Origin of the sequence: Streptomyces sulfonofaciens (assembly GCF_014656295.1) — a bacterium.
GTDB classification, from domain to species: Bacteria; Actinomycetota; Actinomycetes; order Streptomycetales; family Streptomycetaceae; genus Streptomyces; species Streptomyces sulfonofaciens.
The window spans coordinates 57,672-115,342 of record NZ_BNCD01000008.1; the positions used below are offsets into that span (position 1 = coordinate 57,672).

A 57,671-nucleotide genomic window follows, 5' to 3' on the forward strand; every position below is an offset into this window, starting at 1 on the left:
GCTCCTCGCCGGCCAGCCAGACGCGGGCGGGCCGCAGCCGCTCGTCGAGCGCGACCAGGTCGGCGCGGAGCCCGGGGCGCAGCGCGCCGCGGTCGGTCAGACCGAGCAGGGCGGCCGGCGTGGTCGCCGCCATCAGGACGGCGTCCGGCACCGGGATGCCGACGTCGAGGACCGCCCTGCGGAACGCCGCAGCCACGAAGAGCGTCGACCCGGCCAGCGTGTCGGTGCCGCGCAGCCGGGCCACCCCGTCGGTGACGGTGACCTCCCGGTCGGCGAACCGGTAGTCGCCGTCCGCCATGCCCGCCGCGGGCATCGCGTCGCTCACCAGCAGCAGCCGTTCGGGACCGGCCAGACGGTAGGCGAGGCGGGCGGTGTCGACGGCCAGGTGGTGGCCGTCCAGGATCAGTTCGCAGCGCAGCCGGGCGTCGAGCAGGGCGGCTGCCACCGGGCCGGGCTCCCGGTGGTGCAGCGGCGGCATGGCGTTGAAGAGGTGGGTGACCGCGCGGGCCCCGAGGTCCGTGGCCTCGGCGAAGGCGCCGGCCGAGGCGTCGGTGTGGCCCAGGCAGCACACCAGGTCGCCCGCGTGGCCCCGGATCAGATCGAGGGCACCGGGCAGTTCCGGCGCGAGCGTCATCGACACCGCGTGCCCCTCCGCCGCGTCGAGCAGCCGCCGCAGGACGCCCTCGTCCGGGGCCCGCAGCGCGGTGCGGGTCTGGGCGCCGCGGCGGTCGGGGGAGAGGAAGGGGCCCTCCAGGTGGATGCCGGCGACGGTGGGCGCGGTGCCGTCGGCGATGACGGCGGCGATGGCGCGCACCGCCGCCGTCATGGCCCGGGGCGCGACGGTGGCCACCGAGGCCAGCATCGTGGTGGTGCCGCGTGCCAGGTGGCCCGCGGCGGCCGCGCGTACGTCGTCCCGGTCCCCGGTGTACACGGAGTGGCCCGCACCGCCGTGGCAGTGCGCGTCCACGAACCCCGGGGTGAGCAGTCGGCCCCCGAGGTCCACGACCTCACGGGTGCCGCGCCCGCCCGGCGCACCCGCCCCAGGCGCACCCGTGCCGCCGGACGCGCCCAGCCCCCCGGGCGCGCCCGGACCCGCCCCCGAGCGTTCGTACGCGCCGTCGGCCGCGGCCGGCGGCCGGCCCTCGCCGAGGGCCGCGATCAGGCCGTCCCGGACGAGCAGCCACCCCGGCCCCGTCACCCGGCCCGGGGTGACCAGGCGGGCGTTGGCCAGGAGGCGGTCGCCCCCCGGGGCGGGGCGCGCGGGGCTCACGCCTTCGCCAGCAGGGCGCGCAGCGCGGCCTGGGTGCAGACGCGGGACGAGCCGAAGGTGCGCACCCAGCCGCGGAAGCCGCCGAAGTCGTCACCGGGCACGCCCATGTCCACCACGACGCAGTTCGGGTAGCGGCGCAGCAGCTCGTCGAGGACGGGCCGCTGCCAGGCGAAGCGGTGCGGGCTGCGGACCTGGAGCACGACGTCCGCGTCGGCTCCGAACTCGTCGAGGAACAGCCCGATCTCGGCCTTGACCATGCCCGCGGCGTTGTAGGTGTCGCCGGAGACGGCCAGCGACTCCACCGTCAGGCCCGCCGCGCGCAGCGGTTCCTCCACGCCCCAGGCGGCCCCGCCCTGCGCGGGCGAGTGGGTCGGGTCGAGCCTGACGACCAGGGCGCGCTCGCCGCGCAGCACCGGGTTCCCGTGCACCTCGGCGACGTCCTGCGCGAGCCGGGCGCCCACCGAGTCGTCGCGCTCGGCGCCGTCGGCCCTGGGCCGGGTGCCCAGGTGTGCGATGCGCTCGTTGGCCTCGCGCAGCCTCGCCTCCGGCAGGGTGCCGTCCCGCACGGCGCCGACCAGGGCCGCGGCGGCCGCGTCGACGTCGTCACCGAACGCCCAGGCGCCCAGGCAGAGCGCGTCGGCGCCCGCGCCGATGGCCCGTACGGCGGCGTCCGGCAGGCTCGCCACGTCGCTGATGCCGTGCATCTCCAGCGCGTCCGTGATCACCACGCCGTCGTAGCCCAGCTCGCCGCGGAGCAGCCCGGTCAGCACGGCGGGGCTGATGGTCGCGGGCACGGAGTCCAGTTGGGTGAGCTGGACGTGCGACACCATGATGCTGTCCACGCCCGCCGCGATCGCGGCACGGAACGGGTCCAGGTAGTGCTTCACCAGCTCCTCGCGCGACAGGTCCACGGTGGGGGTGCCCAGGTGCGCGTCGGTGGAGCTCAGGCCGTGTCCGGGGAAGTGCTTGGCGCAGGCGCTCACGCCCGCCGCCTGGAGGCCCTCCACCCATGCCTCGGCGTGCACGGCCACCCGGGCCCGGTCGGGGCCGAAGCAGCGGATGCCGTTCGGGCTGAGCGGGTTGACGGCCGTGTCCACCGCCGGCGCCAGGTTCCAGTCGACCCCGGCCGCCACCAGCGACAGGCCGATCTGGTACGCCGCGGCACGGGTGAGGTCGGGCCGGTCGAGGCGCCCGAGCGCGTGGTTGCCGGGCACCGAGGTCCCGCCGTACGGCTCCAGGCGGTTGACGTCGCCGCCTTCCTCGTCGATGGCGAGCAGTACGTGCTCGCGCAGGTCGTGCAGCGCGGTCGTGAGCTCCTCGACCTGCTCGGCGGAGGCGAGGTCCTTGCCGAACAGGACGAAGCCGCCCAGCCCCTTCGCGACCCGGGAGCGTGCCCACTTGGGCACGGTCTGCCTGCCCAGCGCGGGGAACAGCACACCGTGGGCCAGCCGTGACAGCTCGGCGGTCTCGGCAGTCATCGTTCGATCCTCATCTTTCGGATGTGTCTTTCGGGTGTGTCTTTCGGATGCACGGGAGTGCGGGGGGTGCGTGGGGTGGCGGGTGCGGCGCGCACCGCGCGCCGGGGCCGGGGCCGGGGCCGACCGGCGGGCGCGGCCCCCGGCCGGCCCCCGGGCGTTCATCCCTTGACCGCGCCGCTGGTCATACCGCCCACCAGACGGCGCTGGACCAGCAGGAAGAAGACGAGGACGGGGATCGAGAAGATCGTGGACGCGGCGATCATGGCGCCGTAGTCCACGCTCTCCGCCGTCTTGAACGACACCAGCCAGACCGGCAGCGTGTAGTTGGCCTGCGACTTCATGATCACGTAAGCGAAGAGGTAGTCGTCCCAGGCGTTGACGAAGGCGAAGATCGAGGTGGCGACGATGCCGGGCATCAGCAGCGGCAGCAGCACCCGGACGTACATCTGGAGGCGTCCGCAGCCGTCCACGAGCGCCGCCTCCTCCAGCTCCACCGGCACGCCCTCCACGAAGCCGCGCAGCGTCCAGATCGTGAACGGCAGCACGAACGTCATATAGGTGAGGACCAGACCGGGGAGGTAGTCCAGCGCGTTGATGGACCGCAGCATCAGGTAGACCGGGATGACCATCGCGGACATCGGCACCATCTGCACCAGCACCAGCACCGCCATCAGCGCCCGGCGGCCGTGGAAGCGGAAGCGGGCGATGGCGATCGCCGCGAAGAGCGCGATCACCAGGGAGAGCACCACCGAGGAAAGCGTCACCGTCAGGGAGTTGCCCACGAACACCCAGAAGTGCGGCTTGCCCAGTGCCCGCCGGAAGTTCTCCAGGCTGATCGGCCAGGGGAAGAACTGCGGCACCGCGCTGAGGATGTGGCCGCGCTGCTTGAACGCGGTCGCCAGCATCCAGTACACCGGGAAGATCATCACCGCGGAGACCACCACGGCGATCCCGTTGTTGGCCGCGCGCCGCCGCCGCGCCGGGGTCATCGAGGGGCTCATGCCGTGCCTCCCTGCTCCGCCTGGTCGGAGATCCTGCGGACGTAGAAGACGGAGAAGACCGCGAGGATCAGCACCGTCACCACCGCGATGGACGCGCCGGAGCCGTAGTCGTTGCGGCTGAAGGCGGTGAGGTAGGCGAGGACGCCGAGCGTGGTGGTCCGGCCGTCCGGGCCGCCCTGCGTGAGCACCCAGATCGGGGTGAACGAGTTCATCGACCAGATGACCTCCAGCACGGTGAGGATCGCCAGCACCGGCCGCAGGATCGGCACGGTGATGTGCCGGAACGTCTGGAGGGTGCCCGCGCCGTCCAGCCGCGCCGCTTCGTAGAGCGACTCGGATATCTGGCCGCGCGCGGCGAACAGCGTCAGCGCCACGAACGGCAGGCCCTTCCACACCGTCAGCAGGATGATCAGGCCGAGCGCCTGGTTCGGGTGGGAGAACCAGTCGTACGCGGAGAGGTCACCGAAGATCCGCAGCTTGGTCAGCAGCCAGTTCGCCACGCCGTACTGCGGCTGGTACATCCACTGCCACACCAGTGTCGCGGCCACCATGGGCATGGCCCACACCAGCACCAGGCAGACGGTGGTCATCACCCGCGCCCACGGTGCCACGCCGGTGAGCAGGTGCGAGAGCAGGAACCCCAGCACCATCAGCAGCGCCACGCACAGCACCGTGAAGACCACCGTGCGCACCAGCACGGCCCGGAAGTCGGGGTCCCCGAAGACCTCGGTGAAGTTGCCGAGGCCGACGAAGTCCGCCTGGCCGGTGAAGAGCGAGCGCGGGCCGAAGTCCTGGGTGGACAGCACCAGCAGCCGCACCAGGGGGTAGCCCTGGATCAGCAGCAGTGCCACCACCGCCGGGGCGATCATGGCCCAGGGCAGCAGCCGTTGCCGGGAGGGCCGGGCCCGCCTCCCGGGCGGCCCCGGCCGGGGCCGGGGGGCCGCCGGTCGGGCCGTGCTCCGCTTGTCAGTCATTGCCATGGATGGCCCCAGGAACTACTAGTCGCCGAGTGAGTTGAAGGCTTTGGTGGCGTGCTTGTCGTAGGCCGCGGAAGCCGTGGCGATGTCGGCGCCGCCCGCGATCTTCGAGAAGAACTGCTCGTTGTAGCGCTCGGTCTCCAGCGTGGCCTCGCCCGGGCTGTTGGGCAGCGGCTGGCTGATCTTGCTGGCCTCGGAGGCGACGGTCAGTTGCTCGGGCACGCCGGGCGGGGTGAAGGCCGGCGAGATCGGCAGCAGGTTGAGCTTCTTGGCCATGCTCTGCTGGAAGTCCTTGCCGGCGATGATCCGCAGCCAGTCGGTGGCGGCCTTCTTGTCCGGGCTGTTCGCGGCGACGCCGATGGTGGATCCGGAGACGATCACCGGCATGGTTCTGTCCGCGGTGTAGCCCGGCAGCGCGAAGAACCCGATCCGGTCCTTGAGCCCCGGGTTCTTCTCCAGGACGGTGGCCGGCTCCCATGCCTTGACGTACTCCATCGCGGCCTTGCCGTCCGCGAAGAGCTGGTCCTGGTCGGGGCTGTCGGTGTTGACGCCCACCGACGACTTGGTGGAGCAGGTGTTCTGGAAGGTGCGCCACGCCTTGAGTCCGGCCTGGTTCGCGGGCGAACTCATCTCGGCCCGCCACTTGCCGCCCTTCTCGGTGGCGACGGTGCCGCCCTTGGCGAAGGCGAAGGGTATGCCGTTGAACCAGTACTGGCCCGGCATGTAGAAGCCGGAGAAGTTGGCCGTGCCGCTGTTGGCCTTGGCCAGGGTGCCGCAGTCCCGCTGAAGCTCGCCGATGGTCTTCGGCAACTGCTTGATGCCCGCGTCCGCGAACATCTTCTTGTTGTACATGACGACCTTGGTGCCGCCGTAGAGCGGCACGGCGTACAGCTTGCCGTCGTAGGTGGAGGGCCCCGAAAGCCCGCTGAGCCAGCCGGCCGAGCCCTCGAAGGACTTCTTGGCGGCGGTCAGGTCGGCCAGGCCGCCCGAGTAGGTCTGCAGCGGGGTCTGGGTGTTGCCCATCTCGACGATGTCCGGCGGGTTGCTGGTCGCCAGCGCGGTGGTGATCTTGGTGGCCACCCCGTCCCACTGCTGGACCTGGACGTCCACCTTCATGCCCGGGTACTTCTTGCCGTACTTCTTGGCGAACTCGGCGTTGACGTCCTTGATGAGGGGGCTGTCGCCGGGGCCGCCCGTCATCATCCAGACCGTCAGCTTGTTGTCGGAGTCCGCCTTGTCGCCGCCGCTGCCTCCGCAGCCGGTCAGCGCGAGCGCCATGACCGGCAGTGCCGCGATGGCATACCGCCACCGTGCTGTGTGCATCGTTCTCACCTTGTGGACCTTTCCGCCTGCTGGCCGTTGAGCGTCGTGCTGGTTGTGGGGCATGTGGCGAGCCGCTCGATGACGAGGTCGCGGTCGACCTCGATGGCGGCCCGGTGGGTTGCGCTGACGCCGAGGGCGTCGTAGAGCCGGCCTAGCGAGGAGGCCATCGCGCCGAGCAGGCCCGCGGAGTCGCCGAGGTCGGACTTCCTGACGACGCTGTGCACCCCGACGGTCTGCGCGACCTGTTCGCTGATCTCGGACAGCCGCCCGGTGGCGAACGACTCGGAGAAGCCGCCGGTGAGGACGACGGTGCCGGGCTCGTAGGCGAGCGCCACGATCGTCACCAGGTGGGTGAGCGCGTCGTGGACCTCTTCGAGCAGCGGCCCGTACCGCTCGGGATCCAGGAAGAGCGCCTGGGCCTTGGGCACCTCCACGCCCTTGCTGCGGGCGTACGCCACCAGGTCGGCGCCGGAGAGCAGGTCGCGCAGCCGCTGCCCGCGCCCCGGCAGCGGCAGCCGGCCGAACTCGCCGAGCAGCCCGGTGCGCCCGACCAGCACCTGGCCGTCCAGGGAGACGGCGGTACCGAGGCCGGTGCCCATGGCGAGCAGCACCGCGGTCTGCTGGTCGGGAAGCGCCCCGTACCGCAACTCGCCGACCAGGGCGAGGTTGGAGTCGTTGCCGACGACCGTGGGGACCCCGAGCAGTTCGGAGATGGTCTCTATGAACTCGGTGCCCTTGATCTGACCGAGGTTGTGGGAGTTGACGACGGTGCTGCCGTCGCCGGTCACCACGCCGGGCAGGCCGATGGTGACGGTGTGCAGGGGGATGCCGTCGCCGTGCTCGGCGACCAGGTCGCGGACCCGTCCGACCACCCAGGCGGCCAGTTCGGCGGCCGTGGAGTCGCGCGGGGTGGCGTCCCGGCTCCTGATCAGGGCCCGCCCCAGCGCGTCCGCCACCACGACCCGGCAGTTGGTGCCGCCCAGGTCGATGCCGCAGACGAGGGCGGAGCTGCCGTTGAAGCCGACGGACGTGGACTGTCGCCCGGGGCCTTCGCGCAGCCGCCGACCGGCCTCACGCACCAGGTCGTCGGCCATCAGGTCGTCGACGATGCGGAACACGGTCGCCCGGCTGAGGCCCGTGTCGGCGATCAGTTGCTGGCGGTCCATCTCGGCGCCGGACAGCAGTGCCGACAGGACGGCACTGCGGTTGGACGCACGGGGGAGCGGGGAAGACGCGTTACTGGGCACAATTCCTCTCACGTTGAGATTAATTGGTGGAGCCACACTGTAGTCACGTCCCGGCGCGTGAAACCAGTCCGGTGGGTTACGTTCCGGTAAAAGCGTGTGCGTCCGGGGGCAGGTGTGTTCCACGGTGCGCGCCCCACCCTTTCGGGTGATCTGCCCCGCGGTGGTGGCCAAGGCCGGGGGTGCGGCCTACCGTGACGCTGTGGACGTCCCCTCGAACAGCGCGCCGGCACCACGGGTCATCGTCGTCGGCGCGGGGTTCGGCGGTGTCGCCGCCGCGGCCGAGCTGCTGCGGCACGGCTTCGAGGACGTCACCCTCCTCGAAGCGGCCGCGGAACTCGGCGGCACCTGGCAGCACAACCGCTACCCGGGAGCCGCGTGCGACGTCCCCAGCCACCTGTACTCGTACTCGTTCGCCCAACGCGCCGAATGGTCCCGGGTGTTCTCGCCGGGCGCCGAGATCCTGGAGTACCTGCGCGGCACCGCGGCCGCGCTCGGCGTCGCGCGCCGCGTCGTCACCGGTACCCAGGTGACCGCCTGCGCCTGGGACGACACCACCCGCCGGTGGACGGTGCACAGCCGGGGCCCTGACGGCCGCGAGGAGCGCCGTACCGCCGACGCGCTCGTGGTCGCCACCGGCCAGCTCAACCACCCCGCGCTGCCCCGTACACAGGGGCGTTCCACCTTCGCCGGCCACAGCTTCCACTCGGCCCGCTGGGACCACGGCTACGACGTGCGCGGCAAACGCGTGGCCGTGCTCGGCACCGGCGCGAGCGCCGCCCAGTTCGTCCCCGAGCTGGCCGCCCAGGTGCAGAGCCTGGTGGTCTTCCAGCGCACGCCGAACTGGTTCCTGCCGCGCCGCACCGGTCCCTACCCCGCCCCCGGGCGCTGGCTGCTCAGGCATGTGCCGTTCGCCCGCCGGCTGTGGCGCAGCACCGTCTTCCACGCCCTCGAAGTGCTCACGCTCGCCATCCGCCACCCGCGGACGCTGGGGCGTCTCGCGCAGTTGGTCTCCGGGGCCTTCATGCGCCGGCAGTTACCCGACCGCGAGGTGCGCCGCAAGGTGTGGCCCGACTACCCGTTCGGCTGCAAGCGGGTGCTGCTCAGCTCCGACTTCCTGCCGGCCCTCCAGCGGCCGAACGTCCGGCTGGTGACGGAGCCCGTGGTGCGCATCACCCCCGGGGGACCCGAGACGGCGGACGGCCGCAGGTACGAGGTCGACTGCATCGTCTACGGCACCGGATTCAGGACGAACACGTTCATGTTCCCCATGGACGTCACCGGAGCCGGCGGCCGCTCCCTGAAGGACGAGTGGGCCGAGGGCGGCGGCGGCCCCGCGGCCCACCTCGGGATCACCGTGTCCGGTTTCCCCTCGATGTTCCTGATGTACGGTCCGGGTACCAACACCTCGGGCGGCTCGATCATCTTCTTCCTGGAGGCCCAGGCCAGGTACGTGCGCAAGGCCCTCCAGTGGACCCGCCGGCAGGGCGCCGCGGCGCTCGACGTACGGCCCGAGGTGCAGGAGGCCGGCCGGCGCGCGCTCCAGGCGCGGTTCGCCGGGACGGCCTGGGCGCAGTGCGCCTCCTGGTACCGCACGGCAGACGGCCGGCACATCGCCAACTGGCCCGGCTACATGCGGGAGTACGCCCGCCGCACCGGCCGGCTCGACCCCGATGAGTACGTGCTGATCCCCCGGCCCGACTCCGCGACCGCCGCGGCCGCCGCGCCGGGCCCTTGCGGGCCGGGGCCGGGCACGGAGCGCGCCGGGCGGCCGGTGGGGGAGCGGCCGGGTGCGGAAGGGGCCGCGGACCGGGCCTGAGCCCGGCCCGCGCACCGGTCCGGCGGGCCCGCCGCCGTCAGCGGAACCTGCCGGGGAACGGACGCCCGCGGGCCGGTCCTGTCAGCCCCGGCCGTGCACCTCCAGCGCCGCGCGGACCGCCGATTCGAGCGCTCCCTCGATCCATGCGGGCTTGAGGGAGGTGTGGTCGCCGGCGAAGTGCAGCGGGCCCTCGGGGGTGGGGATGTCGGGGAAGATCTCCGTGTGCTGGCCGGGCAGGAGCACGGAGGCCTCGCCGTAGGCGTACGGGTCGCGCAGCCAGCTCTGGGTCCTTCCCACCCCGGTGTAGAACACCTCGATGCGCTGGCCGTAGACCTGCTCCAGACCGCGCAGCGCGTGCGGGTAGCGGGCGTCGTCGTCCAGGCAGTCCCAGCGCACCGCGTCGTCCGCCCAACTGTAGGAGGCCAGGACCACTCCGCCCGCACTGCCCCGGACGGGGTGCGAGGGGTGGTACATGAAGCGGTTGGAGTTGTCGCTGACGGAGCCGCCGCCGAAGACGTGCACCGCCTCCGGCTGGTTGCGGCCGGCCCACCTGGTCGCGGCGTAGTGCGCCCGCTGCGCCTCGCCGATGTGGCCGGCGGGCACCGACCGGTGGGCGCCGAGCAGCGTGCCGTCGTCCGGGGTCCTGCCCAGCCGGTAGTCGTCGTACAGGCCCGGGTCGACGGTGGCCAGCTCGCGCTTCCAGTCCGCCTCGGTGAACTCCCACCAGCGGCGGCTGAACTCCAGCAACACCTTGGTGGCCGCGTCGTAGTGCAGCTCGATCAGGGCCCGGCGCTTGGGGTAGGACGGCGGCGGGGTGATCTGCACCTGGCGCAGACCGGAGAAGGGCACCGTGACGATCGCGAGGTCCGCGGTGAACTGCTCGCGCACCACCGGGCCGTCCCGCCCCTCGGAGACCGTGTCGACCCAGACGTGCGGCCCGCCCTCGGAGACGTGCGTGGCGTCGCGGTGGCCCCGGCGGTCCGGGTCGCTCGCGTCCAGGTACTCGATGCGGGTGACCCGCCGGTCGAAGCGCACGTCTTCGCGCACCCGCTCCAGCAGGGCGTCGGCGAAGGTGGCGGTGCCGCCCGCCAGCTCGTAGAAGGCGGTGTCCGGGCTGATCAGGGTCGCGCCGAGGAAGTTGTGCAGGAAGGAGAGCGGCAACCGGGAGGTGAGGTTCTTGACGGTGCCGATCAGGTCGACGGTGCGCTCGTCGAGCCCGGCGTGCTCGGTGAGGAAGCGGAACATCGAGTGGTCGCCGAACTTCTCGATGATCCGGGTCCAGCCCTCCAGTGCCTCGGCCGGGGGCTTGTTCCTCCGCTTGCCGTCCGGGCCGACCGTGCTGACCTCGTCGCGGATCGGGTCGAGGACGCCGTCGAGGATCGCCCCCGCCGGCACGTCCAGGTACTTGTCGGGGACACCGAAGGAGCGGTTCACGGCACGCGGGGACTTCGCGTAGTCGGCGCTGCGGATGAGCCTGCCGTTCGCCTGGATCCAGGCACGGTCGGTGCGCCGGCCCCGGCCGTCCTCCGCGACCAGCAGGAACGGCCGCTTCTGGAGGCCGAACTGCTCGATCAGGGCCATCACCAGCGGATGGCTCCCGGGCAGCCGCATCGCGCCCGCCTCCGCGTACTGGTGCGGGTCGGCGAAGGGCCGTGCGGCCTGTTCGTGGCCGCCCGCGCGGAACGTCTTGATCCGGCCGCCCGCGCGGTTGCCGTTGGCCTCCAGGACCGTCACCCGGTGCCCGGCCTGCTTCAGCAGGTGTGCGGCGAGCATGCCGGACGGTCCCGCGCCGATGACGAGGACGCGCTTGGCGCCGGAGCCCGAGCGGGGCAGACCCTCCTTGAGCACCCGCAGGTACTCGGGCGTGAGCACCTTCTCGTGCTCGTCCATGACCAGGACGGCACGCGCCACGGCCCGGCTGCGCGCCCGTTCGGCGGCGGGCGTGCCGCGCTGCCCGGGGACGGAGGGAACACGGGCGGGCTCAGCGGGCGCTGCGGCCGCCGCCGGGCCGGTCAGCAGGCTCGCTCCGGTGAGGGCGGCGGCGGAGGCGGAGAAGGCGGAGAAGGCGCGCCGGTCGATGCTGCTGGACCCCGTAGGGGCCTGAGGATTCGTCACAATAACAATTTGTTAGCACCATAGGACCGTGCGTCATACGGCTCGCCCGCGTTGCCCCGCCTTCGGATGAACGGGCGTACCGGAGTTGACGGCCGGCTCCCGCGGGCTGCCCCGCCCCTCGCCTCCCACGTGAACCACGAGTGGCCTTCGGGGTGTGTCGTCGCCCCAACTGGCCTTTGACGCACCGCTGTTGACGATCCGGCGCGCGTGGAAGGCGCCTCGCGTCGCGCGTATTGACGTCATTCGATCGCGAGGACTTTCATCGAGGCAGGCCGCTCACTCGCGGCGCACGGCACAGCACCCCCTGCATTCTGCGGCGGCTTTACGAGAGGAAGTCGAAGTGCGCAGATTCACCTGTGTCAATGTCATGTCCATGCTTGGAATTCTGCTGGCCACCCTGGTGGGCGCGGTCTTCGCGCTGCCGGGCACCGCGGCGGTCGCCGCGGTGCCCGGTGAGTCGAACGGCGGGGTCCGCATCATGCCGCTCGGCGACTCCATCACCGACGGCTTCACCCCCTATCCCGGTGGCTACCGCGTCAACCTCTGGCAGCGGCTGGCCGCGGGCGGGTACCGCGTGGACTTCGTCGGATCGCTGACCAACGGCCCGGCGGCCCTCGGGGACCACGACCACGAGGGGCACTCGGGCTGGCGCATCGACCAGCTCGACGCCAACATCGTCAACTGGCTGAACGCCACCGACCCCCGCACCGTCCTGCTGCACATCGGCACCAACGACATCAACCAGAACTACGACGTCGCGCACGCCCCGGACCGGCTCTCGGCGCTGATCGACCACATCCTCGGCACCAAGCCGGGAGTCGAGCTCTTCGTCGCGCAGATCATCACCGAGCAGGGCGAACCGCACGCCTCGATGGTGAACACCTACAACGCCGCGATTGCCGGCGTCGTCCGGAGCAAGGGCTCCCACGTCCACCTCGTCGACATGCACTCCGCCCTGACGGCGGCGGACCTCGCCGACGGTGTGCACCCGTCCAAGGCGGGCTACGACAAGATGGCCCCCGTCTGGTACGACGCGCTGCGCTCCGTACCGGCCAGCCTGCGACCGCTGCGTGCGTCATCCGCGGCGAACGGTTAAGCCCCTCGCCTCGGCCCGCTCGGCCCGCGGCCGGTCCGCGCCCGCCCGCCGGGCCGGGCCGGCCGCTTTGGACGCGGGCCGTGCGGCGTGGGTCCGGCTAGTGCCGCAGATGGGGCCGGTGCAGGTTGAGGAAGGGGCGGCGCCTGGTCGTGTAGGACGTGCTGCCCTCCTCGTGCGGAGCACCGGTCTCCGGGAGGCGGCGAGCCATCGCGTCCCGCTCGGCGGTCGCCTGCCGGGCGTGGCGGCGGTAGCCGAGCCGCTGTCCCCTGTGCCGCCGCATCAGCGAGGCACCGGCCATCATGATCCCCAGGCCGAGCCCGAAGAGCAGTGTCAGGCAGATGCCTCCCACGAACGCGCCCAGCGTGTTGATCGTGAAGGGCGTGTTGCCGAGCAGGGTCACCGTGTAGTCCGGTCCCCCGCCGGTGTTGAACGAGATCAGCAGCCCCGCGAAGGCGGCCGTACAGGCCGCCAGCAGGAGACCCAGCAAGAGCATGTCCTCACCTCATCATCCCGTGGTCGTACGCACACCGGGTTTCCCTCTGCGCTCACGATAAATCACCTCATAGCAGAAAAATGCCTCATCTCTGTGTGGGGGTGCAGGTGGGCGTGGGTGTGCGGGCGTGCGGGCGGGCGTGCGTCTGGGTGTGGGCGTAGGTGTGCGTGCGGGCGCGGGCGCGGGCGCGGGCGTGGGTGTGCGTGCGGGCGCGGGCGTGGAGGCGGGTGCGGGTGTGCAGACGGGTGCGGGTGCGGGTGCGGGTGCGGGTGTGCGGTGAGTGGGTGGTGCGTTGCGGGGCGCGTTCTGGGGGCGCCGGCAGGTCCCGGGACGCGCGATCCGGGCACCGGGCCCGGACTTGGGCGCTCCGGTCCCCGGGTGGTTACCCAACTGCCCCCGACGTGGCAGTGTTCGGACCGTGTCACGGCACGGGGGAACCACGGGGGAGGGTGACACGGCATGAACGGCTTGGGACTGCGTCCGCTCGGTGGCGACGACCCGCGGCAGCTCGGCGCGTACCGGCTGCTGCACCGGATCGCTTCGGGCGGCATGGGACGGGTCTATCTGGCGAGGTCGGCCCGGGACGGCTCGCTCGCCGCGGTCAAGACGCTGCTCGCCGAGGGAGCCGCCGGCGGGACCGACCGCCGCAGGTTCGCCCGCGAGGTGGCGCTGGCCCGGCGGATCGACAGCGCCCACACGGCCCGGGTGAGGGAGGCGGACCCGGACGCCGAGCCGCCCTGGATGGCCATCGAGTACATACCCGCGCCCGCGCTGTCCGAGCTGGTGCGCACTGCCGGACGGGTGCCGGGCTCCGCGGTCCGCTGGATCGCCGCGGGCACCGCGCAGGCGCTGGTGGCGCTGCACACTGAGGGCATCGTCCACCGGGACGTCAAACCTCAGAACGTCCTTCTTCCACTGGCCGGGCCCCGGCTCATCGACTTCGGCATCTCGCACGCCGCCGACATCACCCGGACGTCACTGACGCTGGGCACCATCGCCTTCACCTCGCCGGAGCAGGCCCGCGCGGAACCGTCCACCACGGCCTCCGACGTGTACTCGCTGGGCGCCACGCTCTTCCACCTCGCCGTCGGACGCCCGCCGTACGAGGACACCGGAGACACCATCCGGCTGCTCACCCGTGTCCAGCGCGCCGAACTGGACCTGACGGGCCTGCCCAAGGAACTGGCCGGGCTGATCCGCCCGTGCCTGGCCGCGGAGCCCGGCGACCGGCCGGCCCCCGGCGACGTCCTGCGGTCCTTCCTGGAGGAGCTGGACCGGATGCCCACCTCGCGCCGCGGTGAGCGCTGGCTGCCGCCGCGGTGGACGGCACTGATCCAGCAGTACGAGGCCCAGGGCCGCGCCCTGCTCGCCGGCACGGGAGCACCCGTTACGGGCGCATCCGGCGCTGATGCGCCTGGCGCGGTGGACCCCCGCACGGTCGACCAGCGGACCCGACGGGTGCCGCCGCCGTCCCCCACGCGCGTCTACACCGACGTCCGGCCGGTGGGCGGTGGCGCCGTCGCGGACGGCCCGCACCGCGGTGGGGAGACCGGCGACCGCGCGGCGGCGGAGGTCAGGCAGCGGCTGGCGAACGCGTTCGAGGCGGAACGGCGGCGGCGCGAGCGTGCGGGTCGGGAGGCGAGCGGGAAGGCGGCCACGCCGGGTGCGTCGGCCGGACCGGGTGCGGCGGGGCGGCGTGCACATGCCTCGTCGGCGCCGGGCGGCACCGCGGCGCCCGGGCCCCGGACCACCTCCGGCGCCAGGTCCGCGCCCGGTGCAAAGGCCGTGGGGGGCGCCAGGCCGGCGGCGGGCGCCGGGGCCGGGGCCGGGGCCGGGGCCGGTGCCGGCGGCGGGGCGGCGGGTGCTGCCGCACCGGGTGCGCAGGCGTCCGGGAAGGACTCCGGCAGCAGTGGCTGCTTCTGGCTGGTGGTCGCCGTCGTCGCGTTCACGGTCTTCGTCTGGCACCCGTGGACCGCCGACGACGGCGGGACCGGCTCGGCCGGCACCTCCGCGGGCGGCTCGTCCAGTGGGTCGTCCACCGGCTCGTCCGGTGGTTCGTCCACCGGCGGGACCGACTCCGGCGGCAGCTCCGGGGCGGGCGGGTCCGGTGACGGCGGCGGGAGCGGCGTCCTTACCGACGGCGCGTCCGGCGCGTCCGGTGACGAGCCGGGTCAGGGCGCCGCCACGCCGGCCACCGACCCCACCGAGGAGGCCTTCCAGCGGGTCCCGGCCGGTGCGTGCCTCCCGGTCTGGGACACCGGCTACGGCGGCGACACCACGGTCAGGTGGAGCTCTGCGACCCCACCGGACCCGGTGCCCTGCGGTGGCGGGTCCGCGCTGGTGCGGGTCACCGGTACCGGTGCCGTCTGCCCCACCGGGGCGGGCAAGGCGTCCTGGAGCTACCGGTCCGCGGTCACCGGCAGAACCACGAGGCTCTGCCTCAGCCGCGTCTACCACGTGGACTACTGCCTGCTCGGCGAGCAGTCGGGCAACAGCATCTCGCTGGGCTCGATGACGGCCGTGGACTGCGAGCGGCAGAAGGTGCCCGTGCCCTACAACCAGATCATGCACATCACCGGCGTCTACCGGGCCCCTCCGGGCGGCGGCGCCGACAACTGCAGGCGCTCCGCCGGCGACCGGACCCCCTACTGGTCGATGCGGGTGGACGACGGCAGAACCCTGCTGTGCACGACCGTTCACACCGGCCGCTGACCCGCGGCCTGCTGGGCGACCGCCTCCAGGGGCGCGTCGGTGCCCAGGCGCCCGAAGACGTCCTCGGCGGCCGCCAGCAGCAGCTCGTAATGGCGCAGTGCATCGGGCGCGCAGTCCACCGGCGCGCAGTCCATCGGCGCGCAGGGCTCGGCGGGTCCGGGCCGGGCGTTGGCCATGGCCGTACCGCAGCCAGGGAGCGGACAAGGTGTCCATTTCTTCCTGGCAGCCGGAGGGAGTGTCCGCATGTTCGCGGCTGCGAACCGGGTACCGTGTCCGGTCGATGTGCGGTCCGCTCGGCGCCCGGGGCGCCGGCGCCGCGGTCCGCACGACCGATCCCGACGCCGCGGCCGCCGGCAGGGCGCTCGCCGCGGCCGAACCCGCCCGGACCGTCACCCGGCGCCTGGCCCGGACACCGGACCGGCGCCCCGCCGGCGCCCGACCGGCCGGGCGGTCAGGGCCGGCCGGCGAGTGCGTTGACCTCGGCGCTGGTGAGCAGGCGCGGTTCCCGGCCGTCCTGCCTGGCCAGCGCGAGCATGGCGCGGCCCAGCGCCTCGGTGGTGGTCGTGTGCCGCGGCATCAGCCGGCGCAGCACCGGGTAGAGCCACGACGTCGCGGCGTACATCAGGCGGTAGCTCCGGGTCCTGGACCGCGCCCCCCGCACGGGCCGGATGTAGCCGGGCCGTACGACGTGGGTGCGCAGGGGCAGCTCGTGCAGGGCGTCCTCGGTGGTGCCCTTGACCCTCGCCCACATCGTCCTGCTCGCACGGTCCGCGCCCTCGCCCGAGACGTAGACGAAGACCGGCGCCGGCCGCACCGGCAGCAGCGCCTCGGCGGCGGCGAGCGCGTAGTCGCGGGTGATGCGCGTGTACTCGGCCTCGGTGCGGCCGGCCGAGGAGGTGCCCAGGCAGAAGAAGCAGGCGCCGGTGCCCGCGAAGTCGTCCGCCAGCCCGGTCAGATCCGTGAAGTCGTCGTGCACGACCTCGCGGAGCTTGGGGTGGGTGAGGCCCAGCGGGCGGCGGACGACCGCGACGACCTCCGTCACGCCGGGGTTGTCGAGACAGGCCGCGAGGGCGCCGTGCCCGACCATGCCGCTCGCGCCGAAGAGGACCACCTTCACCTGTACCGCCTCCTTGGGCGGGCCGCCGGCCCGCGCCGTCCGCACCCCGGCCGGGTGCCCACCGGACCGGAGACTTCTCCGGTTCGTGTCGACGGTACCGGAGGGCTCTCCGGTACGCCAACCGGGGCCGACCCGGTCAGAAGTGCGTCCGGATGCCGAACACCCGCCGCAGGTGGGCCATGTCCAGCCGGTCCCGGGCGGTGGGCTCGTACCCCTGATGGAAGTGGTCCTGCTGGGCGGCGGAGATGCAGGGGACGGCGGCCCCGCCGACGGTGCCGGCCGTGAAGCAGGCTGCGGGGTAGGCGAACGGGTGCTCCGGGTCGTGCGACGCCTGGAGTGCGGAACCGTCCGGGGCGAAGACCAAGGGGTGCAGGTCCAGTTGGCGGCCGTCGGGCGCGTCGAGGACGAAGCGGACCGGACGCAGGTCGAGGCTCTCGGTGAAACCGGCCGCGAAGAGCGCCGCAAGCACGGCGGGCTCCTGCTCCCCGCGGTGCAGCAGGTCCAGGTCGCAGTGCTCCCTTGTCTGCTCGCCCACCAGTGCGTCCACACCCCATCCGCCGGCGATCCAGACGTCGGTGCCCGCGTCGCGCAGCAGGCCCAGCACGGACACCACGTCCCGAGCGGTCATCACGCGGGGAGGGTAGCGGCGCGGGCGGTGGGGCGGCGAATGGTTTCCCGCGGTGCCCGGCACGAGCCGGGGCCCGTCCGGCGATTCGGACGGGCCCCGGGCGGGAAGGGCGGCGCGGTCGGCCGCGAGGAGGCGCGAGGAGGGCCGGGAGCCGTCCCCGGCGCGAGCGGGCGGTCCCGGTCGGATCCGGTGGGCGGCCCCCCGCGCCCTCGGGCGGCGGTGCGGTACCCGCGGTCCACCGTGTGCGGTCTACCGGGTCACGGCGACGTCCGCCGAGTCGACCTGCGCGTAGCGGTGGTTGAACTGGATCGTGTAGTACGTCCTGGCGCCCTTCACCACGGTTCCGTCGGAGGCGAAGAAGTCGTCGGACGGCACGGCCGGCTGGTCGGCGACGTACGCCTGCCCTGCCGGGATGCGGTAGTTGGCCGCGGTCAGCGGCGCCTGCGTGGACGGCGCGTACCCGGTGGGGTACTCCGAGGCGTCCGGGTAGGCGGTGCCGTAGAGCGGGGCCGCGGTCCCGCCGGCGGCCCTGACGATGCGGACGCCGGGCGCGGGGATCGTGTTGCTGCCGCCGGGATTGGGGATCCAGCCCTTCTGGCCGTCGAACCAGATCGCCGTCCAGTCGCCCTTCCGGTCGGCCACCACGAACTGCTGGCCGTCCTGGACGGTGTCGCTCCAGTCGTTGATCCGGTCCGTGCCCGCGGTGCCGTCCGGGTGCACGACCGTGTCGAGCAGCAGTGGCGCGTCGGCGCTCGGGGCGCTGCGCACGAAGAGGGAGTTGGAGGGTGCGGTCACCTTCGTGCACTCGGTGGTGGCGCCGGTCGGGTCGTCCTCGGGGCAGATGGTGTTGGTCTGCTCGTTGCCGCCGAAACCGGGGGCGATGGTCACCGCGGAGCCGACGCGGCCGAAGCCGTGCGGCCCGATATCGGTCGGCGCGCCCAGCAGGCGCATGAAACGGGACCAGTCCCAGGCGGTGCCGGGGTCCCAGTGCTGCGCCGCGATCCCCTTGTCCGACGGCGCGGGCACGTCGTCGTGTCCGACGATGTGCTGGCGGTCGAGCGGGATGCCGTAGCGGGCGGCGAGGTAGCGCACCAGTTTGGCCGTCTGCTGGTAGGCGGCGTCCGTGTACCACTCGGCGCCGCGTGCCGAGTAGCCCTCGTGCTCGATCTGCACCGAGTGGAGGTTGCTCCAGTAGTTGCCGTCGCCGAACGCGATGTCCTTGTCCGCCACCATCTGCGTGATCGCGCCGTCGGACGCGCGCATCACGTACTGCGCGGAGGAGCCTCCGGGCGTCTGGAAGGTGGTGATGGTGTTGTCGTAGGACGTCTCCGTGGTGTGGAGGACGATCTCGGTGATCTTGATGCCGTTGGCCGGGCGGTTGGACACCTGTCCGTTGGACGGGTCGGCCGGGACGAACCGGCAGTTCATGTCGGGCGGGCACTCGGCCTGCGGCGAGGCGGTGTCCGCCAGCTTGAGGCTGTCCACCTGGGCGTCGGCGGGCCGGGCCGCCGGGTCGGCGGACAGGTGCACGCTCTGGTCGCCGGTGACCTTCTGCCTGCCGCCGGATCTTATGGTCCCGAAGACGTCGTCGGCGAAGCCCGCGGCGGCCTTCTTGTCGGACATCTGGCTGTACCTGGCGACCGCGCCCGTCCAGTCGGACGGCCTGGTGCTGAGCTTGCCGTTCAGCTCCTTCTGGTACGCGGCCAGCAGCGCGGCGCCGCCGCGGATGTTGCTGGCGGTGTCGTGCCGCAGGTCGTCGGCGGATATCCCGGTGAGCTGCGCGGCCTTCTGCAGCGTGTGCGACTGGGGCCGGTTCGCCAGGGCCTGCACGTCCCCGCGGCCCGCGGCGCCCGCGTCACCGGTGGCCAGCATGTCCTTGGTGACGTCCGTCAGGTTCATCAGACCCCAGCCACCGCTGGTGCTGTAGCCCTTGTGCAGCCGCCAGCCGGACTCCTCGTGCGCCACTCCCAGCAGCACCGGCAGCGGCACCCGGTACTCGGTGGCGGCCAGCTCGAACTGCCGCTGGACGTCCGTCTGCTGCCCCTGGTCGTCGGTGGCCTGGGCCAGCTCGGGCAGGAACACGAAAGCCCCCGCCGCCACCGCCCCGCCCGCAACGGTCGCCGTAAGCCACCGCAGCGTTCTCTTGCGCCTGTGCACTGGTTCCCTTTCACCGCAACTGCACGTCATGCGTTTCCGTCGTGGCGCGGGAGTCCCTCTTCGAAAGCACAACGGCCTTCACCCCGCCCGGCGCGGTACGCACCATGGATTCCATCGCGTCAACAGGTACGCGCATGCGAATTGATATCAGACAGCCGGGGTCACAAAAGCGAAGACTCCATGGTGTCTACCGAACGAATTGGTCACGGCGCGCCCGTTCCGTCCGGGATTGTGGGGCTGTTTCCGGCCAGACGGAGAGGCCGGCGCTGTGCGGCGGGGCGTGCTGGTCTCGTGCGGCGGGGCGTGTTGTCTCGTGCGGCGACGTCATGGAATCGCGGGGCGGAACGGGTCGCGGTCGTGCGGGCGGTACGGGGCGGAGTCGTGCGGCGGTACGGGATGGACTCGTGCGGCGGTACGGGATGGACTCGTGCGGCGGTACGGGATGGACTCGCGCGAAGGGGCGGCAGAGCGTCAGGGGACGACGAGTTCCTCCTGCTCGGTGGGAGGTGTTCCGCCGTGCCAGGGCAGGACCTCACCGAAGCGGATCAGTTCGCCGTACCGCGCCGGGTCGACCTCGGGCGCGAGCACCACGTCGAGCACGGGACCGGCCGCCTCGGACGGGGACTGCGCGCCGCCGTGGTCGCCGAACCACGGCCGGGACGCCCGGGTGTCGACCATGCCGGGGCAGACCGAGGCGATCAGCGTGCCGGAGGCCAGGTCGCGCGCGCGGCGCTCGGCGGCCACCGCGCGGACCGCGGCCACCTGTGCCACCTTCGAGGGCACGTTCACCCACAGCGGCCAGCCCGCCTCCTGCGCCGTCCCCGCGTGGATGGCCCGCCGCCAGGACTCGACGGCCGACTCCACCTGGTTCAGGTCCGCGCCGTCGAACAGCGGGCGGAGCCGCGCGGGAAGGCGGCCCAGAGTGCCCAGCGAGCTGGCCACCACGATCAGCCGGCCGCCGGGGCGCAGCACCGGCCCGAACGACCGCAGCACCGCGTGCGTACCGCCGTTGGCCACGTCGATGAACTCGTCGGCCTGCTCGGCCTGCGAACGCTCCGGGACGAGCCCGGCGACGGCGTTGGAGACGACGATGTCCACCCCGCCGTACCGCTCCGCCAACTCGCCCGCGCACGCGGCCACCGCGCCTGCGTCGCCGACGTCGAGCACCCGGCCCGCCACCCGGCTGCGGGTGCCGGGTGCCTGCGCGACCTGACGGGCCGCGGTGTCGACACGACCGGCGTCGCGGCCGGTGAGCAGGACCAGGTCCGCGGGGCGGAGACGGGCGGCGAGCCCTTCGGCAAGGGCCCGCCCGAGTCCTTGGTTCGCCCCGGTGACCAGGGCGGTGCGTACAGCGCTCATACCGGCAACGGTAGGAACGGCCCGAGTATGCGTCCAACGAAACTCACGCATATGTGCTATGCGTGAACGTCATGGACTTCCGAGATGTCTCGCTGACCTCGCTCCGTGTCTTCCGCGCGGTCGCCGAGCAGGGCACCTTCACCGCCGCGGCGGCCGAACTCGGCTACACCCAGTCGGCGGTCTCCCGGCAGATCGCCTCCATCGAGCGGGCGGCCGGCGCGGAACTGCTGGAACGGCGCCGCGACGGCGCCCGGGTGACCACCGCGGGACGGATCGTCCTCCAGCGGGCCACCACCGTGCTCGACGAGATCGACGCCGCCGCGCGCGAGCTGACCGGGCTGCCCGCCCGGGCCGGGACCGTACGGGTCGGCTGGTTCCCGATCGCGGGCGCCGTGCTGGGGCCGCGGGCGCTCACCGCACTGCGCCGCAGCGATCCCGCGCTGACCGTCGTCACCCGCGAGGCCGGCACCCCGGCGCTGGTCCGCGCCCTGCGGGCGGGCAGCCTGGACCTGGCGGTGCTCGCCCTCGCCCCGCCCTTCAGGCCGCCCGACGCCGAGTCACCGGCGCTCGTCCTGCGCACCCTCACCGAGCGCAGCCTCTGTGTCGCGGTGCCCGCAGCGGATCCGCTCGCCCGCGGCTCGTTCGTCGACGTCGCCGATCTGCGCGGGCGGCGCTGGATCGCCGGGTCCGCCACGGCCGGCGACGGCCTCATGGGGGTCTGGCCCGGTCTCGACGAGAAGCCCGAGATCGCCCACACGGCCCGCGACTGGCTGAGCAAGCTGCACCTCGTCGCCGCCGGCTGCGGCCTGACCACCGTGCCCGCGGTGCTCGCCACCGTAGCTCCGGCGGGCGTGCGGGTCCTGCCGGTGCGCGGCGGCCCCCGGGAGCAGCGCCGCGTGCTCCTCGCCCGGCTCCCGCAGCCGCTGCCCGAGGCCGCCGCCCGGGTCGCGGCGGCCCTGCACAGGGCGGCGCTCGACACGGACGTGGCGCTGTGACCGGGAGGGGCCGGCCGGTGGACGAGCGGCCCCGCGGTGGCCGGGCGGTCTCACCTGTGACCGGGTGATGTCGCCGGTGGCCGGGTGGCCGGGTGGCCGCCAGTGTCCCTGCCGGGCCGCGGGTGAAGCCCGGCTCGGCTCAGGGCGGCTCGGCTCAGGGCGGGGCGGGCGCCGGGCGGCCGGTCGTCGCGGCGCCGGCGGCGAGGGCGACGGCGGCCAGCAGGATCAGGGCGACGATCAGGACGGGCACCGTGCCCCGGTGGACCTGGAGTGCGCCCCCGGTGAGCGCACCGCAGACCAGCACGGTCACCGACACCGCCCGGCGCACCCGGGACGGCCCCGGCGGGTCGGCCACGAGACCCGTCAGGGTGCGGGTGAGGACCGTCGTCGTCAGGTCGGGCAGGCCGAGCCGGTGCACCATGGCGTTCTGCAGGCCCATGCCCACCGCGAGCAGCACGATGAGCACGTACGACACCGTCCCCGCGGCGCCCGCGGCGAGCGCCCCGGCCACCAGGACGGCCTGCGCGGCGACGAGCGGGGCGAACATCCGCTCGGGCGTGCCGAACCGCGGCGCCCACCGCCCCGCGGCCAGCACCCCGGTCACGAAGCAGGCCACGGCCAGCAGCGAGGCCGACGCGGACAGTTCGGGCGCACCGGCCAGCGCGAACGCCAAAAAGACCATGTTGCCCGTCATGTTGGCGACGAAGACGTGGTCCAGACCGAGAAAGCTGACAGCGTCCACCAGCCCGCTCACGAAGGTGAGCACCACCAGCAGCGGGGGCAGCACGCCGTGGTGGTCGCGCCGGCCGGGGAAGAGCAGGGCCGCGGTCCGGTCGAGCAGGCCGAGGAGGAAGTCCATACTCACTGTCTCGGCAGCCGGGCGGGGCACCGCGAGGACGGCGCACACCCGCCGTCCTGCCGGGGCGGCGGCACACCGCGGCAGGACGGCAGGCGTCGCGACCTCGGCAACCGCCCGAGGCCACCCGCGCCCGTCCATGGCCACCCGCGGCCTCTCGCGCTCGCCCGCGGCCTTTCGCGCCCGCGGCCACCCGCAACCGCCCGCGGCCGGCCGGCGCCGACCCGGCGGCGGCCGTCGTGTGCTCACGCCCGCAGCGAACCGCTCTCCCGATGGCGGGTCCGCCCCTAGCGTTGCCGCCATGGGATCCGTGACGACGGCGGCGTACGACGCGTACGCCGACTGGTACGAGGAGTTCATGTCCGCCGCCTCCGGCGACTACATCGCGCGCGTGCACACCGCGATCGAGGACCTGCTGGGCGCCGGCGAGGGCGTCTGCCTGGACGTCTGCTGCGGCACGGGCGCCCACGCGCCGGCGCTGGCCGCGTTGGGGTGGACGCCGGTGGGCGTGGACCTGTCGCGCGGTCAGCTTCGCCACGCGGTGCGGCGGCTGCCCGTGGCCGTCGCCGACGCCTCGGCCCTCCCGCTGGCCGACGCCTCGGTACCGGCCGCGGCCTGTGTGCTGGCGAGCACCGACGTCCCGGACTACGCAGCGGTGCTGCGGGAGACCGCCCGGGTGCTCCGCCCCGGCGGACGGTTCCTGCACCTGGGGGTGCACCCGTGCTTCGTCGGAGCCTTCGCCGACTGGAGCGACCGGCCGAGGATCGTGGTCGACGCGCGGTACTCCGACCGCTCCCGCAGTTTCGACGCGTGGAGTCCGGCCGGTGTCCGGGCCAGGGTCGGCGCCTGGCACCTCCCGCTCGCGGACCTGCTCAACCACGCCGTTGCGGCAGGTCTGCGCCTGGTCCGCACCGTGGAGGCGGGCCCGGGCGGCGTGCCGGACCTGCTGGGGTTCCTCGCGGTGAAGGAGCGGTAGCGGGTCGGCGGCCCCGAACGGCTCGCCCCCGGGCCGTGGGCGCCCGTGCACGCGGCCGGGGGCGGCGGGTGGGCGCCCCGCTGGTGCCGGAACGCGGGCGCGTGTTCCGGGGTCGCCGGGAGGGCGGGCGTCTGGCCCCGGGGTCGCCGGGAGGGCGGGCGTTGATCCGGGGACGCGGGAACGGTGGGCGTCTGTCTGAGAACGCGGGCAAGGCATGTGTCCGAAACGCGGGCAAAAGGTGCAAGCCCTAGAATGGAGGCGCAGGGTCGGGAAGGTGGGGCAGGAGAGCCGCGCCGCTGACCGGCCCGTGTGAAGGCCGGGTGCAGCCGCGACGGCCGGGTGCGGCAGGGGACCGAGAAGGATCCGGGCCGCGAGGAAGGCGTCGGGATGCGCGAGCGGAGCAGCGACCCGGTGGTGTCCGTCGAGGGACTCGGATGCGCCGACCTGGTGGATGCGATGGGCCGTTTCCACGGGCACCGGGCGCACATCCTCGACCTGGTCAGCCCCGCTCCGCGGCGGACCCTGTTCGGACCCGCCACCACGATCGCCTACCTCCCCTACCGCGACGACCGCACGGAGACGAACGCGCCGGGCTTCGCGGGCTGGTTCTACCGCGCGGTCGGCGACGCGCCGCGCGGGGCGGTGCTCGTCCTCTCCAGCGGCGGTCACCCGGACGCCTCGCACGGCGGCGCCACCAAGATGTCCCGCCTCCAGAACCACGGCCTGGCGGGCGTGCTCACGGACGGCAGGCTCCGCGACTTCGGCGAGCTGGCCGCCTACGACTTCTCGACGTGGTGCGCGGGCGAGGCCACCCGCTGGGGCGGCGACACCGTGACACCTGCCGCGGCGAACGTCCCCGTCGAGGTCGGCGGCGTCTGCGTCGTCCCGGGCGACTACGTCTACGCCGACAGCGCAGGAGCCGTCGTCATTCCGGCGCACAGCCTGTCCGACGTGGTGGCCGAGGCCCACCGGATGGCGGCCGAGGACCAGGACTATCTGACGCGGATCCGTGCCGAGGATCCCGCGGCCCTGCGCGCCGGGGAGCAGGGCGGCACAGAGCGGTGAGCCCGGTCAGGCCCCCGGCCGGTCGCGCGTGAAGGAGAGGGCGACGGTTCCGCGGAGGTCCAGCCACAGCCGGTCGGGGGTGGGGACGAGGCGGAGGATGACGCGGTCGCAGTCGGGGCAGCGGCCGACGTAGCCGGGCGCGCGGGCGTACACGCGCAGCCGGGCGAGGGGCCAGTCGGTGCCGCAGCCGGTGCACCGGCCGACCGCGGTGGTCGGTTCGAGGGCCAGGATCTCCGACAGCGGACCGGCCAGCGCGTTGCCGTCCTCGTATTCGTACTCGTACTCGTACTCGTACTCGTATTCGTGCTCGTATGGGGCCGCCGGGTCCGTGGGCGGGTCTGCGGGCGGGTCTGCGGACGGGACCGGGTCCGTGGGCGGGTCTGCGGGTGGGGTCGGGGTCGCGTGGCGGGTCGAAGCCGCGTACGGGCGGCGGTGCGCGTCGTCCTGACGGGCGTCTGCCCGGCGCGGCGGTGTGCCGGACGCGTCCTCTGGCTGCTGCATGTCATCCTCCACTGGGACCGAACCGCTCGGTGCGGATGCGTTCGGGAGCGTGGCCCAGGTCCACCAGCAGATCGGCGGCCGTCTCGACGAAGCCGGTGGGTCCGCAGACGTAGCACAGGGGGGCGGACCGCGGCGGCCACCCCGCCTCGGACAGGTCCCGCGCCGCCAGCCGTCCCGCCGGCCTGGGCCAGCCCGCCGGGGCGCCGCGGGTGTAGATGCACACGGTCTCAAGGCCCGGCTCGCTGCCGTCCAGTTCGGAGACGTACAGCCGGTCCTCGGGCGAGCGGACGGAGTACAGCAGCCTGAAGGGCGCTTTGCTGCCGGCCGCTCGGCGGGTGCGGACCATCGCCATGAGCGGCACCAGCCCCGAGCCGCCGGCGACCAGCAGCACCGGCTCGGTCTGCTCGGGCCGCCAGACGAACCAGCCGCCCACCGGCCCGCGCACCTCCACCAGGTCTCCGACGTCCAGGACGTCCGCGAGGTACGGCGACACCTCGCCGTCCCGGACACGCTGCACGGTCAGCTCGATGCGGTCGGCGTCAGGAGCCGACGCCAGGGAGTAGCTGCGCTGGGTGCTGTAGCCGTCCTCCGCCGTGAGGCGCACGTCGACGTGCTGGCCCGCCAGGTGCCCGGGCCAACCGGGAACGTCGAAGGCCAGGGTGTGCGCGAGGGCGGACTCGGCGCGGCGGCCGGTCAGCTCGGCGGGCCGCCAGCGCAGCCGTTCGCCTAGTCGCCCTGGTACCGCTGCTCGCGCCATGGGTCTCCGTAGTCGTGGTATCCGGCGGTCTCCCAGAAGCCGCGCTCGTCCTCCGTGAGCAGTTGGATCTCGTGCACCCATTTGGCGGACTTCCACAGGTACAGATGGGGGACCAGCAGCCTGGCCGGGCCGCCGTGCTCGGGGGCCAGGTCCGCGTCGTCATAGCGGTAGGCGATCCATGCCCGCCCGTCGAGGAGGTCCTCCAGGGGGAGGTTGGTGGTGTAGCCGCCGTAGGCGTGGACCAGCGCGAAGCGGGCGGACGTCGTCACGTCCCGCATCAGCACGTCCAGGGAGACGCCCTCCCACCGGGTGCCGAACTTGGACCACTTGGTGACGCAGTGCAGGTCCACGGTGGGCGTCTCGCTGGGCAAGGCCGTGAACCCCGCCCAGTCCCAACTGTGCTGCTCGCCGGTCTCGGTGCGGATCGTGAACTGCCACGCCTCGCGGTCGACGCGCGGCGTGGGCCCCGCCGACAGCACCGGGAAGTCGGTGGTCTCGTACTGGCCGGGGGGCAGTGTGTGGCGGGAGTCCCGGGCCCGCCCGCGGAACCCGCGCGAAATGATGACCATGCCGTGCAGCCGCCCTTCGAAGATATGTTATCCATTGTCCATCTTTGTCTGTCATGATGCAGGCTGTGCGCGCGACTGGGTGGTGGTCTCCGACTGGGTGGTTCGGGCGGTCCGGGTGGTCACGACTGGGTGGTCCGGGTGGTCCCCGACTGGTGGTCCGGGGGGTTCGGGCGGTCTCGACTGAGTGGTGACCGGTGGTGCCGGTGCCGACCGGGCGGCCGGGGGTCGCGTCATTCGGGTGGTCGGGGGTCGCGCCGTTCGGGTGGTCGGGGTTCGCACCGTTCGGGTGGTCAGGGGGTCTCGGCCGTCAGGTCCGAGCCCACAGGGAGGCGGTGGCCACCCGCCGACGGGTGGGGGAGGGGCGGTACGGGAACGTGTCGCTGCCGCCCCTCCCCTCCGCTGCTTGGGGCTGACGTAGCCGATCCGGAGTGGTCAGGGCGGCATCGGCTCGTCCGGTGTTCGAGCACGAGCGCGATGGATGACGGGGGCCCGTTCGGCGTCGGGGACGTATCCGAGAGGTGAGGGGAAAGCCGGTTCGGCGTTCGAGGGCGAGCGGAGCGAACACGGCCGGTCCGGAGCGTGCGGACCGGCGAAGCGAACGCTCCGGTCGGATTTCTGAGCGTGCCACGGAACGGCGAGAGGGGGCCGGGGGCGCAGCCCCGGGGCCCGTGGACGCCTAACCGCGACGCGTCACCGGTGCCCGCCACATCCCCACGATCGCATCGACCAGCCCGGTAGCGGTGTCATGCCAACTGGCCCGGGGAGTAGGAGTGCTCTCCGCCAACGCACGCTCCCGCTCCGCGCAGGTGTGCACGATCAACTGCCGTGCCATGGCGCCGCGTTCCGACCGCACCTCGGCCGGCAGGTCGGGCATGCTCCCGTGCAGCCTCCGTACGATGCACCGCAGGGCGGGGGAGGCGAGCGACTCCTCGGTCATGATGTCGTGCAGCGCCGGATCGGTCATCACCTGGGCGCAGAACCGTGCGTACCAGGTGGGGCTGCCCAGGGCCGCCAGATGCTCGGTGACCGGGCGCACAAGGCAGCCCACCCAGTCGCGCATGTCGTTGGAGTCGCCCGCCTCGTCCAGTACTCGCACCCGCACCTGCTCGATGCGCCCGCCGTGCTTGCGTGCGATCGCCCGCACCAGGTCGGCCTTCGTGCCGAAGTGGTAGCCGACCGCGGCGTTGTTGCCCTGGCCGGCGGCCTCGCTGATCCTGCGGTTGGAGACCGCGTACACGCCCCGTTCGGCGAACAGCCGCTCCGCCGCCGTCAGGATCAGCTCTCGTGTGGCGCTGACCTGATCAGCCCGTACCGACTTGCCCGCCATGGTCACCACCATAACCAGGCGCTACGGGCCCCTGGTGGAGACCCGTGCGCCACCCCGCCGCCCAGACGGCCCCCCTCGGCCACGCGCCCGGCGGCCACGCCCTCCTCGCCTGCCGGGCTCCCGGGCCACGCCGCCGTCATACGCGGGAGCTGACCGTTGCCGTACACGTGAACGAGCCGTCGACTAACCTGAGCCGAGCGACCTAAGTCAAGCGACTGATTTAATTGCGGCCGCCCGGACCACACCGGCGGCCCGATGCTGTCACGTCGTCACGTCGTCACGTCGTCACGTCGTCACGTCGTCACGCCGTCACGCCGCTGAGGTGTGGCAGATCGGGGCGCTGTTCGACGTCGTCATGGCGGCCCGCGCCGTCCTGCGTTGACACGCGCCCTCGCGTGTTGCCGCACTGCCGTACCCCCGCTCGCGCTCCACCAGCCCAGACGGAGGCCCCGACCATGTCCGATGCCCTCGCGCGACCCGCCACCGGGTCGACCGCCGCACCACGGGCGAACCCCGTCGTGGTGGTGCTCGCCCTGGCAGGGATCGTGGTGTCGCTGATGCAGACACTGGTCATCCCACTGATTCCCGAACTCCCCTCCCTCCTGCACGCCTCCACCTCCGACACCACCTGGGCGGTGACCGCCACCCTGCTCGCGGGCGCCGTCTCCACACCGGTGATGGGGCGGCTCGGGGACATGTACGGCAAGCGGCGCATGCTGCTGGTCAGCCTGGTCCTGCTGGTGGCGGGTTCCTCCGTCGCCGCGCTCAGCGGCTCCCTGGCGCCCATGGTGGTGGGACGGGCCCTGCAGGGCATGGCGGCCGGGGTGATCCCACTCGGCATCAGCATCATGCGCGATGAACTGCCGCCGGACCGGCTCGCCGCGGCGACCGCGCTGATGAGCGCCTCGCTCGGGGTGGGCGGCGCGCTCGGCCTGCCCGCGGCCGCGTTCCTGGCCGAACGCGCCGACTGGCACGTGCTGTTCTGGACCTCGGCCGCACTCGGTGCTGTCGTGACCGTGCTGGTGCTCCGACTGGTGCCGGAGTCCGCCGTGCGCACCGGCGGCCGTTTCGACCTGGTGGGCGCGGTGGGGCTGTCGGCCGCGCTGGTCTGCCTGCTACTGGCGATCTCCAAGGGCGGCGACTGGGGCTGGACCGACGGACGCACCGATGGTCTCTTCGGCGCCGCGGCGCTGGTGCTGGTGGTGTGGGGCTGGTGGGAACTGCGCGTCCCTCGGCCACTGGTGGACCTGCGCACCACGGCCCGCCGCCAGGTGCTGTTCACCAATCTCGCCTCGATGGTGTTCGGCTTCTCGATGTTCGCGATGGCGCTGCTGCTTCCACAACTGCTCCAGATGCCGAAGGCCACCGGGTACGGCCTCGGGCAGTCGATGCTGGCCGTCGGCCTGGTCATGGCGCCCAACGGCCTGGTGATGATGGCGATGGCACCGCTGTCCGCACGTCTCTCCCGCTCCCGCGGACCGAAGGTGACCCTGATGGTCGGCGCGGTCGTCGTGGCCGCGGGGTACGGGCTCAACATCGTGCTGATGTCCGCCGTCTGGCAGCTCGTACTGGTCTCCAGCATCGTGGGCGCCGGCATCGGACTCGCCTACGGTGCCATGCCCGCGCTCGTCATGGCCGCCGTGCCCGTGTCCGAGACCGCTGCCGCCAACAGCCTCAACACGCTGATGCGGTCCATCGGCACCTCCGTCTCCAGTGCGGTCGCCGGTGTCGTACTGGCCCAGATGGTCACCGCCTTCGGTCCTGCCGTCCTGCCCTCGCAGAACGCGTTCCGGGTGGTCATGGCCATCGGTGCCGGTGCCGCCCTGATCGCCCTCGGCTTCGCCTCGTTCCTCCCGGCCCGGCGCCCGCCCAGCACCGCGCCGACGGCACCCGCGTCGGCACGGACGTCGCCGGCCGTGCAGGGGTGAGGCATTGGCGGCCCCGGCCGACCGGGGCCGTCGAGGGCGCCCCGGCACGGTGGGGCCGCAGCGCTGCCCGACCCGGCGCCGCGCGACCCGCCACCGTCCCGCGCCGATCCGGTACCGCCACACACCGATCAGGCACTGCCTCATCGACCTGCCACTGCCCGCGCACCGACCTGCCGCCGTCCCGCACCGACCCGCTACTGCCTCGCATCGACCAGCCACTGCACCGCACCAGCCCGCCGCCGCGTCCCGGGCCCAGCCCTACCCGGTCCAGCCCAATCCGGTCCAACCTGGTCCCACCCGGTCCAGTCCGGCCGTGCGCCGCCAGGGCCGTGCGCCGCCCGGCCGTGGCGGTACCGCGTGGGCGCCGCAGGGGTGTCGTACCGGCCGGCTCGGGCGCCGGGCGCAGCCCCCACCGGCCGCCCCCTACGTCTTCCGGCCATGATCCCAGCGTCTTCCGGCCGCGTGCCGTACGACCAGGGGGCCGTATGAACGGGCACCGCGTTGACATCCAGGGCCACACTCGTTCATATTTTCCGCATGTTTGCCAGCCATGCTTCGCATCGCACCGCCATTGAGCTCACGCTCATCGGCGTCTGCGCGCTGAGCGTGGCCGATATTCACTGTCGCTGAACCGTTCCCCTCCGACGAGCGCGACGCTCTGCCACGGGAGGGCTGCCCGCGGGCCGCGCCCGACCGGGGTGCACCTGCACCACGCCGTTCTCCGCAGCTCCCACCCTCCGCGCTCCCGGTGCCGCACCACCCCGTCCCGGCACCTCAGGGACCCTGGCCGCCGCGGCCCGTTCAGTACCGCCCGTACCGCCCGGCCCCGTGCCCGCACGGAGCCGAACCCCGGACCCGCGCCACACGCGTCACCACGCCACAGCCGACCGCACCGAAACGGTTCCGTCCCGGATCCGATGGCCGACACCCCCGAGAGGCCCCCATGCGTCATCCGTCCCGCACCAACGCCCGCCGCGCCGCGGCCGCATCCGTCAGCCTGGCCCTTGCCACCGCAGCGGTCGCCTGTGCGGGACCGAAGGACAAGGACGAGGGCGCCAAGGGCACCCCGCACAAGGGCGGCACCCTCACCATCCTCAACACCGAGGCGCAGACCGACTTCGACCCGGCCCGGCTCTACACCTCCGGCGGCGGCAACGTGCCCTCCCTGGTCTTCCGGACCCTGACCACGCGCAACCGCGCCAACGGCGCCGCGGGCTCCAAGGTCGTGCCCGACCTCGCCACGGACCTCGGCACACCCAGCAAGAACGCCACCGTCTGGACGTACACCCTGAAGAAGGGCATCAAGTACGAGGACGGTTCGCCCATCACCAGTGCCGACATCAAGTACGGCATCGAGCGGTCGTTCGCCGCGGAACTCTCCGGAGGGGCCCCGTACCTGCGTGACTGGCTCGTCGGCGGCGCCGGCTACCCCGGCCCCTACAAGGACAAGAAGGGGCTCGACTCGATCGAGACGCCCGACGCGCGGACCATCGTCTTCCACCTGAACAAGCCCGAGGGCGAGTTCCCCTTCCTGGCCACCCAGACGCAGTTCACGCCGGTGCCCCGGAGCAAGGACGACGGCACCAAGTACGAGAACCACCCCCTCTCCTCCGGGCCGTACCGCGTCATCAGCAACGAGAACGATGGCGAGCACCTCGTACTGGAACGCAACCGGTACTGGTCCGCCGCCAACGACACCCAGCGCAAGTCCTACCCGGACCGTATCGACGTCCGCTCCGGCCTCGACTCCGCCGTGATCAACCAGCGGCTTTCGGCCAGCCAGGGAACCGACGCCGCCGCCGTCACCACCGACACCAATCTCGGGCCCGCCGAACTCGCCAAGATCAGCGGTGACAAGAGCCTGGCCGCCCGGGTCGGGACCGGGCACTTCGGCTACACCAACTACCTCGCTTTCAATCCGAAGGTGAAGCCGTTCGACAACCCGAAGGTCCGCGAGGCCATCGCCTACGCGATCGACCGCTCCTCGGTCATCAACGCGGTCGGCGGCACCTCTCTCGCCGAGCCGGCCACCACCTTCCTGCCGAACCAGGAAGCCTTCGGCTACACGCCCTACGACCCGTTCCCCGCGGGCAAGTCCGGGAACCCGAAGAAGGCCCGCGAGGTGCTGGCCGAGGCAGGCTACAAGCACGGCATCACGCTCACCCTCACTCACGCCAACCAGGACCCCGAGGCCGGCCCCGAGATCGCCACGGCCGTCCAGGACGCCCTGAAGAAGGCGGGCATCACCGTCAAGCTCAGGGGTCTGGAGATCAACCAGTACCGCGACGCCTACAAGGACGTGAAGGCCGAGCCCGGCTTCTTCCTCGCCCGCTGGGGCGCCGACTGGCCCTCCGGCGGCCCCTTCCTCGCCCCCATCTTCGACGGCCGCCAAGTCGTCAAGGACGGCGCCAACTTCAACCACGCCCAGCTCGACGATCCCGCCGTCAACAAGGAGATCGACGCGATCAACAAGCTGACGGACCTGAACGCCGCCGCCAAGCGGTGGGGCGCACTCGACAAGCGCATCAGTGCACAGGCGCTGGACGTGCCGCTGTTCCACCCCGTCTACAAGCGGCTCTACGGCAAGGACGTCAAGAACATCGTGATCAGCAACTGGACCGGCGTCCTCGACGTCTCCCAGGTCGCGGTCAAGTAGCGCGGTCGGGAAGGTCGACACCATGAGTGAGGCCCTGCTGCCCACCGGACCGGTCGCGGATGAGCTACAGCCCCTTCCCGCCTCCGGCGGGCGCCAGTTCCTGCGTCGTCTGCGCTCCCAGCCGGCCACGCTGGTCGCCGCCGGGATCGTCGTCCTGCTCATCGTGGTCGCGCTCGCCGCGCCACTGCTCACCGCCCTGGAGGGCCAGGACCCGACCACCTACCATCCGCATCTCGTCGACTCGGCCCGCGGCGGAGTGCCGGTCGGCCCGCTCGGCGGGATCAGCGCAGAACACTGGCTCGGCGTGGAACCCCAGACGGGTCGGGACCTGTTCGCTCGCCTCGTCTACGGGGCCCGGGTCTCCCTGGGCGTCGCCTTCGCCGCCACCTTCGTGCAACTGGTGATCGGGCTTGCCGTCGGATTGGGCGCGGGACTGGGCAGCGGCTGGCTGGATCAGATCCTCAGCCGTATCACCGACATCATCATCGCCCTACCGCTCATGATCATGGCCCTCGCGGTGCTCGCCATCGTTCCTCCCAGCTTTCCCCGACCCGTGCTGGTCGCCGTCATCATCGGACTGATCGCCTGGGGTTCCACGGCGAAGATCGTGCGGGCGCACACCATCACCCTCAAGCAACTCGATCACGTCGCCGCCGCGCGGCTCAGCGGCTGGAACACCTGGCACATCGCCCGCCGTGAACTCCTGCCCGCCCTCGCCGCTCCCGTCATCACCTACGGAGCACTGCTGATCCCCCTGAACATCACGGTGGAGGCCGCTCTCTCCTTCCTCGGCGTCGGCGTCAAACCACCCACCCCGTCCTGGGGCCAGATGATCACTTCCGCCAATGTCTGGTACCAGGCCGCACCGCAGTACCTGCTCTTCCCCGCCGGGGCACTGTTCGTCACCGTGCTGTCGATGACCGTCTTCGGTGACGGGATACGCACCGCACTCGATCCGCGGGCCGCCTCCCGTCTGAGGATCGGCACGGGACGCAGGCGGGAGGCCAAGGCATGAGTACACTCACCCTCCGCCGTCGCCCACTGGTGTTGCGCCGGCTGCCCGGCCTCCAGGGTCTCGGTGGATTCCTCCTACGCCGGATGGTCTCCGCCGTCGCCACCCTGCTGGCCATCACGGTGATCGTCTACGCGGTGTTCTACATCGTGCCCGGCAACGTCGCACAGATCACCTGCGGTGAGCGCTGCTCGCCGGCCCAGGTCCACCAGGTCGCCGCACAACTGCACCTGGACGACCCGGTGTACCAGCGCTACTGGGACTTCCTTCGCGGGATCGTCGCCGGCCGCTCCTTTTCCACCGGCACCTCGATCGAGCACTGCGCAGCCCCCTGCCTCGGACTGTCGTACCGGAGCGACCAGCAGGTCACCGAGCTGATCACCGCCAAACTCCCGGTCACCGGGTCGCTCGCCCTGGGCTCCCTCGTGATCTACCTGCTCCTCGGCGTCGGTACCGGACTGCTCGCCGCCTGGCGGCGCGGCCGGGTCTCCGAGCGGCTGCTGACCGGTCTCACCCTCGCCGGCACCGCCACCCCCGTCTTCGTCATCGGCCTCCTGCTGATGATCGTTGTCTGCGGCCAGCTCCAGTGGCTGCCCTTTCCCCAGTACGTGCCCCTGACCGAGGACCCCGAGCAGTGGGCATGGAACCTGCTGCTGCCGTGGACCTCCCTCGCCCTGATCGAAGCGGCCAAGTACGCCCGGGTGACCCGTGCCGCGATCCTGGAGACACTGGCCGAGGACCATGTGCGCACCTTCCGCGCCTACGGCCTCTCCGAACGGTCGGTCCTCGGACGGCACGCACTGCGCGGCGCTCTCGCGCCCGTCATCGCGCTGGCCGCCAACGACTTCGGCTCCATGTTCGGCGGCGCCGTCCTCACCGAGACCCTCTTCGGACTGCCCGGTATCGGCCAGGCACTCGTGAGTGCGGTCAACGTCGCCGACCTTCCCGTGGTCGTCGGCATGGTGCTGGTCACCGGATTCTTCGTCGTGCTGGCCAATCTCGTCGCCGATGTGCTGTACGCGGTGGCCGACCGGAGGGTGGTGCTCGTATGAGTCTCGTGGAGGTGCACGGACTGACCGTCGAGTACGACACCACACGTGCCGTGGACGACCTCTCCTTCTCCCTGAACAAGGGCGCCGCCCTCGGTCTCGTCGGGGAGTCCGGCTCCGGCAAGAGCACGGTGGCCGCCGCCCTGCTCGGCCTGCACCGAGGCACCGGGGCACGGGTCACAGGCTCTCTTCTGGTGGCCGGCACCGATGTGCAGCGGGCCACGGACGAGGAACTCCGGGGACTGCGCGGCGCACGGGCCGCGATGGTCTTCCAGGACCCGCTGTCGTCGTTGGACCCCTATTACGCGGTCGGTAACCAGATCGCCGAGGTGTACCGCAGGCACACCCGCGCCGGGCGCCGGGCCGCGCGTGAGCGCGCCCTCCAGGTGCTCGACCAGGTCGGCATTCCCGACGCCGCCCGCCGGGCACGTATGCGTCCCCACGAGTTCAGCGGCGGCATGCGCCAGCGCGCGCTGATCGCCATGGCCATGGCCTGCGAGCCTGAACTCCTCATCGCCGACGAGCCGACGACCGCGCTCGACGTCACCGTCCAGGCTCAGATCCTCGACCTGCTCCATTCGCTGCGCGAGGACACCGGCATGGGCCTCCTGCTCGTCACCCATGACGTCGGCGTCGCCGCGGAGAGCGTCGACGACGTCCTGGTGATGAGGAGCGGCCGTGCCGTCGAGCGCGGACCGATCAACACCGTGCTGCGCACACCGGCCGAGTCGTACACCCGCGAACTTCTCGGGGCCGTGCCCCGCGTGGACGCCCCCACCGCCCCAAGGGCCGCGATCACCGGCGACGCCCTCCTCACCGCCACGGGGCTGCGCCGTGACTTCGGCCGGGGACGACGTTCCGTCACCGCCGTCGACGGTGTGTCCCTCACCCTGCACAGGGGCGAGACCTTGGGCATCGTCGGCGAGAGCGGCAGCGGTAAGACCACTCTCGGGCGGATGCTCGTCGGGCTGCTGGGCCCGACCGCCGGCACCCTCGCGCACGGAGCGGAGCGGCCCCGCGTCCAGATGGTCTTCCAGGACCCGGTCGCCTCCCTCAACCCGAGGCGCAGCATCGGTGAGTCCATCGCCGACCCGCTGCGCGCCCAGGGAGAACGCGAGGGGGCACGGCTGCGTGCTCGCGTCGGCGACCTCCTCCAACGCGTCGGCCTCGATCCCGCGCACTACGACCGCTATCCGCACGAGTTCAGCGGTGGACAGCGCCAGCGGGTGGGCATTGCCCGTGCCCTCGCGCCCAGTCCCGACCTCATCGTCTGCGACGAACCGGTTTCCTCGCTCGATGTCACGACTCAGGCGCAGGTGATCGCGCTGCTGGCCGAGATCCAGCAAGACCTCGGCCTCGCGCTGGTGTTCATCGCGCACGATCTCGCCGTGGTCCGACAGGTCAGCGACCGGGTCGCGGTGATGAAGGAGGGAAGTGTCGTCGAGTACGGCACGGTGGAGGAGGTGTACGGAGCGCCGCGCGATCCCTACACCCAGCGGCTCCTCGCCGCGGTGCCGACGCTCGATCCGGTCGTCGCGACGGAGCGGAGGACGGCTCGGCGTGCGCTGACCCCTACATGGTGAGCGGCGGGCAGGGTCGGCTGCCTGGGTCATGATTTCGCCTGCGCCTGCTGGGACGGTGGTGGGCGAGGTTGCGCCTCCGTATGCGGGGGGCAAGGTCCCGCCCTCGTACGCCGGGGTGGGAATCCGGAGGGTCCCGGCCCCGCCTCCTGCAAGGGCTGAATCCGGCGGACCATCCGGCCCCCGGGGACCTCTCGCAGGGGATGCCTGCCTGTCGATCAACAGGGCCGTGTGAGGGGGCGACGGTCCGGCACGGGTCGTCCCATCGGACGCGTAGTCGGAGGCGTGGTCGGACGTGTAGCCGGAGGCGTGTACGTCGCGGCCGGCTTCGAGATCGGACGCGCGCCGGTCCGGCCGATCGGTGGCGGCCAGGGTCTCGTCGGACGAGGTGGGTTGCGCCACGGCTGCGATCGCTGTGAGGAGGGCGGCGGACAGCACGACGACTCGCCAGCTCCGGATGTGTCGGATCATGCCTGCGACGCTACGGCCCGGTCGGTTTCGCGGACCATGAGGTTCACCGCACAAGTGAACTGCGGTTTTCCACACTGCGGTTCACCGCACCCCGGATGTGCGGTGAACCTCATGGTGCCGCTGCCTGCCCGCTCCTTACCTTTGCGGCATGATCGAAGCGAGCAGCGAGGCGGAGCAGGCCGGGGGCGTCGTCGGCTGGGCCACGCACCTCATGGAGTCCCTCGGCGCACCCGGAGCCGGACTGGCCAACGGGGTCGACAGCGTGTTTCCGTTCGTGCCGGGCGAGGTGGTCCTGCCCGTCGCGGGCTTCACCGCGGGCCAGGGCCGTATGAGCGTCGCCGCCGCGATCTTCTGGGCCACGGTCGGTTCGGTCGTGGGCTCCCTGGTGGTGTACCACGCGGGCGCTCTGCTCGGACGTGAGCGCATGCGTTCCATAGCCGCGCGTATGCCACTGGTCAAGCCGCATGAGATCGACCGCGCGGAGGTCTGGTTCGCTCGGCATGGAGCCAAGACGGTCTTCATCGCTCGTATGGTGCCGGTGCTCCGCAGCCTGATATCCATGCCGGCGGGCATCGAGCGGATGCAGGTCCTCACCTTCGTCGGCTTCACCGCGCTGGGGAGCCTGATATGGAACACGGCCTTCGTTCTCGCGGGGTACTGGCTGCGCGGCAACTGGCGCCTGGTGGAGAAGTACGGCGGCCTCGCGTCCAAGGTGGTCGTGGGCCTTGTCCTGCTGGCCGTGGGCTACTTCGTCGTCTCACGACTGGGATCGTCCAAAGCACGGCACCGTGCCGGGTGAGTCTTCGAGACGGCCGGTCGGGCGCTGGGTGGCTGGGGGTGGTGGGCGCGGTGCTGTGATGGTCCCGTCAGCCGTCAGCCGTCAGCCGTCAGCCGTCAGCCGTCAGCCGTCAGCCGTCAGCCGTCAGCCGTCAGAGGGTTGCGGGTTGCGAGTTGAGAGGGGAGCGAGTAGTGGGCAGCGGGCGCGAGCCGTACCCGTTGTGCCGGCGCGGCCGGCAGCGGGCGCCCGATGCCGGTACAGGTGCAAGCGTCCGACTGGTGCACCGGTCGCCGGCACCGGTGTCAACCTGCGACCGGCACCCGGGCACCCTGGTCGCCAACCTGTCCCAGGCTGCCCGGTCGGCAGGCAGACGTCAGGACAGACTGCTACCGACGAGTCCATCGAGATACTGCAGGACGACGCCGGGGGAGCGCGCAGCCCGCTCTCCGGCGCGGATGCCGACACCGTCACATGGAAGATCGCCATCAACATCACGGTCTTCACCCGATTGACCATCGCAGCGCTGTCCGGTCTGACAAGACGCGGTCACGGAGCCCCTCACGCCCCCGTGGTGGAGCCGGGCCGGACGATCATCAGGACCGTGACCGCGACCCACAGGACATTGAAGACACCGGTGACCATGGCCAGTCGGCGGGCGGCACGCAGGCCGGAACCGGAATCGGAGCCAAGGGCGGAACCAGAATCATGTCGGGAGCCGGAGCCGGAGCCGGGGCCGAACTGGGATGCCGAGCCAGGACCAGGGCCATGTGCAAGCGCACTGTCCTTGGCGGAGGCCAACGCATCCTCCTGAGCAGGAAGGATCAGAAGAACCAGGACGGCCGCGGCCGCGAAGGTCAGGACGATCGAGGCGATCAGCCAGGGGCTCGACAGGACGCCGAGACTGCTCGCCGTCCCGAACCCGAAGAGGAGAAGAGCGATGCCGACGGCCGCATAGACGCGACATATACGGTGCAGCACCCCGAGGGTCGCCAGGATCTCGCCACACGGCTCACCGTGGGCGCGGCGCAGGGCACCGGGAAACATGCTTGCAGCGACGGTGACAGGACCGACAGCCAGAACAGCGGCCAGGACATGCAGGGAGAGGAGGACTTTCGTCATGACCGCTCCACGGCGGCGGGCACGTACTGACGCCGGCCGATGACCCGGGAAGCAGGCAGCCGCCCGGCATGGGAGGTCCCGGTGAGGGTCTCGCCGTCGACCGTCACGGCGAAGACCAGGTTCAGACGAAGGGGCTTGGTGATGGCCTGGTGCCAGGTCAGCAGGTCGCCGTCCAGCACGATGCCGGTGAGCGGGACCTTCTCGCCGGTACCACCAGCGGCAGCGGCGATACCGGCCGCGGTGGAAACACCGGTGGCCGTGGAGAGACCGGCGGTAGCGGCGGTACCGGTGATCCGGCCGTTTTCCCGGCGGAGTTCCAGTACGGCTTCGATACGACCGACGGGGGTGGAGATGGACAGGTCCCAGTTACCTTCGACGGACATACGGAGGCTCTTCCTTACAGTGCGGTACAGAGTGGGTGGACGGCTGCGGGTAGGAATCACAGGGCGGCGGGGACGGGGCCCTGGTTCCGCCACACGGTGCCGCGACGCTCGTGGGCGAACAGGTCCTCCACGGCCTGGGCGATACGCGGACCGAGCTCGCGCTCCAGCAGATAGAGGCCCAGGTCGAGCCCGGAGGTGACACCGGCGCCGGTGACCAGGTCGCCGTCGTCGACGATTCGGGCGCGTACGGCGTGGGCGCCGGTGGCGTCGAGCAGGTCCAGGCCCAGGTGGTGGGTGGTGGCGTAGCGGCCCTCCAGCAGTCCGGCCATGGCCAGGACCAGCGAGCCACCGCACACGGCGGTGACGGTCACCCGGGGGTTGGCCATCGCCGTCCTGAGCAGACCCGGCAACGCGGTGGTGAGGGTGCGCCCCAGCAGTACGGAGATGGACTCGTTCCGCCGCCACTCACCGGGGGCTCCGGCTGCCTGGTCCGGGGCCTCGCCGAGCTCGCCCACCCGCCCCGAGGCCCCCGGCAACAGGACCAGACCGGGTCGGTCCGCGTCCAGGGCCGAGGTGGCGCGCAAGGTCAGTCCCCCCGTTCCGCTGACCACCTCCCGCGGGCCCTCGGACGAGACGAGCTCGACGCTCATCGTTCCCGCACAGGCGTCGGCGCCGGCGCTCAGGACCTCGTAGGGCGCGATGACGTCGAGCGGGTCGAAGCCGTCGTAGAGGACGATCTGGGCATGCATAACGGGAGTCCTTGGAGAGGGGGATGGAGGCCGGGGCAGTGCCGGAGCGGTCATGACGTTAGCCGGGCAGGGCCGCGTACCCCAGTGGCGATAGTGACAGTCTTCAACGGGATACCGCCAAGCCGCTGCAAAGGCTTCTGACCTCGGTCTATCAAGGAGGACATGGCTCTCTGCCCTTCAAGTGTGGTGAGGCGGGCGGGTAGGTTCTGGACATGCACACAGTCGCCGTCCTCGCGCTCGACCGGGTGATTCCGTTCGACCTGTCCACCCCGATCGAGGTCTTCAACCGCACCCGGCTCCCCGACGGGCGTCCTGGCTACCAGATCCGGGTGTGTGCCGAGGAACGCGAGGTCGACGCCGGGGCGTTCACGTTGCGCGCGCCCTGGGGACTGGAGGGGCTGAAGGGCGCGGACACCGTGATCGTGCCCGGCACGACCGACCCGGCAGAGCCCCCATCGCCCGCCGTCCGTGCGGCGTTGCGGGAGGCCGCGGACGGGGGCACCAGAATTGCGTCGATCTGTGTCGGCACCTTCCCGCTGGCGGCCTGCGGGCTCCTCGACGGACTGCGGGCCACCACCCACTGGATCGCCGCGGACCAGCTAGCCGCCGCGTATCCGGCGGTCGACGTCGACCCGGACGTGCTGTACGTCGACAGCGGCCAGATCCTCACGTCGGCCGGTGCCTCGGCCGGCCTCGATCTGTGCCTGCACATGATCCGGCGCGACTACGGCTCGGCCGTGGCCGCGGACGCCGCCCGTCTTTCCGTGATGCCGCTCGAACGCGAAGGAGGCCAGGCACAGTTCATCGTCCACGACCACACGCCCACGCCGATGGGATCAGTCCTCGAGCCGGTACTGACCTGGCTACGCGACAACCTGGAGTGCGATCTCACCCTCGACGACATCGCCGCGCACGCCGGGGTCAGCACCCGGACGTTGATCCGGCGTTTTCGCGAGCAGACCGGCACCACGCCCCTCCAGTGGCTGCATCGGGCCCGCATCCGTCGGGCGCAGCACCTTCTGGAGACCACTCGTCACTCCGTGGAACGCATCGGTTCCCAGGTCGGATTCGGCTCACCCACGGCCTTCCGCGACCGATTCAAACGCGCCACCGGTGTGAGTCCGCATGCCTACCGTCGTGCTTTCAGCTAACGGGGGCAGGCCCTTCCGGCTGACGGGGCAGGCCGTCGCGAGCGGGCGACGACACAGGTCATCGGGACGGACCGAGGGGGACTCCCCGCCTTCCCGCCGCGCTACTGCCCGTCCCCAGGAGTCGTCGGTGCGGGCGCCGGTGCGGGTGTCGGCAGGGGTGTCGGCGGGGGCGTCGGCGCGGGTGGTGCGGCGGACCGCCGTAGGCCCGGGGTCAGGGTGGCCACCAGGGCGACGGCGCCCACGCACAGCAGGCCGCCGCTGACCAGGGCCGTGGTGCCCGATGTGGCGGTTGCGACGAGCCCCCCGCGCAGGTTGCCGAGATCGGGCCCGGCCTGGCCGACGATCTGCTCGGCGCCGGCGACCCGGCCGAGCAGTCCCACCGGGGTGTGGCCCTGGACGACGGTGCTCCGCGAGACCACGCAGACGGTGTCGGCCGCGCCGGCCAGGACGAGGAAGGCCAGCCCCGTCCACGGCTCGGGCGCCATGCCGAACAGCGTGAGCGCCACGCCCCAGGAGGCGGATCCGACGAGCATGACCAGGCCCGGACGGGGGAGCCGAGTGTAGGTTCCGGACAGGACGGACGCGGTGACACCACCGGCCGCCATCGCGGTCAGGAACAGCCCGAGCGTGCGAGGGTCGCCGCCGAACCGCTCCGCGTTGATCAGAGGGAACAGGCTGGTCGGCATCGACAGCACGGTGGCCGCCAGGTCCGTGAGCAGTGCTCCGCGGATCGCGGGTGTCCGGGCTACGAAGGCCAGGCCGTCCAGGACACCCCGTGGTCCCGGCCGGGCCGACCGGTCTCCGGGATCCATCCGCGGCAGGCCCCACGCACCGTGGCAGGCGGCCGCGAAGGTGAGCGCGTCGATCGCGTAGCAGCCGTTCACGCCGAGCCCGCCCACGGTCAGGCTGCCGAGGGCAGGGCCGGCCAACATGGCGCCCTGGAAGGCGAGCCGGTTGAGCGCGAGGCCCGCGGCCAGTCGGTGCGCCGGCAGGAGCCGGGGCACGAAGGTGCGCGAGGCGGGACCGCTGCCGGCGCCGAAGCAGGACCGCACGGCGACCAGCGCGAGGACGCCGACGGTCGGCAGACGGCCGAAGACCGCCTGCAGCGCGAGCAGGAGCGAGCACAGGGCCTGTCCGCAGGTGGTCACCAGGTAGAGCGCCCGGCGTTCCACACGGTCGGCGGCCGATCCGGCGAAGAGCCCGAGTACGACGAGCGGCAGCGCCTGGGCCAGTCCCACGGCGCCGGTCCACGTGGTGCTCCTCGTCGTCTGCCAGACCTGGAACATCACGGCGACGAGGGTCATCTGCCCGCCGAGCGCGGACAGCGCCTGGCCGGCCAGCAGCCGCCGGAACGGCGGCGACGACCTGAGCGGACTCACATCGAGCAGGGCCCGCCTCAGCACCATGCCGGGTCCTGGGCCAGCTTCTCGGCTATCCGCTCGTGAAAGCTCCTGTGCTCCAGCGCTCGTTCGATGTCGGTGACGACCCGGCTGAGCGGGTAGGGGAGTTCGGCCTCCAGATCCTCCAGAGCGGCCTCGGTGGCCCTCCACTCCGCCGCCAGACGGTCCACGACGCCGCGGGCGCGGTCCGTCAGCGTCACCTTCTTGCTGCGTGCGTCGTCGCCCGCGACGGTCTCGACCCAGCCGGCCCTGCGCATCGCCGCGACCTTCTGACTGAGTGCCGAGTGGGTGCGGCCGACCGACTCGGCCAGTTCCGTGATGGTCATCGGCCCGCGGTCGGCCAGCCGCAGCAGCTCCATCACATAGGTGGTCTTCAGCCCCTCGATCCGCCCCTCCGCGTAGACCCGTGCGATGTCCGCATCCATGGCGGCCTGGAGGTACCGCAATGGCCGCCAGAGGCTGTGCAGGGACGGATCCTGCCCACGCCCCCGCTCATGCGCCTCCCCCCGAGCCCGCCCGTACGTCCGCTCCTGAGCCCGCCCGTACGTCCGCTCATGCGCCTGCCCACGCGCCTGCTCATGTGCTTGCCGATGAGCCCGCTCACGCGCCTCCCCCGCCGCCTGTGCGGAAGTCTGCGCGGGGGCCCGCACCGGGGTCTGGGCGGGCCGCCCTGCGGGCTCCGGCGGTGGGTTCCGTGCGGGGTTCTTGGCCATGAGGACATCGTAACAGCGCTTATATAAGCACTGTTGCAGTTCCTGGCGCGCGGTTCGCCGCAACCAGGTGCCACCCCGCCCACCCCGCCCCGGCGCAGCCGCCCCGGAACGCCTGTCCCGGCGCACCCGCCTACTCGTCCACCCTGACCAGGTGCAGCGAGGTGCTGGCCCAGTCCCCGCGCGGCAGATCGGGCGTGATGCCGTACCCGGTCAGCACGGACGCGTGGTGCACCGTGCCGGTGCCGGTGTCCCGGTAGCGGGCGGCGGGGTCCAGGCCGGCGAGCCGCAGGACGGGGAGCGGTGTGCCGTGGCGCGGTGCACGCTGCCACACCAGCACGAACGCCTCCCGGCGGTCCCCGGTGGTGTACTGCACGGCGGTCGGTCCGTCGTCGCCGGGACCCCGCAACCGGTGCTGGGTGCCGTGCTGCACGATGTGCCGGACCTCCTTGTACCGGGCCACCAGCTCGGCGCCCTCGGCGCGTTCCTCGGCCGTCCAGTGCGCGAGGTCGCCGCCGATCGCCAGCACCCCCGCCATCGCGACGTGGAAGCGGTAGCGCAGCGGCACGCAGCGGCCGGTGAGCTGGTTGGGCACGTCGGTCACCCAGGCCGTCATCGCCCGTGCCGGATAGACCTGGCTGAAGCCGTGCTGGATCGAGACCCGGTCCGCCGCGTCGGTGTTGTCGGACGGCCACGCCTGGTCGGTACGGGAGAGGATGCCCAGGTCGACACGGCCGCCGCCGCCGCTGCACGTCTCGATCCGCAGCCCGTGGTGGTCTGCGCGCAACCGGTCGATGACGGCGTACAGGTTGTGCACGTACCGCGTCCACAGCACGTCCTGGCCCTCGGCGCGGTCGGGCCAGCCGGCCTCGCTGAAGGCGCGGTTCATGTCCCACTTGAGGAAGTCGATGCCGTTGTCCGCGACCAGCCGGGTGAGCCAGCCGTAGGCCCACTCGGCGACGTCGTCGCGTGCGAAGTTGAGCACCAGTTGGTTGCGCAGCTCGGTCCGGGCGCGGTGGGGGAAGTGCAGGACCCAGTCCGGGTGCGCGCGGTACAGGTCGCTGTCCGGGTTGACCATCTCGGGCTCCACCCACAGGCCGAAGCGCATGCCGAGCCGGTGCACCTCCTCGATCAGCGGGGTGAGCCCGTCGGGGAAGCCCTTGGCCGCCGGGGTCCAGTCGCCGAGGCCCGCCGTGTCGTCGCGGCGGGCGCCGAACCAGCCGTCGTCGACGACGTAGAGCTCGACGCCGAGCTCCGCCGCCTGCCCGGCGAGCGCCTTCTGCCCGCTCTCGCTGACGTCGAAGCCCGTGGCCTCCCACGAGTTGAACAGCACGGGCCGCAGCTCCTCGGGGTGCGGCAGCACATGGGCCAGGGTGTGGGCGTGCCAGGCCCGGCTCGCCGCGCCGAATCCGCCGTCGGTGTAGAGGGCCGCGCAGCGCGGCGTGGTGTACTCCTCGCCGGGGCCGAGCGGCAGGGCCGTGCCGTCCTGTCCCGCGCCGCCGGTGAACGCGGTCCGCCCGTCGGGGGTGCGCTGCACGGTGACGTGCCAACTGCCGCTCCAGGCCAGGGCCGCGCTCCACACCTCACCGCGGTCCTCGGTGGCGTCCCCGGCGTCCAGCATCACCCATGGGTTCGCGTGGTGGCTGGTGATGCCGCGCCGGCTGGTGAGCACGGTCTCGCCGTGCGGCACCGGCTCGCGGTGCAGCAGGCCCTCGGCCGACCAGCGGCCGGTGACGTGGCTGAGCCGGTAGTCGTCGCGCGGCGGCAGCGTCCAGGCGGCGGAGTCGGCGCGCAGCACGGTGAGCGGCTCCCGGGACGTGTTGCGCAGCACCGTCCAGCGCTCGATGACGTCGCTGTCGTCGTGGACGCGGTAGTGCAGGACGACCGTGAGCGGGTAGTGGCGGTCGCAAAACTCCAGGGCGAGTTCGGCCGTTCCGGGCGACGGTTCACCGGTGCTGTGGCCCACGGGCTGCCACTCGAAGGCGCGCGTGCCGTCGGCGAACTGCACCCGCAGGGAGGGCGCCCCGTACCGGGTGCCGCCGTCGACGGGCAGTTCCTCACCGGCCGGCGGACGGCCCTCGAAGCTGCTGATCTCCCCGGCCGGCGGCGACACGAGCTCACCGGCCGCCGCGAGGGTCAGCCGGGGGCCCCACGCGAGGTGGCAAGGCGCTCCCGTGTCGTCGACCCGCAGCGCGTACGACGTGCGCGGGGTGGAGAGCAGCCAGACCCCACGGGCCGGGTCGAAGGAGATCGCAGACATTGATCCTCGCGTTCGGATAGCGCCACAGGAGCAGGGAGCAGCCAAGCGCTCCTTCGATCACCTGTCAATACCACTACGAGATCTCACATTCATAGGTGAGCGGCATCCATATCAGGCTCTTCAAAAGGGCCTTGCTTCTTTCATTGACAGCAGAAAAGAACAACCTTATGTTTCCGGCCATGCGTTCGACGCCTCCTCGTGAGGCGGCCCCGGCGACCACGCCGGCCGCTTCCCTCGTCTTCACCACTCTCCTCTCCCACGGCCCGCTCACCCGGGCCGAGATCGGGCGGCGGACCATGCTGTCCGCGGCCGCCGTCACCAAGGCGGTCCGTCCGCTGATGGAGGTCGGCTATCTGGTCGAGGGTGCGGACGACGGGGCGCGTCCCGCTCTCGGCCGGCCCGCCAACCCGGTCCGGGTGGATGCGGGCCGGGCGCTGTTCATCGGGATCAAGGTGACGGGTGACGAGATCATCGCCGTCCTCGCCGACCTGTGCTGCCGCATCCGGGTCGCCCGGCACGTGCGGCTCACGGCCCGGGGGCCGCAGGCGGTGCTGCCGCGGATCACCGCGCTGGTGCAGGAACTCCTCACGGAGGCCGACGGGTTCGGCGTACGGGTGCGCGGGCTCGGCATCGCCGTCTCGGGGGACGTGGACCGCACGCGTGGCGTGGTCCGCTACTCGCCGTTCCTGGAGTGGCGCGACATCGCGCTCGCCGAGATCGTGGAGACGGCGACCGGGCTGCCGGTCACGGTCGACAACGACGTACGCGCGCTCACGGTCGCCGAGCAGTGGTTCGGAGCGGGCGTCGGCCTCTCCCACTTCGCGCTGGTGACGGTGGGTGCCGGCATCGGCTGCGGCCTGGTGGTGCACGGACGGGTGGTGTCGGGTGCGCACGGCGTGGCCGGCGAGATCGGGCACCTGTCCATCGACCCGCTCGGCCCGCCCTGCCACTGCGGCAACAACGGCTGCGTCGAGGCCATCGCGGCCGATCCCGCCATCCTGCGCGAGGTCCGCAAGGCGACCGGGAAGCCCGTGCACACCGCTGCCGAGGCGCTGGCGCTCGCGCATGAGGGGGACCCCGGCGTCCGCGACGTCTACGCACGGGCCGGCGAGGCCATCGGCAGGGCCATCGGTTCCGTGGTCAACGTCCTCGGCCCGGAGCGAGTGATCATCTCCGGCGAGGGTCTGGCCGCCTACGACCTGTTCGCCGAGGGCATCCGCGACGCCTTAGCGGCCTCCGCCTTCGGTGCCGCCGCGCAGTGCGACGTGATGACACGTCCGCTGCCCTTCGAGGAATGGGCGCGCGGGGCCGCGGCCACGGCGATCCAGTCCTTCATCGGATCAGACACGTACTAGGAGTAGCGATGACGCTGCAGAGCCGCACCCCCAGGACCCCCGCAGGTCCCAGTCGCAGGAAGGTGGTCCAGGGACTGCTGGGCGCCTCGGCCGCCGCCCTGGCCACGCCCGCCCTCGCCGCCTGCGGCTCGGGCGCGGCGGCCGACCCGAAGACGGTGACGTTCGGGTCGAACGGCGCGGACGCCACACCGAAGAAGGCCTACGCCGCCCTGACGGACGCCTTCCACAAGGCCGACAAGCTCACCGTCAAGACGAACACCGTCGACCACGACACGTTCCAGAAGAGCATCTCCACCTATCTGCAGGGCACTCCGGACGACGTCTTCACCTGGTTCGCCGGCTACCGCATGCAGTACTTCGCCAAGAAGGGCCTCGCCGCACCCGTCGACGACGTCTGGGAGAAGATAGGCGGCGACTTCAGCGACGCAGCCAAGCAGCTCTCCAAGGGCGAGGACGGCAAGTACTACTTCGTCCCGCTCTACAACTACCCCTGGGCGGTCTTCTACCGGAAGAGCGTCTTCAAGAAGTACGGCTACGGGATCCCCGCGAACTGGAGCCAGTTCACCGCGCTCGCCAAGCAGATGAAGAAGGACGGGCTCTCGCCGATCGCCTCCGGCTACGGCGGCGGCGACAGTTGGAGCATCCTCGGCGCCTTCGACTACCTGAACCTGCGCGCGAACGGCTACGACTTCCACATGTCCCTGATGCGCGGGCAGGTCTCCTGGACCGACAAGCGGGCCGCGCGGACCATCGACCTGTGGCGCGAGCTGGCCCCGTACTACCAGAGCGGCGCGGCCGGCCGCTCCTGGCAGGACGCCGCGCAGTCGCTGCTCGACAAGAAGTCCGGCATGGCGGTCATCGGCCTCTTCCTCGGCCAGCAGGTCACCGACGAGTCCCTCCGCTCCGACATCGACTTCTTCCCGTTCCCGGAGATCGACTCCGCCTACGGCCAGGACACGGTCGAGGCGCCCACGGACGGCTTCATGCTCAGCCGCAAGCCCAAGAACGCCGACGGGGCAGCGAAGTTCCTGGAATTCCTCGGCAGCGCCAAGGCGGAGAACCTCTACATGGGCGTCGATCCGAGCAACGTCGCCGTCAACTCGGGCGCCGACACCAGCTCCTACAACGCCCTGCAGAAGAAGTCCGCCGAGCTCATCGCCGGCGCCAAGCACATCACCCAGTTCGCGGACCGCGACAGCGACCCCGGGTTCATCTCCACGGTGATCGAGCCGGGCTTCGCGGAGTGGCTGAACCACCCCGACGACGGATCGGCCCTGCTCAAGAAGATCGAGTCGCAGCGCTCGCACTTCTTCACGGCCTGACTCCCCGGCTCCACGGCCTGACTCCCCGGAGGGGTTCACCATGTCCACCGTGCGTACCGCGTCCCGGTCGTCCTCGCGCGCACACCCCCGTCGCTCCCGGCAGCGCAGTCTCGGTCCTGGTGACCGCCTCTTCCTGACGGTCGTCGTCGGCATCCCGCTGCTCGCCCTGCTGGTCTTCGTGTGGCTGCCGGCGCTGGCCTCCATCGGCCTGTCCTTCACGAGCTGGGACGGCCTCACCCTGTCCGACATCCACTGGATCGGACTGGACAACTACCATCAGATCTTCACCAACTACCCGCCGTTCTGGCCGGCCGTACGGCACAACGTGTTCTGGCTGCTGTTCACCGCGCTGCTGCCCACCCCGTTCGGCGTCTTCCTGGCCTACCAACTGGACCGCAAGATCCGCTTCACCCGGATCTACCAGACGGCGATCTTCATGCCGATGGTGCTCTCCCTGGCCGTCGTCGGCTTCATCTGGGAGATCATCTACAACCCCGACACGGGCCTGCTCGACGGTGTCATCTCCGCCGTCTCCTCGGGCCACCACATCGACTGGCTGGGCAACCCGGACCTGAACCTGTGGGCCGTCCTGATCGCCTCCGGCTGGCGGCACACCGGCTACATCATGATCCTCTACCTGGCCGGCCTCAAGGGCTTCGACCCCGCCCTGAAGGAGGCCGCCGCGCTCGACGGCGCCAACGGGCGGCAGACGTTCCTCCGCGTGGTGCTGCCCGCCATGAAGCCGGTCAACATCATCATCCTGGTCGTCACCGTCATGGAGTCGCTGCGCGCCTTCGACATCGTCTACGTGCTCGGCGGCGGCACCGGCAGCAAGCCCGGCATGGAGCTGTTGTCCCTGCTCATCAGCGACAACATCATCGGCGAGTCCAGCCACATCGGATACGGCTCCGCCCTCGCGGTCATCCTGCTCCTCGTCTCCCTCGCCGCGATCGGGACCTTCCTCGTCCAGACCTTCCGCAAGGAGGACCAGTGACCGCGACCGCCACCCCGCCGGCCTCCCGGTCACGCACGCCGCTGGCCCCCGCCGCGGCCGCCCCGGGCGGGCCGCGACGCCAGACCGGGCGCCACCTCATGCTCGGCGGCATCGCGCTGCTGTGGCTCGTCCCGCTGCTGTGGGCCGTCTACACCTCCCTGCGTCCCTACTCCGACACCACCAGGCACGGCTACCTGTCCTGGCCGCGCAGCATCAGCCTGCAGAACTTCTCGGACGCGTGGAGCCAGTCCGGGATGCCGCACTTCTTCTGGAACTCGGTGCTCATCACCGTCCCCGCGGTGCTCGGCACGCTGCTGTTCGCGGCGGCGGTGGCGTTCTTCGTGTCGCGGTTCGACTTCCGCTGGAACGTCGCGCTGCTGATGCTCTTCACCGCGGGCAACCTGATCCCCGCCCAGGTGCTGATCACCCCGCTGTACCGGCTGTACCTGCTGCTTCCGCTGCCGGCGTGGATGAGCGACTCGCTGCTGGTCTACAACTCGCTGTGGGGCATCGTCTTCATCCACATCGCCTACCAGTGCGGCTTCTGCACCTTCGTGCTCAGCAACTACATGAAGACGATCCCCAAGGAGATCTCCGAGGCCGCCCTGGTCGACGGTGCGCCGGTGTGGCGCCAGTTCCTCCAGATCGTGCTGCCGCTGTGCCGGCCGGCGTTCGCGGCGCTCGCGACCCTGGAGTCCATCTGGATCTACAACGACTTCTTCTGGTCGCTCGTCCTGATCCAGACCGGCGACAAGCGTCCCATCACCTCGGCGCTGGCCAACCTCCAGGGCCAGTACTTCACCAACCCCAACCTGATCGCGGCAGGCGCCCTCATGACCGCGATCCCCACCCTGCTGGTCTACTTCGCGCTCCAGCGCCAGTTCATCAGCGGGCTCACCATCGGCTCGGGCAAGGGCTGAGCCGCCGACCCGACGTCCCGACGGCCACCACGGCCGGTCGGCCCCCCGGCGTCCGGAACGCACGTCCCTGCCCGGTTCCACCGCGCTGTCCCCCGCGATCCGACAACAGGAGGTCCGACCCATGCGGTCACCCTCGTACCCGACGCCGCACGGCGCGCACACCCCTTCCGTGCGCCGTGCCATGAGAACCGTGGCGGTGCTGGCCACCGCCGCCGCCCTCGCCGCCGCGGCCCCCGCCGCAGGAGCCGCGGCCCAGGCCGGGGCCGCATCCCCGGCCGGAACCACTGCCTCCGCCACCACTGCCGCCGCCACCGCCTCCGCCGCCCCGGTGCGGGCCGCGAGCACCCCGGGCGCCTCCGGCATCGCTGCCAAGCCGTACATGGGCTGGTCCAGTTGGAGCATGCAGTCCTCCAAGTACCCGGGCCTCAACCCGGACGGTGACTACAGCTACCTCACCGAGGCGAACGTCCTGAAGCAGACCGACGCCCTGGCCGCCAAGCTCAAGCCGTACGGCTACGACTACGTCAACATCGACGCCGGCTGGTGGCGCGACAACACCTGGAAGCCGGAGTTCGACCAGTACGCCCGGCAGACGCCTGACCCGGTCAGGTTCCCGCACGGGATGGCATCGGTCGCCGACCACATCCACGCCAAGGGGCTCAAGGCCGGCATCTACCTGCCCGTCGGCCTGGAGAAGGAGGGCTACGCCGACGGCAAGGCCCCCATCTGGCACGCCCCCGACTGCACCACCGCCGACATCGTCTATCCCGACCTGCGCACCACCAACGGCTGGGACAGCGCCTACAAGCTGGACTTCTCCCGTCCGTGCGCACAGAAGTACATCGACTCGCAGGCGCAGATGTTCGCCGACTGGGGCTATGACTTCCTGAAGCTGGACGGCGTGGGCCCCGGCTCGTTCAAGACCGGCGACAACTACGACAACGTGCCCGACGTCGCCGCCTGGCACCAGGCGATCGCCGCCACCGGGCGGCCGATCCACCTCGAACTGTCCTGGTCGCTCGACATCGGCCACGCCGCCGACTGGCAGAAGTACTCCAACGGCTGGCGCATCGACACCGACGTCGAGTGCTACTGCGACACCCTCGTCAGTTGGGAGAACTCGGTCAACGACCGGTGGAACGACGCACCGGCCTGGAGCCACGAGGCGGGCCCCGGAGGCTGGAACGACCTGGACGCGATCGACGTCGGCAACGGCGACATGGACGGCCTCACCAAGGCCGAGCGGCAGAGCTACCTGACCCTGTGGGCCATCAACAAGTCGCCCCTGTTCACCGGTGACGACATCACCCGGCTCGACGACTACGGCCTGTCCCTGCTCACCAACCGGGACGTCATCGCCGTCGACCAGAGCGACGCGCCCGTCGCACGCCCCGTCACACCCGTCGGCGACCAGCAGGTGTGGGCCACCGGGAACAGCGACGGCAGCTACACGGTCGCCCTGTTCAACCTCGGCTCCGCCCCGGCGTCCGTCACGGCCCACTGGGCGTCCCTCGGCTTCACCGGCAACGCCGCCGTGCGCGACCTGTGGAACAAGGAGAGCCTCGGCACCCACAAGGACCAGATCACCGAGGCACTGCCCGCGCACGGCTCGCGGCTGTTCACCGTCAGGCCCGGCGGTTCACCGCTGGCCACCACCACCTACGAGGCCGAGGCGCCGGACAACACCCTGACCGGCAACGCGTCCGTCGCCACCTGCGACGCCTGCTCGGGGGGCAAGAAGGTCGGCAACCTCTACGTCGGCAGCAAGCTCGGTATCAACGACGTCCGGGTGAAGAAGGCCGGGATCTACACCGTGCGCGTCTCCTACGTCAGCGGTGACCCGCGCTCGGTGACCGTCTACTCGAACAGCGGCAACGGCACCAGCCTGCCCTTCCCCGCCACGGGCGACTGGGGCACCGCCGACACGGTCAGCGTCCAACTGGCCCTGAAGGCGGGCACCAACACCATCACCTTCGACAGCGGCGACGGATACGCCCCGGACATCGACAAGATCGACGTTCCGCGGTCCGCCTGACGCGCCCGCGGGGCCCGGTGACCCGATCCGGGCCCCGCGCCGCAGGCCGGCGACACCCCTCGACTTCCGCACCCCGGCGTCCCATCCGCCTACCGGTGCCCCTCCGACGAGCCGCGACGGCCCCTGCCGCCGCCGTCGGACCCGCACGTGCCATTCCCCCGGACATGGAGTGCACCACCGTGGACATCCAGCACACCGAAGCATCCGACGACCGCCCCAGCCGCAGAGGCTTCCTCAGCCTCGCCGCCGCCACCGGCGCGGCCGCGGCACTCGGCCTGCCCGCCTTCACTGCCTCGGCGGCCCCGCTGCGCCCCACCGCATCGCCCCTGCTGTCCGCCGCGGACGCCGCACGCAACCAGCTTTGGTGGCGGACGCCGGGCTCCGCGGACTCGATGATCCAGCAGGGCCTGCCGGTCGGCAACGGCCGCCTCGGGGCACTGGCCGGCAACGACCCCGCCGGCGAACTGCTGATGATCAGCGATGCCACCCTGTGGACCGGCGGCGCCAACGACACGCTCCAGGACGACGGCCAGTTCCCCTACGGCCGTGCGGACTTCGGCTCGCTCACGCTCCTCGCCCGGCTCACGGTCGAGATGGACGGCCACGACCTCGGCGCCGCCGACGGCTACCGGCGCACCCTCGACCTCGCCCAGGGCCTGGTCACCGCCTCCTACCGGCTCGCCGGCACCACCTACCAGCGGCAGATCTTCGCCAGCCACCCCGACGACGCCATCGTCCTGCACTTCTCCCAGCAGGGCGGTGGTACCCACACGGGAACGATCCGGCTGGCCGGTACGCATGGCGAGACCACCACCGCGAGCGGCGCCGGGCCCTGCGTGTCGTTCGGCGCCTCCTTCGCGAACGGCCTCAAGTACGGCGCCGCCGTCACCGCCCGCAGCAGCACCGGCAAGGTCGCCGTCGACGGCGCGTCGATCTCCTTCAGCGGCTGCGAGGACCTCACCGTCGTCGTCAGCGGCGGCACCGACTACGCGCCCGACGCGGCCGCCGGGTTCCGCGACCCGGCCCTCGACCCGGAGCGCCTGGCGAGGACCAAGGCACTGGCCGCCGCCGCCCACTCCGCCGACACCCTGCTGCACACCCACGTCGCCGACTTCCGTGCCCTCTCCGGGCGGTTGGACATCGACCTCGGCACGTCGTCGCCGGCCCAGCGCGCACTGGACACCTGGGAGCGGCTGCAGGCCCGCTACCGCGACGACGTCCCCGACCCGGAACTGGAGGCGGCCTACCTGCGGTTCGGCCGCTATCTGATGATCTCCGGATCGCGCGGCAGCCTGCCGATGGGCCTCCAGGGCCCCTGGCTGGACGGCAACGACCCGGACTGGATGGGCGACTACCACACGGACATCAACATCCAGATGAACTACTGGATGGCCGACCGCGCGGGCCTGTCCGACTGCTTCGACGCCTTCGCGGACTACTGCCTGGCCCAACTGCCGTCGTGGACCGACATCACCCGGCGGCTGTTCAACACCTCGACCAACAGGTACCGCAACTCCAGCGGCAGGATCGCCGGCTGGACGGTCGCCATCTCCACCAACCCCTACGGCGGAGGCGGCTGGTGGTGGCACCCGGCCGGCAACGCCTGGCTCTGCCAGAGCCTGTTCGAGCACTACGAGTACACCCAGGACCGCGCCTACCTGGAGAAGATCCTTCCTCTGCTCGAAGGGGCCGTGGAGTTCTGGGAGGCCCGCCTCCTGACCACGACCGTCACCGACGCGTCAGGAGCGGAGCGCGAGGTCCTGATCGCCGACAGCGACTGGTCGCCCGAGCAGGGCCCGCTCGACGCCAAGGGCATCACCTACGCCCAGGAACTGGTGTGGAACCTCTTCGGCAACTACCACACCGCCACCGAGGTGCTCGGCAGGGACAGCGCCCACCGGGCGGCCGTCGACGCCCTGCGGGAACGCCTGTACCTGCCCGTGGTCAGCCCCAAGACCGGGTGGCTGGAGGAGTGGATGTCCCCGGACAACCTCGGTGAGACCACCCACCGGCACCTGTCCCCGCTCATCGGCCTCTTCCCCGGCGACAGGATCCGTCCGGACGACTCCACGCCGAAGGACATCCTCGACGGCGCCACGGCCCTGCTCACCGCACGCGGCATGAACAGCTACGGATGGTCCAACGCCTGGCGCAGCCTGTGCTGGGCGCGCCTGAAGGACGCGGACAGGGCCTACCAGCTCGTCGTCACCAACCTGAAGCCGTGGGCGGGCGACGGCAACGGCACCGCGCTGAACCTCTTCGACATCTACCAGGTGGAGCCGGGCCGCGGCATCTTCCAGATCGACGCGAACTTCGGCACCCCGGCCGCCATCGTCGAGATGCTCCTCTACTCGCGGCCCGGACACGTGGAGCTGCTTCCCGCGCTGCCGGACGCGTGGGCGGCCTCGGGCTCCGTGTCGGGTGTGGGGGTGCGCGGCGGCTTCGTCGCCGACGTCCGATGGCGCGGCGGCAGGGTCACCGAGGCGACGTTCAGGAGCGTCGGCGGCCGGAGCACCACCGTCGTCGCCGGCGGCCGCACGAGGCACATCAGTCTCATGCCCGGCGAGTCCACCACGTTGCGCAACCTCTGAAGAGTGGAGAGATCGACGATGTCCCACGAGAGAAGACACCCGGCGGCGAGGCGCCGGCCGGGCGGCGGAGCACTGCGGTTCCCGGCCCGCTTCCGGCTCGGCGTGCTGGCCGCGGCCGGCGCGCTCGCCGGCGTGGCGCTGGCGGCCGTGCCCCCGTCCACCGCGCACGCGGCCGACGGCACGGTGTCCGCAGCCCGCGGCACCCGGGTCAGCGCCTGGTCGCCCAGCATGACCACCGCGGGACCCGCCTTCGCCGACCAGACCATCCGGATGGTGGCGCACAGCAGCGTCGCCGGCTCCGACATCCGCATCACCCTGTCGAACCGCTACAGCGACACCCCGCTCGACCTGGGCGCCGTGGACGTCGCCGTCCAGGAGGACGGGGGAGCGGCGAAGCGCGGCACCACCCGCAACGTCACCTTCGGCCACTCCCGCACGCTCACCATCCCGGCCGGCCAGGAGGCCGTCAGCGACACCTTGCCGATCTCGGTGGACGCCGGCGAGAACCTGCTCGTCAGCCTCTACGTGCCGGGCGCGACGGGCATGTCCACCTGGCACTCCGACGCGTTCGACACGACGTACATCGCCGCCGGCAACCACAGCGGCGACGACAGCGCGCAGGCCTTCGGGTCCACCACGACCTCGTGGTACTACCTGGCCGGTCTCGACGTGGTCTCACCGAGCGCCAGGGGCACCGTCGTCGCCTTCGGCGACTCGATCACGGACGGCTACCACTCCTCCACCGGCACCTACACCCGCTGGCCGGACATCCTCGGCCGCCGGCTGGGCGCCGAGCCGGGCCCGCAGCGGCTGGGCGTGGTGGACGCCGGCATCGGCGGCAACCGCGTCCTCACCGACGTGCCCAACCTGTGGCAGGGCGTCAGCGCCCTCAAGCGCTTCCGCCACGACGCCCTCGGCCAGCCGGGCGTCAAGGACGTCATCCTCTTCGAGGGCATCAACGACATCGGCAACAATGCGGGACCCGGCGGCGCGCCGCTCACCGCGCAGGACCTCGCCGACGGCTACCGCACCCTGATCGACGAGGCCCACGCCGCCCACGTCCGCGTCATCGGCGCGACCCTGATGCCCGATGAGGGCAACGGCTACTTCACGCCCGCCGCGGAGGCGATCCGGACGAGCGTCAACCAGTGGATCCGCACCGGCGGCGCCTTCGACGGGGTCATCGACTTCGACCGCGTCATGCGCGACCCGGCGCACCCGTCCGCCCTCGACCCCCGATACGACTCGGGGGACCACATCCACCCCGACGACGCGGGCATGGCGGCGATGGCCGACGCGATCGACCTGCGGCTGCTGCGCACCTGACGCAGCGGGCCGGGGTTCCTCGGCGGCGCCCCGCTCCGTCAGGATCGGGGCGCCGTCCCGTCGGGGCGGGGGCGCCGCCTTCTGAACGGGGCCACGACCGCGCGGATGTGGTCGAGCACACCCCAGCGGACGGCGGCCGGTGTTCGCCTTTCGCGTGGGCGCGTGGGCGCGTAGGTGCCCGGGTGTGGGCGCGTGGGCGCCGGCCCACCGCACCGTCACGTCCCCACCGCACCGTCATCGCGTCCCTGCCGTGCTGTCCCCGCCCCCTGCGGCGCCGTCACGCCCCCTGACGTGCCGTCAGGTCGTACGGGCGCGGGAAGGGCGCCGGTGCGTAGCGGATGTAGGCGGTCTCCGTCACGGCGCCGTGTTCACGGGCCGAGGCGTTCATACCGTGTGCGCTGGTGTCGCCCCAGTGCCCGGTGGCGACGCGCTCGTCGAGGGTGCGCACCGCCGTCAGGGCCTCGTCCTGCGTGAAGTTACAGTGCCCCGCCCGCTCCACGTACGTCTGGCGGAGCAGTGCCGAGGTGCCCGCCGCACGGGCGGTGTCCCGGTAGGCGTGCTCGTTCTGCACGGGGACCAGTCCGTCGTACACGGTGTGGACGTTCAACTGGGGCCTGGTCAGCGCGCCGGAGAAGGAGGCGGTCCTCGCCATGAAGTCCACGGCCGCGTCCTCGGCGTTCAGACGGGGTGCGGCGCCCAGCGCCGACAGGTCCTCGGCGAGCGTGAGCCCGGCCGACCTGTACAGTCCCTCCGCCTCGTCCCGGTACGGCGAACGGGCCAGCATGGCCGCGTAGTCGACGCCCGAGTTCCAGGACACGGAGCCACCGGCGTGCGATTCCGCGTCCTGGCGCCACCGGGTGGTGGAGGGGATGAGCGTCTCGGAGACGACCGCGTACTGGTTCGCCTCGGTGGTCGCCCAGTCGCGCCGGCCCGGCCGCTGCTGGTCGGTCGCGTTGTAGCCGGCGACGCCGGCGAGCGCGGCCGCCAGGGCGATGCGCGCGCGGCCCGCCGGCGTCCTCTGCGCCCGCTCGGCCTCGGCGGTGAGCGCGTCGGCCGAGGCGTCGGCCTCGGCGCGGTCCCGGAACCCGGTGAGCCGGATGCCGCTGTCCGGCGCCAGCAGGGTGCGCAGGACGAACGACAGGTCGAGCTGGTTGTTCCAGCGCGCGACGCCGCCCGCTTCCGTGCCGCACATGGCCAGCGAGCCGTCGATCCGGTCGCCGTACTCCTCGGCGAGTCTGGTGGTGATCATGCCGCCGAGCGATTCTCCCCAGGCGAGGGCCCGTTCGGCGGGGCCGAAGACCTCCCCGAACTTCTCCAGTGTGGCGACCTGGTCGTCGACCGCCGTGTCGACCACCCACCCCGGCGACACGTAGGACGAGCCGATCAGGGCGTACCCCTCGTCGAGCAGTTGCTGTCGGGTGTCCCCCCACCCGGGTGCGTTCTTCGCCGGGTTGGGCTGGTCGTGGCCGGGCTCCACGGCGACCAGGCCGTGGCTGTAGAGGAGCACCGTGCCGTTCCAGTGGGCGGGGACGTCCATGAGGTAGGTGGCGCCGTCCGGGAGGGTGCCGGTCACCTGGCGCGCGGCGGCCGTGTCCGCCGGGGCCGGCTGGGTGCCGCCCGTGGCGAGGGCCAGGAGGATCCCGGCTCCGAGGAGGGCGGAAAGGGCTGGACGGTGGCTGCGTCGTAATCCGGTCATCGGGGCCTCCGCATCGCGTGTGCACGGATGGAGATCAGTGCCCGAAGGGGAAGAGGGCCGTGATGTGGCTCACTTTTCCCCTAACCGGACTCTTGGGCTTGTGAACGGATGTGTGAGGATGCGGCGCGCATAACGAGACAGAGGCGCATGAGAAGCGCAGTGACGGTCATGCCCCCTTGTGAGCGCCCTCTTCACTCAGGCACCGCACGGCCCCCGCGTGAGGGTCCGGGGGAAGCCGAATATGGCCGGTGGAGGACCGCGTCCGCGGCGGTTCGGGGGCTGTTCGCGTGGCGGGGTGCGGGCAGACTCCGGGTGGGTCCGGCCCGGGTGCTGGGCAGACTTCGCCCGGGT

The 57,671-nt window shown here is 72.0% G+C and carries 46 protein-coding genes (1 of these 46 only partly in view); 21 read left to right on the forward strand and 25 right to left on the reverse strand.

The features are described 5' to 3' along the window. From nagA to IE313_RS15100, 6 genes are all read right to left on the reverse strand, one after another. Positions 1–1,270, reverse strand: partial view of an N-acetylglucosamine-6-phosphate deacetylase gene (gene nagA, locus IE313_RS15075; RefSeq protein WP_189932262.1) — the 5' portion only. 23 nt of this gene lie to the left of the window's left edge; the window shows 1,270 of its 1,293 coding nt (coding positions 1–1,270); its start codon is at positions 1,268–1,270; its stop codon lies beyond the left edge, outside the window. After that, on the reverse strand, positions 1,267–2,748 hold the full coding sequence (locus IE313_RS15080) for a glycoside hydrolase family 3 protein (RefSeq protein ID WP_189932265.1): 1,482 nt from the start codon (positions 2,746–2,748) through the stop codon (positions 1,267–1,269). Before IE313_RS15080 ends, nagA begins: the two co-directional genes overlap by 4 nt. A 158-nt stretch (positions 2,749–2,906) precedes the next feature. Further along, positions 2,907–3,749: a carbohydrate ABC transporter permease gene (locus tag IE313_RS15085; protein WP_229924657.1), complete on the reverse strand. Its 843-nt coding sequence runs from the start codon at positions 3,747–3,749 to the stop codon at positions 2,907–2,909. Further along, on the reverse strand, positions 3,746–4,723 hold the full coding sequence (locus IE313_RS15090) for a carbohydrate ABC transporter permease (RefSeq protein ID WP_189932267.1): 978 nt from the start codon (positions 4,721–4,723) through the stop codon (positions 3,746–3,748). The genes IE313_RS15085 and IE313_RS15090 overlap by 4 nt, the downstream gene beginning before the upstream one ends. A gap of 24 nt (positions 4,724–4,747) precedes the next feature. Then, positions 4,748–6,049: an extracellular solute-binding protein gene (locus tag IE313_RS15095; RefSeq protein WP_189932269.1), complete on the reverse strand. Its 1,302-nt coding sequence runs from the start codon at positions 6,047–6,049 to the stop codon at positions 4,748–4,750. A 5-nt stretch (positions 6,050–6,054) separates the two neighbouring features. Then, a complete protein-coding gene (locus tag IE313_RS15100) occupies positions 6,055–7,296 on the reverse strand; it encodes an ROK family transcriptional regulator (protein ID WP_189932271.1) in 1,242 nt (413 codons plus the stop codon). Positions 7,297–7,495: 199 nt separating this feature from the next. Between IE313_RS15100 and IE313_RS15105 the strand changes: the two genes are divergently transcribed. Then, positions 7,496–9,112, forward strand: a complete 1,617-nt coding sequence (locus tag IE313_RS15105; RefSeq protein ID WP_189932273.1) for a flavin-containing monooxygenase — start codon at positions 7,496–7,498, stop codon at positions 9,110–9,112. An 81-nt stretch (positions 9,113–9,193) separates the two neighbouring features. On the opposite strand, the gene lgoX is transcribed toward IE313_RS15105, so the two are convergent. Beyond that, positions 9,194–11,230, reverse strand: a complete 2,037-nt coding sequence (gene lgoX / locus IE313_RS15110) for an L-glutamate oxidase LgoX (RefSeq protein ID WP_444546249.1) — start codon at positions 11,228–11,230, stop codon at positions 9,194–9,196. Between the two features lie 370 nt (positions 11,231–11,600). On the opposite strand from lgoX, the gene IE313_RS15115 reads away from it, so the two are divergent. Then, on the forward strand, positions 11,601–12,323 hold the full coding sequence (locus IE313_RS15115; RefSeq protein ID WP_229924658.1) for an SGNH/GDSL hydrolase family protein: 723 nt from the start codon (positions 11,601–11,603) through the stop codon (positions 12,321–12,323). Positions 12,324–12,420: 97 nt separating this feature from the next. Here the strand turns inward: IE313_RS15115 and IE313_RS15120 are convergent, their stop codons facing one another. Continuing rightward, positions 12,421–12,816: a hypothetical protein gene (locus IE313_RS15120; protein ID WP_189932277.1), complete on the reverse strand. Its 396-nt coding sequence runs from the start codon at positions 12,814–12,816 to the stop codon at positions 12,421–12,423. Positions 12,817–13,275: 459 nt separating this feature from the next. Between IE313_RS15120 and IE313_RS15125 the strand changes: the two genes are divergently transcribed. Next, a complete protein-coding gene (locus IE313_RS15125) occupies positions 13,276–15,528 on the forward strand; it encodes a serine/threonine-protein kinase (protein WP_189932278.1) in 2,253 nt (750 codons plus the stop codon). Here IE313_RS15125 and IE313_RS35195 read toward each other — a convergent pair. The 5 genes from IE313_RS35195 to IE313_RS15150 form a co-directional block, all read right to left on the reverse strand. Beyond that, a complete protein-coding gene (locus tag IE313_RS35195; protein WP_229924659.1) occupies positions 15,513–15,704 on the reverse strand; it encodes a hypothetical protein in 192 nt (63 codons plus the stop codon). The two genes, IE313_RS15125 and IE313_RS35195, sit on opposite strands and share 16 nt — an antisense overlap. A 275-nt stretch (positions 15,705–15,979) precedes the next feature. Then, positions 15,980–16,645 (reverse strand): Rossmann-fold NAD(P)-binding domain-containing protein, encoded by a 666-nt coding sequence (locus IE313_RS15135; RefSeq protein ID WP_189932280.1) that lies wholly within the window; start codon positions 16,643–16,645, stop codon positions 15,980–15,982. Positions 16,646–16,781: 136 nt separating this feature from the next. Beyond that, on the reverse strand, positions 16,782–17,273 hold the full coding sequence (locus IE313_RS15140) for a nucleotidyltransferase domain-containing protein (RefSeq protein WP_189932675.1): 492 nt from the start codon (positions 17,271–17,273) through the stop codon (positions 16,782–16,784). Positions 17,274–17,522: 249 nt separating this feature from the next. After that, positions 17,523–19,430 (reverse strand): peptidoglycan recognition protein family protein, encoded by a 1,908-nt coding sequence (locus tag IE313_RS15145; RefSeq protein WP_189932282.1) that lies wholly within the window; start codon positions 19,428–19,430, stop codon positions 17,523–17,525. 471 nt (positions 19,431–19,901) lie between these two features. Further along, positions 19,902–20,789, reverse strand: a complete 888-nt coding sequence (locus IE313_RS15150) for an SDR family NAD(P)-dependent oxidoreductase (protein WP_189932284.1) — start codon at positions 20,787–20,789, stop codon at positions 19,902–19,904. Between the two features lie 71 nt (positions 20,790–20,860). On the opposite strand from IE313_RS15150, the gene IE313_RS15155 reads away from it, so the two are divergent. Beyond that, on the forward strand, positions 20,861–21,784 hold the full coding sequence (locus IE313_RS15155) for a LysR family transcriptional regulator (protein WP_189932286.1): 924 nt from the start codon (positions 20,861–20,863) through the stop codon (positions 21,782–21,784). A 154-nt stretch (positions 21,785–21,938) separates the two neighbouring features. On the opposite strand, the gene IE313_RS15160 is transcribed toward IE313_RS15155, so the two are convergent. Next, the gene (locus IE313_RS15160) at positions 21,939–22,643 is read right to left on the reverse strand and encodes a YoaK family protein (RefSeq protein ID WP_189932288.1); all 705 of its coding nucleotides are present in this window, start codon (positions 22,641–22,643) and stop codon (positions 21,939–21,941) included. 298 nt (positions 22,644–22,941) lie between these two features. Between IE313_RS15160 and IE313_RS15165 the strand changes: the two genes are divergently transcribed. Beyond that, positions 22,942–23,616 carry a class I SAM-dependent methyltransferase gene (locus IE313_RS15165; RefSeq protein WP_189932289.1) on the forward strand — a complete coding sequence of 225 codons (675 nt, stop codon included), beginning with the start codon at positions 22,942–22,944 and terminating at the stop codon, positions 23,614–23,616. 387 nt (positions 23,617–24,003) lie between these two features. After that, positions 24,004–24,681 carry an RraA family protein gene (locus IE313_RS15170; protein WP_189932291.1) on the forward strand — a complete coding sequence of 226 codons (678 nt, stop codon included), beginning with the start codon at positions 24,004–24,006 and terminating at the stop codon, positions 24,679–24,681. 6 nt (positions 24,682–24,687) lie between these two features. Here IE313_RS15170 and IE313_RS36215 read toward each other — a convergent pair whose 3' ends face one another. The 4 genes from IE313_RS36215 to IE313_RS15190 all read right to left on the reverse strand — a co-directional run bounded on the left by IE313_RS36215 (position 24,688) and on the right by IE313_RS15190 (position 27,835). Further along, on the reverse strand, positions 24,688–25,182 hold the full coding sequence (locus IE313_RS36215; RefSeq protein ID WP_308439174.1) for a DUF6510 family protein: 495 nt from the start codon (positions 25,180–25,182) through the stop codon (positions 24,688–24,690). Position 25,183: 1 nt separating this feature from the next. Beyond that, positions 25,184–25,939, reverse strand: a complete 756-nt coding sequence (locus IE313_RS15180; protein ID WP_189932293.1) for a ferredoxin reductase — start codon at positions 25,937–25,939, stop codon at positions 25,184–25,186. Then, entirely contained in the window at positions 25,909–26,508 is a 600-nt protein-coding gene (locus tag IE313_RS15185) for a sulfite oxidase-like oxidoreductase (RefSeq protein WP_189932294.1), read from the reverse strand. Before IE313_RS15185 ends, IE313_RS15180 begins: the two co-directional genes overlap by 31 nt. Before the next feature lie 676 nt (positions 26,509–27,184). Next, the gene (locus IE313_RS15190) at positions 27,185–27,835 is read right to left on the reverse strand and encodes a TetR/AcrR family transcriptional regulator (protein WP_189932296.1); all 651 of its coding nucleotides are present in this window, start codon (positions 27,833–27,835) and stop codon (positions 27,185–27,187) included. A gap of 455 nt (positions 27,836–28,290) precedes the next feature. Between IE313_RS15190 and IE313_RS15195 the strand changes: the two genes are divergently transcribed. The 7 genes from IE313_RS15195 (at position 28,291) to IE313_RS15220 (ending at position 37,330) form a co-directional block, all read left to right on the forward strand. Continuing rightward, the gene (locus tag IE313_RS15195) at positions 28,291–29,763 is read left to right on the forward strand and encodes an MFS transporter (protein ID WP_189932298.1); all 1,473 of its coding nucleotides are present in this window, start codon (positions 28,291–28,293) and stop codon (positions 29,761–29,763) included. A 537-nt stretch (positions 29,764–30,300) separates the two neighbouring features. Continuing rightward, positions 30,301–30,393, forward strand: a complete 93-nt coding sequence (locus IE313_RS36410) for an Ms4533A family Cys-rich leader peptide (protein ID WP_373316992.1) — start codon at positions 30,301–30,303, stop codon at positions 30,391–30,393. Positions 30,394–30,706: 313 nt separating this feature from the next. Next, positions 30,707–32,419 carry an ABC transporter substrate-binding protein gene (locus IE313_RS15200; protein WP_189932300.1) on the forward strand — a complete coding sequence of 571 codons (1,713 nt, stop codon included), beginning with the start codon at positions 30,707–30,709 and terminating at the stop codon, positions 32,417–32,419. A 22-nt stretch (positions 32,420–32,441) separates the two neighbouring features. Beyond that, positions 32,442–33,434, forward strand: coding sequence for an ABC transporter permease (locus IE313_RS15205; RefSeq protein WP_189932302.1), 993 nt, complete (start codon positions 32,442–32,444; stop codon positions 33,432–33,434). Continuing rightward, a complete protein-coding gene (locus IE313_RS15210) occupies positions 33,431–34,483 on the forward strand; it encodes an ABC transporter permease (RefSeq protein WP_189932310.1) in 1,053 nt (350 codons plus the stop codon). The genes IE313_RS15205 and IE313_RS15210 overlap by 4 nt, the downstream gene beginning before the upstream one ends. After that, the gene (locus tag IE313_RS15215) at positions 34,480–36,063 is read left to right on the forward strand and encodes a dipeptide ABC transporter ATP-binding protein (protein ID WP_189932312.1); all 1,584 of its coding nucleotides are present in this window, start codon (positions 34,480–34,482) and stop codon (positions 36,061–36,063) included. Before IE313_RS15210 ends, IE313_RS15215 begins: the two co-directional genes overlap by 4 nt. A gap of 616 nt (positions 36,064–36,679) precedes the next feature. Beyond that, a complete protein-coding gene (locus IE313_RS15220; RefSeq protein ID WP_189932314.1) occupies positions 36,680–37,330 on the forward strand; it encodes a DedA family protein in 651 nt (216 codons plus the stop codon). Positions 37,331–37,867: 537 nt separating this feature from the next. On the opposite strand, the gene IE313_RS15225 is transcribed toward IE313_RS15220, so the two are convergent. The 3 genes from IE313_RS15225 to IE313_RS15235 are packed head-to-tail and all read right to left on the reverse strand — an operon-like array spanning position 37,868 to position 39,560. Further along, positions 37,868–38,428 (reverse strand): hypothetical protein, encoded by a 561-nt coding sequence (locus tag IE313_RS15225; protein WP_189932316.1) that lies wholly within the window; start codon positions 38,426–38,428, stop codon positions 37,868–37,870. Then, positions 38,425–38,811 carry a hypothetical protein gene (locus tag IE313_RS15230; RefSeq protein WP_189932317.1) on the reverse strand — a complete coding sequence of 129 codons (387 nt, stop codon included), beginning with the start codon at positions 38,809–38,811 and terminating at the stop codon, positions 38,425–38,427. The genes IE313_RS15225 and IE313_RS15230 overlap by 4 nt, the downstream gene beginning before the upstream one ends. A 56-nt stretch (positions 38,812–38,867) precedes the next feature. Continuing rightward, positions 38,868–39,560, reverse strand: coding sequence for a DJ-1/PfpI family protein (locus IE313_RS15235; RefSeq protein ID WP_189932327.1), 693 nt, complete (start codon positions 39,558–39,560; stop codon positions 38,868–38,870). Between the two features lie 212 nt (positions 39,561–39,772). Here IE313_RS15235 and IE313_RS15240 point away from each other — a divergent pair, with 212 nt between their 5' ends. Next, entirely contained in the window at positions 39,773–40,711 is a 939-nt protein-coding gene (locus tag IE313_RS15240) for a GlxA family transcriptional regulator (RefSeq protein WP_189932335.1), read from the forward strand. 101 nt (positions 40,712–40,812) lie between these two features. Here IE313_RS15240 and IE313_RS15245 read toward each other — a convergent pair whose 3' ends face one another. The 3 genes from IE313_RS15245 to IE313_RS15255 all read right to left on the reverse strand — a co-directional run bounded on the left by IE313_RS15245 (position 40,813) and on the right by IE313_RS15255 (position 45,081). Then, entirely contained in the window at positions 40,813–42,117 is a 1,305-nt protein-coding gene (locus IE313_RS15245) for an MFS transporter (RefSeq protein ID WP_189932337.1), read from the reverse strand. Further along, positions 42,108–42,536 (reverse strand): MarR family winged helix-turn-helix transcriptional regulator, encoded by a 429-nt coding sequence (locus IE313_RS15250; RefSeq protein WP_189932339.1) that lies wholly within the window; start codon positions 42,534–42,536, stop codon positions 42,108–42,110. Before IE313_RS15250 ends, IE313_RS15245 begins: the two co-directional genes overlap by 10 nt. A gap of 418 nt (positions 42,537–42,954) precedes the next feature. Then, positions 42,955–45,081: an alpha-galactosidase gene (locus IE313_RS15255; protein WP_189932340.1), complete on the reverse strand. Its 2,127-nt coding sequence runs from the start codon at positions 45,079–45,081 to the stop codon at positions 42,955–42,957. Between the two features lie 179 nt (positions 45,082–45,260). Between IE313_RS15255 and IE313_RS15260 the strand changes: the two genes are divergently transcribed. From IE313_RS15260 to IE313_RS15290, 7 genes are all read left to right on the forward strand, one after another. Then, positions 45,261–46,436 (forward strand): ROK family transcriptional regulator, encoded by a 1,176-nt coding sequence (locus IE313_RS15260; RefSeq protein WP_189932342.1) that lies wholly within the window; start codon positions 45,261–45,263, stop codon positions 46,434–46,436. Between the two features lie 8 nt (positions 46,437–46,444). Continuing rightward, entirely contained in the window at positions 46,445–47,758 is a 1,314-nt protein-coding gene (locus tag IE313_RS15265) for an ABC transporter substrate-binding protein (RefSeq protein WP_189932344.1), read from the forward strand. Positions 47,759–47,798: 40 nt separating this feature from the next. Then, positions 47,799–48,752, forward strand: coding sequence for a carbohydrate ABC transporter permease (locus IE313_RS15270; protein WP_189932345.1), 954 nt, complete (start codon positions 47,799–47,801; stop codon positions 48,750–48,752). Further along, positions 48,749–49,672 carry a carbohydrate ABC transporter permease gene (locus tag IE313_RS15275; RefSeq protein ID WP_189932347.1) on the forward strand — a complete coding sequence of 308 codons (924 nt, stop codon included), beginning with the start codon at positions 48,749–48,751 and terminating at the stop codon, positions 49,670–49,672. The genes IE313_RS15270 and IE313_RS15275 overlap by 4 nt, the downstream gene beginning before the upstream one ends. Before the next feature lie 121 nt (positions 49,673–49,793). Then, entirely contained in the window at positions 49,794–51,707 is a 1,914-nt protein-coding gene (locus IE313_RS15280; RefSeq protein ID WP_373316994.1) for an alpha-galactosidase D, read from the forward strand. Positions 51,708–51,871: 164 nt separating this feature from the next. Further along, positions 51,872–54,298, forward strand: coding sequence for a glycosyl hydrolase family 95 catalytic domain-containing protein (locus IE313_RS15285; protein ID WP_189932351.1), 2,427 nt, complete (start codon positions 51,872–51,874; stop codon positions 54,296–54,298). A gap of 18 nt (positions 54,299–54,316) precedes the next feature. Further along, entirely contained in the window at positions 54,317–55,624 is a 1,308-nt protein-coding gene (locus IE313_RS15290; RefSeq protein WP_189932353.1) for an SGNH/GDSL hydrolase family protein, read from the forward strand. 277 nt (positions 55,625–55,901) lie between these two features. Here the strand turns inward: IE313_RS15290 and IE313_RS15295 are convergent, their stop codons facing one another. Continuing rightward, positions 55,902–57,320 carry an alpha/beta fold hydrolase gene (locus tag IE313_RS15295; protein WP_189932355.1) on the reverse strand — a complete coding sequence of 473 codons (1,419 nt, stop codon included), beginning with the start codon at positions 57,318–57,320 and terminating at the stop codon, positions 55,902–55,904. Positions 57,321–57,671: the final 351 nt, after the last annotated feature.

Excerpts from the sequence above, each read along its gene's own strand:
- IE313_RS15080 (WP_189932265.1), bottom strand. The coding sequence starts at position 2,748 with ATGACTGCCGAGACCGCCGAGCTGTCACGGCTGGCCCACGGTGTGCTG.
- IE313_RS15085 (WP_229924657.1), bottom strand. The coding sequence starts at position 3,749 with ATGAGCCCCTCGATGACCCCGGCGCGGCGGCGGCGCGCGGCCAACAAC.
- IE313_RS15090 (WP_189932267.1), bottom strand. The coding sequence starts at position 4,723 with ATGACTGACAAGCGGAGCACGGCCCGACCGGCGGCCCCCCGGCCCCGG.
- IE313_RS15095 (WP_189932269.1), bottom strand. The coding sequence starts at position 6,049 with ATGCACACAGCACGGTGGCGGTATGCCATCGCGGCACTGCCGGTCATG.
- IE313_RS15115 (WP_229924658.1), top strand. The coding sequence starts at position 11,601 with ATGCTTGGAATTCTGCTGGCCACCCTGGTGGGCGCGGTCTTCGCGCTG.
- IE313_RS15120 (WP_189932277.1), bottom strand. The coding sequence starts at position 12,816 with ATGCTCTTGCTGGGTCTCCTGCTGGCGGCCTGTACGGCCGCCTTCGCG.
- IE313_RS15125 (WP_189932278.1), top strand. The coding sequence starts at position 13,276 with ATGAACGGCTTGGGACTGCGTCCGCTCGGTGGCGACGACCCGCGGCAG.
- IE313_RS35195 (WP_229924659.1), bottom strand. The coding sequence starts at position 15,704 with ATGGCCAACGCCCGGCCCGGACCCGCCGAGCCCTGCGCGCCGATGGAC.
- IE313_RS15140 (WP_189932675.1), bottom strand. The coding sequence starts at position 17,273 with ATGACCGCTCGGGACGTGGTGTCCGTGCTGGGCCTGCTGCGCGACGCG.
- IE313_RS15150 (WP_189932284.1), bottom strand. The coding sequence starts at position 20,789 with ATGAGCGCTGTACGCACCGCCCTGGTCACCGGGGCGAACCAAGGACTC.
- IE313_RS15155 (WP_189932286.1), top strand. The coding sequence starts at position 20,861 with ATGGACTTCCGAGATGTCTCGCTGACCTCGCTCCGTGTCTTCCGCGCG.
- IE313_RS15160 (WP_189932288.1), bottom strand. The coding sequence starts at position 22,643 with ATGGACTTCCTCCTCGGCCTGCTCGACCGGACCGCGGCCCTGCTCTTC.
- IE313_RS15165 (WP_189932289.1), top strand. The coding sequence starts at position 22,942 with ATGGGATCCGTGACGACGGCGGCGTACGACGCGTACGCCGACTGGTAC.
- IE313_RS15170 (WP_189932291.1), top strand. The coding sequence starts at position 24,004 with ATGCGCGAGCGGAGCAGCGACCCGGTGGTGTCCGTCGAGGGACTCGGA.
- IE313_RS36215 (WP_308439174.1), bottom strand. The coding sequence starts at position 25,182 with ATGCAGCAGCCAGAGGACGCGTCCGGCACACCGCCGCGCCGGGCAGAC.
- IE313_RS15180 (WP_189932293.1), bottom strand. The coding sequence starts at position 25,939 with ATGGCGCGAGCAGCGGTACCAGGGCGACTAGGCGAACGGCTGCGCTGG.
- IE313_RS15185 (WP_189932294.1), bottom strand. The coding sequence starts at position 26,508 with ATGGTCATCATTTCGCGCGGGTTCCGCGGGCGGGCCCGGGACTCCCGC.
- IE313_RS15190 (WP_189932296.1), bottom strand. The coding sequence starts at position 27,835 with ATGGCGGGCAAGTCGGTACGGGCTGATCAGGTCAGCGCCACACGAGAG.
- IE313_RS15195 (WP_189932298.1), top strand. The coding sequence starts at position 28,291 with ATGTCCGATGCCCTCGCGCGACCCGCCACCGGGTCGACCGCCGCACCA.
- IE313_RS36410 (WP_373316992.1), top strand. The coding sequence starts at position 30,301 with ATGTTTGCCAGCCATGCTTCGCATCGCACCGCCATTGAGCTCACGCTC.
- IE313_RS15200 (WP_189932300.1), top strand. The coding sequence starts at position 30,707 with ATGCGTCATCCGTCCCGCACCAACGCCCGCCGCGCCGCGGCCGCATCC.
- IE313_RS15205 (WP_189932302.1), top strand. The coding sequence starts at position 32,442 with ATGAGTGAGGCCCTGCTGCCCACCGGACCGGTCGCGGATGAGCTACAG.
- IE313_RS15210 (WP_189932310.1), top strand. The coding sequence starts at position 33,431 with ATGAGTACACTCACCCTCCGCCGTCGCCCACTGGTGTTGCGCCGGCTG.
- IE313_RS15215 (WP_189932312.1), top strand. The coding sequence starts at position 34,480 with ATGAGTCTCGTGGAGGTGCACGGACTGACCGTCGAGTACGACACCACA.
- IE313_RS15220 (WP_189932314.1), top strand. The coding sequence starts at position 36,680 with ATGATCGAAGCGAGCAGCGAGGCGGAGCAGGCCGGGGGCGTCGTCGGC.
- IE313_RS15225 (WP_189932316.1), bottom strand. The coding sequence starts at position 38,428 with ATGACGAAAGTCCTCCTCTCCCTGCATGTCCTGGCCGCTGTTCTGGCT.
- IE313_RS15230 (WP_189932317.1), bottom strand. The coding sequence starts at position 38,811 with ATGTCCGTCGAAGGTAACTGGGACCTGTCCATCTCCACCCCCGTCGGT.
- IE313_RS15235 (WP_189932327.1), bottom strand. The coding sequence starts at position 39,560 with ATGCATGCCCAGATCGTCCTCTACGACGGCTTCGACCCGCTCGACGTC.
- IE313_RS15240 (WP_189932335.1), top strand. The coding sequence starts at position 39,773 with ATGCACACAGTCGCCGTCCTCGCGCTCGACCGGGTGATTCCGTTCGAC.
- IE313_RS15245 (WP_189932337.1), bottom strand. The coding sequence starts at position 42,117 with ATGGTGCTGAGGCGGGCCCTGCTCGATGTGAGTCCGCTCAGGTCGTCG.
- IE313_RS15250 (WP_189932339.1), bottom strand. The coding sequence starts at position 42,536 with ATGGATGCGGACATCGCACGGGTCTACGCGGAGGGGCGGATCGAGGGG.
- IE313_RS15255 (WP_189932340.1), bottom strand. The coding sequence starts at position 45,081 with ATGTCTGCGATCTCCTTCGACCCGGCCCGTGGGGTCTGGCTGCTCTCC.
- IE313_RS15260 (WP_189932342.1), top strand. The coding sequence starts at position 45,261 with ATGCGTTCGACGCCTCCTCGTGAGGCGGCCCCGGCGACCACGCCGGCC.
- IE313_RS15265 (WP_189932344.1), top strand. The coding sequence starts at position 46,445 with ATGACGCTGCAGAGCCGCACCCCCAGGACCCCCGCAGGTCCCAGTCGC.
- IE313_RS15270 (WP_189932345.1), top strand. The coding sequence starts at position 47,799 with ATGTCCACCGTGCGTACCGCGTCCCGGTCGTCCTCGCGCGCACACCCC.
- IE313_RS15280 (WP_373316994.1), top strand. The coding sequence starts at position 49,794 with ATGCGGTCACCCTCGTACCCGACGCCGCACGGCGCGCACACCCCTTCC.
- IE313_RS15285 (WP_189932351.1), top strand. The coding sequence starts at position 51,872 with ATGGAGTGCACCACCGTGGACATCCAGCACACCGAAGCATCCGACGAC.
- IE313_RS15290 (WP_189932353.1), top strand. The coding sequence starts at position 54,317 with ATGTCCCACGAGAGAAGACACCCGGCGGCGAGGCGCCGGCCGGGCGGC.
- IE313_RS15295 (WP_189932355.1), bottom strand. The coding sequence starts at position 57,320 with ATGACCGGATTACGACGCAGCCACCGTCCAGCCCTTTCCGCCCTCCTC.